The sequence below is a fragment of the Methylobacter sp. BlB1 genome, from assembly GCF_015476545.1.
GTDB lineage: Bacteria > Pseudomonadota > Gammaproteobacteria > Methylococcales > Methylomonadaceae > Methylobacter.
The window spans coordinates 173,015-230,685 of sequence record NZ_JADMKV010000001.1 but is presented as its reverse complement, the minus strand read 5'-3'; the positions used below and the strand labels follow the sequence as shown (position 1 = coordinate 230,685).

Sequence of the window (57,671 nt, the reverse complement as noted above, 5' to 3'; positions counted from 1 at the left end):
TTCACCATGAGCAGATGCAGTTGGCGTGTAGAACATCGCTGCTGTGACAGTCATCAGCAGTGCGACAAAGGATAGTTTCGCAACTTTGTCTTTAATCAATTTCATATATCCTCCTCTGTAATAGAGAGTCTATTGTTTTTCCGAGTATCCTAGGGCAACTGAAATAATACGGTTGCCTCTAGTCCTTTTAATGTGTAGTTTTCTGTTAAACGATTCTTATGCAGACTGAACGAAGTCAGGTTTTGAGAACCATTTACCGAAGAAATGCCACAGGAAGTAAATTAAGATACTCACGAAAGCAGAGAAGAATGCTGATACTGGAGCAACGTCTTTACCGAAAGTTCTTAGTGTACCTTTTTCAACCATTCTGATGTACTCAGGAGTACCTGTTCTTACGTAGTGGTAACCTTGTAAGTCAGCCAGAGTAAACATCATGCCATTGTATTCAACAGGAATGTGCAATGGAGCAATGATTGGCCAGTTGCCAGGATAGAACAACAGACCCCATGCCATACCGCCAACAACCGCTGTCAATGTCATGCTGTTTGACAACATCAGGATAACATCAAGAACGATAGCGCCTGGCACCAGGTTTGAAGGGAAGCAGAAGTTTACTGGGAAGTATGTCCAACCCCAGAAGTTCAAGTATCTGTTAACCCATTCGCCTAACAGCAGACCCAGTACGCAAACAACTGCGCCGAAAGGCAGTCTGTAACGGAACCACAAGCATGCTTGAACAGCAGCTGGGAAAGTGATTGAAACGATAGGTGCAACAGTCACCCACAGACGTCTGTCTTTCCAGTCAGTCCAGAAATCCCAGTCACCACCGGTCAACATGTAGTGAATGTGATAACCACCCAGAATAACGAAAAACGCTGTGAAGAGAATCAAATAGTCTAACGTACGTGAAGCTTTTACCGCTTCTGCACGCGAACGAACAGCTGATTGAGATGCGCTCATTAGCTTACCTCCTAAAGGATTTAAATTATTTTTATTAACACCATCTTCACTACGCTGTTTTGCCTTGAAAAGAGGCAAAACAGCCAGGAGATAGTTATTACAACCGAGACTCTAAATTAAGCTAAGTCTTTTTTCAGCAGTTTAGAGAAAGCCGCAACTTCGATGTTGATAACACCTAATACACCCAAAGCAGCCCATCCGAAGAATACGAAGCCATAGTGTAAAGGAGCAACGAAGAGCTCTTCCATAAACCAGAAAGTGTGACCCCACTCATTCAGACCAACGTTTGGCAGAATCATGAAAGGACCAATTACTGATACCATGTACTGTAATGCCAGACCTTGTTGGTATGTAGGCAGTCTTGTTTTTGCATACAGGAATGAAGCAAAACCAGTAATGATGTAGATAGGATAGCTCAAATAGAATTCGATGATGTGGCTTGGAGTAAAGTCAGTATCACGAACGATTGTTTGGTGCCATGTACCATCTTGCTCAGTGAAGTAGCTAGCACCATAGTAAATAGCGATAGCGTACATTACCAACCATGTCCAGTGAGTGAAGTGTCTTCTTAACTCTTCTCTTGGAGTGATTGACATCACTTTGCGGTCACGAGTTTTCCAGATGTAACCCCACAGAACTGATGCGGTGACTACTTCAAGAATCATCTCGGTGTACAGAAAGTTCATCCAATATGTTTCGAATTCAGGTGCGAATGAATCCAGACCAGCTGACCAGCCATAAATTCCTTCATACCAACGAACCCAACCGTAGAACACTATATAGAGTGCTGCTCCGAGAAACATATTTCTTTTATTTAACAGCGGTGCTTCCGCAGCATCAGCTTTCACTGATTCAGTTGTAGCTGCCATTTCTACCTCCTAAAAATTATCAAATCCCCGGTTTATTAGCCGGGAGTCTATTGTTACAACTCCATTTTCTCACCCCTACTTCTAATTCTAGAATCAGGATGTCACCAAGTCTATTTAGTGAGCGCTCAGTCTACCAGTTCGATTACCCTTGTCAAGTCAAAAACAATTCTGAATTTTGTTTGTCTCATATTCACTTCATTCACGATAAATTTCCTTGCTGTTAAAACTTTGATTTCTGTTAAAATTCTTGTCCATCCTTTCTATTTTTGTGATGTAACTTCTAAATCTTATGAAAAAAAATCTTATCTTATTTCTGAGAAAACACCCTATTTTAGTCCTCGCCGTCGGCTTGGTTGGGCTGATATTAATTCAGCGGGAATTCATCATGCCCTTGATCTACAAAGTTATTCAGTCAGATTTATTTCTTGTTGACACCAAAGATCAAGGTAGCGCTTCCCCTATTTCCAATTCTCTTACAGATCTCGCGTTCACACACTGCAACAGTTACATTAAATCAGAGCTCGGTTCAGATGTGACAATTAACTTTCCTGAAAAACCTATTAATGCCTGGAGCCTTGGTGATTATCAGTATGTGATTAACGCTGAAGTCGATGTAACCAGCGACTCATCTACCGCCACCAAAAGATATGTATGCCGAATTAATTACAATAATAAAGACAATGAGGAAGGTGCCGTTGATTCTGCTAACTGGTCTGTCTACGGACTGTCTGGTTTAGATGATATCTAGAACTTATTCACCTAATTTATTCTTAAATTGTCCGGATTTACACAATTTTTGCCTTTCCTTCACCGGGAAGCCTACAAGGAAGTAGGCTGTGTAGGGCGACAAGGCAAAAAAGCTCCTCAACGATCGCTCCTGCTTTGCCTAAAGCAACCATTGTCAATGTTTTATTACACGCCATTTATGGCTTTATGCATTTTCTATATTCGTTCATCCCTGTAATTTAGCTGTTGCAGATGATTGCAGGACAGAAAGAGCCAAAGCAACGCAGAAAACGATTGTCGGCCAAGTGAAAAAGAGAAAAATCTAAAAAAGATGGCATCTGCTTAAAAACCACTGGAGCAACTCCTGTCGCTTTTTATGCTTGAATAAGCTACTGGCGGCTGAAGTCGTCCTATATGCTTGCAAAAAAGCTTTATTTCGAAGCCTAATGATGCAAGTGCTTGGCAATACAATGAAATTGTAGGCACCATCGTAATCAACGCGGACCGCATTCGTCGGCTTCTTCACTATAAACACACCGAGTCTGCCGATAGGCCGTCCGTTAATCCCCAGATCCAGGTTAGGTCCAAGAGTTTGCTGGAAAGGATCAAATCAGGACGCATCATCCTTAAGCAGAATTCCCAAACATTCGTCCGATATACTCATTTAGGCCTGTATGAACCGAACAATTGCGCCCATGAATCCGTGAGGAATGGTATTTGCTATCAACTCTTCCGGCCCCAGAAAGAGCACCAATATTTATCTGGAATTTTTTTATACTCAGAATTCACTGATAACTTAAAGGCGCTATTTTGAAATCCATCAACCAGGCGATGATCTCTACCGCGATGGCCGTCTGCGACCAGCTTCCGTTTTTTATTGCAGGCATCGAGAATAACTTTAACAGGCGCTAAACTGGCGAAATACCGGTTGGATGGCGATGAACGTTTGGGATCACTGATCTTGACGACTTTTAGTGCAGATCAGTGAATTGCTGGTTTAACCCATCTGAATAATGTGAGCGGCCCAAGGCGGCACATTTGTGAGGAAAACATGCAAACCTTGCGAGAAGCTACCAAAATCGAATTCGCTATTTTGCGCAAGAATTGCGAGACTATTTCTTGAAAACAGGCTGATGTGCCCATTGCGGGGGGATGCGTACCACCAGCTTATCCGTTGGTTGGGATAAATGTTTCCGTCTGACAACAATGTCGAAAATAATATAAGCCCATTCGAAGAAAGCAGTGAGCGCAAATTCGACATCAACTCTTGAACATCGGGAACATGCTCAAAAACTTCAAATGCAGTAATTAGTTCAAATTTTCCGAGCTGCTCAATGCTAATGTTCCTGTCTACGAAAGGATCGTAGGAAATGGACTCCCAATTTGATTCGCGCAGGAGCTTCACGAGAAGCCCATTTCCCCCGCCATAGTCAAGATGCCTAATAGGATGAGGAAGATTGCTAAACATGGAAAGCAACGTAGCGGCATTTGCTCGAGGCCTGGTTTCGATATAATCAGGATCCACCAAGATGTATTCACCGTTGTATATCCTTTCCTCAAACTCGTCTAACGTCCATACGTATAGCTCTGGACTAAAACAAAAACCACACTTGCTACAGAGAGCATAGTAAACGGGAATTCCTGCAAGACTGAGAAACTTACCTCTTGCTTCCTCACAGGATTTATTGAAGTCCACGACATCGAGTAACAAACAAGCTCCGCCGCAAACAGAACAGACTAAATTTTGTTTATCCATAGTTCGGAAGCATAAGATTCATTTAATATTTCAGATAACACCCCATCGAGGTATTTGGATGCTCGAATACCCGATAAGAACCATCATGGTTGCCCTTTCAGCATTTAGCGGAGCCCACCATTATTTGCAAATGGTAAGGACCACTTTTTAAGTTGATATAGTCTATCGTTCTAATATTTGCTTAGCTAGACAGTAATAGCACGAATAGAAATCCACTTAAAAACATGAATAATAGCCATAAAAGCATAGGAATTTAACTTGGCACGACATCAATAACTAACCATCACATCAATTAGGACTGCAACCTGTGTGTCGCCCGCAGTCAGTCGGCTACGCGGTACGTTAAGTAAAGGAGAATTTGACCCCGCGCCTGTTAGATGGAGGTTTCCTTATGAAAACAATAAAGATTGTGATCATATCGGCCATGACCATTGGCTTCATATCTTGGCTGTGGCCAGATCTGCCAAATCCGGTAACAGAACAAACGACGAGAGACTCTGGTGCCGCCAACTCCTCCCGGGTGGCCGCCCCACCTCATTCTGACTCTGCATCGGGCTCAGTAGTTCAAGATAAGATCCCAAACAATACCGCTCAACTGACCAATTCATCGCCTTTTTATGTTCTATTCAGATCTAACCACTTAAGCCTTGAGGCCTCTGGACATCCGCTTCAAGACATTGCGTATAAAATCGCCCAACAATCAGGGATTACTATTGTAATGAGCGAGGCCATAGCAAATCCAACAACCACAATCCAGTTTCACGATCTTTCTATAGAGCAGGGCTTGCACCGGCTTTTTGAGAATTATGATATTTTTTTCTTTTACACCCGAGACGACGCCAAATCAGCTCGCCTGGCAACTGTTTGGGTCTATCCTCAAGGCCAAGGAAAAAAATTGGCGCCAGTTTCTCCGTCAATTGCAACGCGCGCCGATGAGAATATACAAGACATAACGGATGCAGACTCAATCAACAAGCGAGCCTCAGCTATTACCAATATGGTTGAGCAGCAAGGCAGCGCTGCAACCGAAATTGCAAAAAACGCACTGACGGACCCTGATGAACTCATCCGTATTCAAGCATTGGATGCCGCTCTGCGGGCTCAGATAGACTTGCCGCCGGATACGCTCAAAGATCTGGCTCAAAACGATGCCTCTGCAAAAATCCGCTCTATTGCCCTTGCTGGCTTGTTCGACCGCTCCGTAAACGGTTCAATCGGAACATCTGATATCCTGGATACTCTAGCAACTGCTCAAAAAGATGACGATCCGGAAGTATCAGAACTTGCCGCACAACTCATGAAATCCCTGGAAGAGCCCTCCGCTCAGCCAAGCGAACAGGAATCCCAGGAATCTCAAGAACAAACGATGCCTCCTTAACCTGAAGGGATACCGCAAGATGCTAAATAAGACTTACAGGAACAAGGCTCGATAAGTAGCTGATCAGGAAGAGATGGATACTCAATCCGAAGATGGATAATCAATTCGAATGGATACCGCAAAACGCCGAGTAAGACTTACAGGGACAAGGCTAGATAAGTAACCGATCAGGAAGGAGAAAACTTTGATCACGCTGTTTTACTTTTTATACAACGATGAGGGTAAAAACATGAATATACGATCAATAAATAAGAAAATGCGTTACTTAGGTAGCTTAACGGCGATCCTGGGTTTCGGGCTTATAGCCAACACGGCTAATGCCGACCTTTTATTCGCAACACAGAACAACAGCCCACAAAATGCCGCAGCAGCAAGAGATCTCGACCTCAATGGCCCGCAGGCTGGCGGTCAAACAATCACCTTTAATACATCACGCCCAAACACGTTGATACGCGTCATTTTTAATGCTGTTGGTGCAAGGCTAGGCAATTTTTCGGCCACACTGGGTTCCACGATTTTTATAGATCCCGCCGGTCCAACTGGCCCAACTGTTTGCCCGCCGTCTGGTTCAAACAATGTATTCGTATCCGGCAATGGCACCCCTAATGTACTTGATGGATGGGTGAGCGCTGTCACGCAATGTACCTATACAGTTCCTACAGCCGGAGTTCATCAGCTTCGAGTCCGAATGATCCCTACTCCAGCAGGCCAATGGCAGATTGATGACATTTCTCTGGTGATTGATAGATGACAATTAAATCTTGCTGTATTTAAAGGTTCAGAATCTGACAGACGCTGACTTTACTAGCAGTGTCTGTCGGGTTAGATTCAGCCTGAAAATTTTATAAAAGCTTCTCACTTGTGGATCGGATACAGCCTTACAGTTCGATTAGAAAATACAATAGATCTGCACGTAAAAGACAAGGCCGATTGGGCCGAATCTCCTCCGCCGGACAATTCGCTTCAGGCACCATGCAAGGGCTGTGTCATACCATTTTCGAGAAGCTTCCGACGTTCGCGAAATTAATGAATTTTATGAAGAAAATAATCTGGAACAGAAATCCATGACACGGAAGGCTTATGCCCTTTTCACGACCTCTTTGTCAGTTCGCCTCGCCCAACAGCACCCGTTCGAAGCCGGGCACGTCCGCGAGAAGATTATTGCAAGAGTAACAGGTAAAGAGCGCACTCTTGCCTTGTGGTGTCTCTGTATATTTCTTCCTCCTCATCGGGTATTCATATATACTCATCAACAATGCTCCACTATCGTTGTTTTTCCCTACTTATTCTTGCCACAAGCCTGCTTTTGTCGACTGCCAACAGCAATGTCTTCTGGAAACACCCATCATTTGATACGCTTGCAACCGATGCGATAGGCCTGTCGGAAAACGACCTGGCCGGTCCTGGCCTGCAGCGGATTGGCTCCTCGCGGGTCGAAGTTCTGCATCAAGGCGAGAGTTTGAAGGTCGTGCTGTACAAACCCGCCCATCCACAACAACCGGCGCCCGCTATTGTTTTCCTGCCAGGCCGCATGGCTTCTGACGACCAGTATGAAAGTTACTCCCGTGCACTCGCCTCCCGTGGCTTTGTCGTGGCCGTGCGCAGTTGGTATTCGCTGTTCAGAAGCGACCTCGAACTGCCCCACGATGCGAAAGTAATCGCTGACTGGCTAGTCCAGTCTCAAGGAGTCAATCCGGAAAAAATCGGCATCGCCGGCCATTCAATGGGCGGCAAAGATGCGGTGCTTGCCGCCGCACAATACGGCGGATTTGCTGGCGTGGTGGCCATCGATCCCGACGACAACGGCAACGTCTCGGTAGTGCACGGCACGCTTGCCAGCCTGAAGGCCCCTTTACTGCTGATCGGCGCGGAAGTCGCTTGGCGCGCATCCCGTATCTGTGCGCCGCTAGCGACTAATTACCTGCGATTCTTCGAGCGGGCGCCGACTGGAACCATCGAACTGACGCTGCGGGATACTGACCATGTGCAGATGCTGGACGAACCGGACCGATTCGGCTACGGCATATGCCGCAGCGGCACGGCGGATTCGCGCCAAGTGCGCATCACGGCAAGGCGCGCGACTGTTGGTTTTTTCCTCCAGCATCTCCAGGGTGGACCGGCTTTGCCAATGCCGACGCCCAACCAGGCCACCATCCGCGTGGCGCAAGCTTATCCAGTCAAGGAAAAATGAACAGCCCGCGATAAAGCGTAAAGTTCCCTTAGCCCGATGCGAGGCGATTGGAAAAGCAGATATAAAGGCTCTCTTTGCGCCACGCGAAATTTTTCCCAGAATACCGTCTTGCCATACTGGTGAATTAGCTTAGTCGCAAACAAGTAGTAAAGCTTGCGAGACAGCCACTCAGCCATGGCACTGCAACCCTCAATCCGCCCCAGTTTTTCCAGCGGCCCAACTCCCAGGCAGACCGAGCCAATACCCTCTTCGCGTAGTGCCTGCAGGGCAGTAACTATCATAAGTTCGTTGGTATAGAGTGGGGCGGCAGGCGTGGAAAACACGAGGTTGATCAGGCGCTGGCATCCAGTGCAGCCCACTTGCAGCATGGAGAGAAAGCCGACCACCTCGCCCGCCTGTTCGGCAATAAACCAGCGCCTGCCTACTTTATCATCGAAAAGTCGTGGCTGGCCCAGATACATCTGAGGCCCATGGCGAGCCCTCCGCCAAGCCTTGCAAGCTGCCTCTGCCTGTGCTTCCATCTGCGCATCAGACTCCCCTATGTACTCGCGCACGGTCACGCTCGTCCGCCGCACATGATTGAGGTGCTGGCGCAGATGGCGGGCCTGCGGGCCTGCCTCAGGATCATTCTGAGGATCGGCTATCAGCAGACTGGCAAACTCCATCGAGGCATATCCGCGCTCATGGGCATAGGCCTGCATGCTGACCGTTGCCGTGATATACAAAATCGACCAGCCTTTGCCTGCGCAATAGTCTGCAAAAGCATCAGCCAAGCAGGCTTTATTTTCCGGCGCGCAGATCGGATCGCCCTGCACAACAGCACACCTGCACACGAGTAAAAAGTTAATCAGCCCGTCAACAGCAGGAGTGCGAAAGGTGCTGCGCGAGGGATCCAGAGCAATGTGCGACACGGGGCCGCCATACTGCCGGACCAGGTCCACAGCGGCTGAAAGCGGTTTAGTCATAGAGGTGATTAAATATCGATAACGACATTAGAGGAAACAAGAATGACATAAGTTTAAGACGCAACGAAACAGAAAATGCACTTAATAAACATCCGAAGTTGTCTAGCTCCCATGATTAAATTGCCAAGAGTAGCAAAAATAGCGGGCAATTTTTTATGCCAGACAAATAGAAATGAGACATGGCTGATGGCACGTACCTTAGGATTGAAGCTGTAATTCATCAAGTAGGCGCCTGGATGCTGTTTGTGTACTTCGACTCCACCATAATGAAAGCATTTGACAGTATTTCGTCTTGAATTTCTTATTCATCGCTTCGACCCTGCCGTTGAAAGTATGCCATCTTGCTTACTTGGCATAGCAGTGCATCAAGTATCTAAAGGATAGCAAAAATCATTCTGTTCTGGCTTGCTCAGGTTAATGACATTATATGAGTCATGGTGGTGTTTTCCTCATGCTGGTGGATCTGCGGAGATCTTTTTACCAACAAGTTATACCGCATCCTTCTCTAAGTCATACACCAGAAATGACTATACCTTGGTGTTGCCCTGTTAAGTGCAGATCATCAAGGGACATTTTGCGTAGTCATGTCCCTTGGACCATGACTTGAGATCTAAACTTGAGATTTTTACTTGAGGTGGGGCTAATGCGTCCCTGTTGAGTGTGTACTTAAAGACCGCATGAAGTATGGAGCCAATGGCGGGATTCGAACCCGCGACCTACTGATTACGAATGATTCAATTTGTTGTATTTTGGTGTGCAACGAAGTTCGCCGAAAAATTCAGCATCATTAATTATCAATAACTTGCAATTTTTATTGTTTCCTGATTGTTCGCTGATGTTCATTAAAATTCGTTGACAGTCGCGCCCGAAACCAAGACCATTACCCAGACCAAATACTAATTTTCTGGTCACCAAATAATCAGTAGGTCGCAATTTGAGGGTAATTTATGGCAATCACGACGATAGAACTTGACGCACTTAAACCGAAAAATAAACCCTACATCGTTCGGGAAAAGCAGCTACATAAGAAGGATGGAACACTAGCGTTCAAGATGTTGCCATCGGCCGTGATTGATGCCTATTTTATTTACTACATTGATGGTAAGGAAAAGCTAAAAAAAATCGGGCGATATGGAAAAGGCGCAATGAGCCTGAAGGAAATCAGGAATTGCTACCGGGATCTATCAAAGGAATACCAAGCCGGCATCGACATCAAAGAACAGCAGCGCCAACAAGCCTTAGCCGAAGAACGCGAGCGCCAAAGACAAGAGACTGAGGAGCGTAAAAGGAAACTGCAAGGCAGTTTGCAACAATTGATAGACATATTCCTAGATCATTTACAGGCCAATAAAAGCGAGCACTATTATAGGAATGTTAAACAAGCGTTTGATCTGAATCTACGCAATCTGGACACAACCAGAAAGGCCAATGAAATCACCAAGACTGACATTATTGAAACCTTGCACCCAATAACTGAGCGCGGATCTTTATTTATGGCAAACCGGGTACGCGCCTTTTTATCATCTATGTTCAAATTTGGTATTGAGTTTGATGACACCCCAGAAACCATTACTCATGGCGTTCAATTTTTCATTGAAAGCAATCCAGTTTACTCAGTACGCAAACCGCTAAAAAAAGAACCGCCAGCAGACCGCTTTTTATCAGAAGATGAAGTACGTAATTTCTGGCAGGCGTTGGAGTCAAGCTCAATGTCAATACACCGCGCCAACATATTCAGGCTAATGCTGGCATTGGGTACACGCCTTGAAGCTATATCAGGGCTACAATGGAATGAAATAGATTGGCAAGAGCGCCTTATTACCATTCCGCCAGCCAGAAGCAAGAATGGCAATTTCTGGGTAATCCCGCTCAATGACATTGCTTTCGAAGTTATCAGCAACAATCCGAAACTGCATATGACTTATCTCTTCCCAGCGCAGAGTGGAAATGAGCCTTTACGCACAGACGGGTTTAGCCAAGCCATAACGCGCCTATGTAAATCATCAGGTATCTCCAAATTTACACCACGGGATCTAAGAACCACATTTAAAACACTGACAGGAAAGGCAGGGATCAGCAAGGATATAAGGGATCGAATTCAGAACCATGCGCTTAATGACGTATCTTCTAAGCATTACGACCGCTACGACTATCTGAAAGAAAAGCGGCAAGCACTGGAAATATGGAACCGGCGCTTGACGCAAATAATCCGCAATGAGCCAGATAACGCCGAAGTTATACCAATCAGAAAACAAGGTTAACGCACCATTTAAGAACCGCCAGCATAACAGTATGGCTTAAACCGGGCATAGAGCTTGACGGTATCAGTAAATCAACGCCATACGCCATATAAGCATGATCCAACCTGGGCATTGTTAATTAAGATATTAATTATGGTTTTAGAAATCTTTTATATAAATCCGCCGTAACCGCCTTAAACGCCAGAGTCATTACCACATAAAGAATAAAGGCAAGGCGGTTAAAAACTCATCCGCCGTAACCGCCTAACTTTAAGCGCTTAACTACCTCTATTTGGCGTTTTTATCTTGATGGCAATACGGCTGTTAAATGTTCTTTCAATAGAATAGATAAATTTTTTGGTAGCAAAGCAGCGAACGCTCAGCCTGGCATTGGTGGCCGATCGCCGGCTCGGGCGGACATCGAGCCGGAAGGCCGACATCAAGGCCGAACCGGGATCCAGGCAAGGAAGCCGGCACCAGGCTGGGCAGTTTGAAGCATAGGCCGGTATCAGGTCGCGGCCAATGGGCGAGCAGGAGCGCCGGCAATGACGGATCAGCGGCGGTTATGCCGGATCAGCATCAAGCCCGGCATCATCTGTCATGAACGCTCAGCCTGGCATTGCTGATCGATGCTAAGCCGGATCAGGCAATAAATCGCGCCGGAGAGATGCTTTTTCTTCCTTGGTCAGAGTATTGACTAAATTAAACGCCATTTCTGCCGTAGTACGGACAGGATGATTGAGAACGTGTTTATAAGCGAGTGTATAAACAAAAGTTGCCGCGCAGTCCTTGGTATTGGTGCAACTGCAATATAAATCGGATATGGTTTTATCATCGTTGAGAATATTGCGCGAGGTAATCAACGCTTTGTGAAAACAGAACGGGCAGACGACTTTCATATCAAAAACTCCTCATATTTTTAATTATTTATCAGATAAGCCTTTAGGAATGGCCCAGCTAAAACTCATCTATTATAATCAGTCTTGACCGGATAGCCCGACGGGGCAACAAGCGGGTTTCGTCGACCTGCTTCCGGTTTTCCTTTCTTGACGGCTTTCACTTTGACGGAGTGTTTATGATCCCGGTGTTTTTTAATGGGCATGGTGAGTGGTTTATTAAAAATAACCAAGGCCAAGACTATCCCCATAGCGATCTTGTCTGTTATATAGAATATGACAGTTATAACCGTAGATGGTGGCGCATATACCCATACAATGAAGTCGTTGGCACTTTTATGTTAAGTGAGGACGATGAAAAGCGGTATACAGAAAAAAAGCAGAGACATAAGGAGCTGAATCAAAAATTTGATGAATTTAACCTCGGCTTTGTTGATACGCTATGGCCTTTGCCAGCTGACATTAAGATTTATGGTGCAGTAAGACCACCAGATCCGGAAATAGAGGGAAACGGAAGGTATTATTTTAAAATTAAAAAATATAAAAATTCCGAGCCTGATATTAAAGATAAACTTCATTATATACTGCATCCCGAGCTAGACCATGTGGACCGATTGGAATTAGGCGATTCAACCAATACAGAAACCACAGCCAATACTGATAGATTAGTTAAAACAAAATATATAGACGCTGCTTTATCTGATAGTCATCCAGCATATCTTGACCCTAAACACCCGATGTTTAGTGAAGAATTGAATATTGCAATTCGAGCTTGGACTGAAGTTCTTGAATGTACTCCAGAAAAACCAAAACGAGGAAGCCGGAAACATTTAATAGAAAAATGGTTGGAAACCTATCATAAGAGCTTGTCATCAGAAGCTAAAAAACGCATTGCTACTCTAGTGAACCCAGATAAAAACGGCGGCGCTCCTTCTTCTGATTAAAAAACCTACCCACCCCTTAAAGCCTGATTCCATGCGGCTTACATAGAACGTACCCATTCTTAAATCCGTAAACACCTAGAACTGTTCCACCTGCACATAACTATTTTTCCTGCATAAAGTACGCCAACAGTTTTTTTTAACTACTTGGATGTACAGAAATGCAAGAACAACAAGAACAAATAGAGCAAACCGCAAAACAACCGCAACTATCCGAATCAACGCTACGGCGCCAAGAACGCCTACCTGTCTATCTTTTCATCTGGCATATCTGTAATTGTCCAACAACGAAGAAAAAAGGGATAACACCTATTTTTCCGATGTGCAGAACATCTTGGTTAAAAGGTGTTAAGGCAGGGATTTATCCTAAGCCTTTCAAAACTGGATTAGGCAAAAGGCAAAATGCCTGGCGTACTGAAGATATATTGTCTTTAGCCGAGAAAATTAGCAGGGCTAAATGATTCAGCTATTGACACATATTATGCATGCCGCTATGCTGCACCTGCTTTCGCAAAAAACGAAAGTCGGGATTGAGACCCCGCACAAAGGCCACAACAGGCCACTTTCTACAGTGGTTTTTTTATGCCCATCAAAAAGACAGACGGTATTGCGCCGTTTGCATTCTGTTATGGAGGGCTGCATTGGGCAAACCCTTAAACAAGGTTTGGCCGGATCCTTTGCCGGTAGTCTCAACCCAATGCAGTCCGCCGCCCAGCGATTGAGACCAAAGGGCAGCGGTTTATCCATCTTCAAAGGAGCCACCGCTATGCGTAACGCCCAAAATCCGGCTAATAAATCAAGCCAATACAAATATTCCCTTTTTAATCTGGTTAAACGCACAACCGAAGGCCGGCAATTAATCTGTCAGGACTTAACATTTGCTCAGGCAGCCGCTCTGGTTACCGAAGTCCCCGCTACAGTCATTAAATTTTCACGTTTTGTATGGTAGGGGTGCGGCATGAACTCATACAGCAATAACAGCCAAGTCACTAAGCAGCACATCCAATTACTTGAAAGGCGATATCGAGCGGTAAAAGGTTCGCTCAAAATGCTGACTGTCTTTGAACAGCCCAACCTGAAAAGCGCCCTAGCAATGGTTGAGGATGCCCAAGCCCTCTTCGATGCGGCCAAGCAGCTGCACGCGGCCATAGCGGCGATGGAGGGCGAGCAATGAGCTTTCAAATCAACCAATCACGCAAAATTTCACTTGATGAACTTATCAGGCAGCAAGAGCAGAGGCGAGGCATACAGCCTTTAGCGTTAGAAGCTGAGCTATTACTTAAGCGCATCACTCAAGGCGGCCATTCAGGCCAATACCTTGCTGATGCTTTCATCAGCGCCTATAGAAACCAACCTTTTGAACATAGCCTGTACGATTTAATAAAGCTGGATGCTGAAGCTTTCAGGCTCTTTCATCAAATCCTTCATTGCCGTCATGTTCAAGGCTGGAATGATGAAGCCCTGTTTAAGATTGAACAACAAATCAAAGCCATTATTCAAGAAGCCTCTAGCGATAGCCTGAATAATCAAGGGCCAAAAGCCAAACAATTAGAAGAAATATCAACAAAATAACTGGGGCTACACTATGCCAATTTTAGAAATCAATCAAAACGAACCAAACCATAGCCCCGACTCATTAAGCCAAGCCGCTTTAACCCCGGATTTTAGCCATCGTTGGGCGCCGTTATTAGGCGGCATCAATCTCTGGTGTGTAACCGAGACCATCGATTACACGGCGCTAAAAGTTTGTAGCATATTGAGCCTGTTGAAATGCCAGTTCGCCGCTAGTTCATGCAGCCGCTTGGATGATGAATCGCTCTATTACTCTTTCGCCACCGTTTCAATGGATATCAAAGATATCGCAGCTTTCATTGATGCGTTTAAGCCCGTGTGGGAAATAGATCAGCATAAGAATGCACCGGACGGCCATAGGGCATTTGCCAATATCGAGCGATCCATAACAAAAGCCATGGGTGTCATTTATCTGCTGTGCAATCAGTTTGCTGATGATAGCCTTTCTGACAGTGAGAGTATTTGCGGGGCTATCGATTCAGTTGTACGGGACATTGCCGATATACGGCTTACTGTTAAGAATTTTCATAAAGCCGTAAGAAACCAACAGGCATAAAAAAACCGGCACTCAACTTAATTGATATGTCGGTTTTTCAATACTCGTCCTCAGCGCGGTAATTATAACCGAAATTACGAGTATTGCATTACCGACAAGGAAGTATGCAATGAAAAACGTAGAAGAAGCGTTTAAAACCGCTATGCTTGATGCTGGCATTAATACGCAGTATATCGTTCCTGCTGACGGCAAAAAGCACAGATTTCATATTGACGGCGACAAGCCCGGCACTAAAAACGGCTGGGCCATTCTTTATCCTGATGGCCATCCCGCTGGTTCCTTCGGAATCTGGACGCAGCCAGGCATAAAACATTTATGGAAGCTGGAAGGCCAGCCAGTTCAATTATCCGCACAAGACCGGGCTGAGATCGACGCCAAACGCCAAAAGCGCGAGATCGAGCAGCAAAACCGCCAAAGACGGGCGGCAGCGACAGCGCGGCGGATCTGGGCGAGATCAAAGCCCATTACCAACCCAAGCGAACATCAATACCTGGTTAAAAAGGCTATTCAGCCACACAAGGCCCGGCTTTACAGCAAGGCGCTGGTTATCCCTATTTACGGCGAAGCGCGGCAATTGGTGAATTTGCAATTCATCGACCCAGATGGAACCAAGCGGTTTTTACCAGGCGGCAGAAAGAAAGGCTGTTTTTCCGTAATAGGCTCAACGGTTGGCAACCAGAAGGCGCTGATCTGCGAAGGCTGGGCCACTGGGGCCAGTCTGCACGAAGACACCGGGCTTTTTGTCGTGGTGGCGCTTGATGCTGGCAATCTTGAGCCAGTGGCTAAGACGATCAAGGCATTATTGCCACATCATCAGCTTATTATAGCTGGCGACAATGACGAATCCGGCACAGGCCAGCTTAAGGCGCGAGCTGCGGCGCTGGCCGTGGGCGGTTCCTACCTGATCCCCGATCAAGCAGGCAAGGATTGGAATGACGTATTGACTGAGGCAGGAACCGAACAATGAACGGATCATCAAGCCAGCAAGCGGAAACCAAACCCCAGGTGGCTAAAAAAGCGCCCAAATTCAATCTCGATAATGCCATTTATCCATCGGCAGAAGAGCATAAAAAGCCTGAGATAGCCAAAGTCTCAAGTGATGCGGCACGGGCAGCGAATACGGACATTGTTTTATATGACTCAGATGGCAAAAAGAAATCACAGGCAACCTTATTAATTGAGATTGGACAGCAAGCAGCCTTGTTTCATGATGAAAACCAAGATGCATATGCCGAAGTCAAAATTGATGGCATAAGCATACTTTATAAAATCCGCTCACGGGATTACCGGGAATATCTTGGGCATCGGCTTTATAAGTTGATTGAAAAAGGGGCAAATGCCACAGCAATCACAGATGCCGTTAATACATTGGAAGCAGCCGCCAAGCATGATGGAGAACTGAAAACTGTAGCTATCCGGGTTTTTCATGATAATGACAGCCACACTGTTTATATCGATCAGGGATGCAGTAAAAGGAAAATTGTAAAAATAGACCGCAATGGCTTGGAAACTGTGACAGAAGCACATGTAAAGTTTATCCGCAAAAACGGTATGACGGAATTGTCACAGGCTAGTGATAGCGGGGATATTGGTTTGATCCGCAAATATATTAATGTTTGCGAGGAAGAATTGCCGCTTGTTTATGGTTGGCTTTTCTGTGCGCTCGCTGGTGTAAAACCATACCCAATTTTAATCCTGCAAGGTGAGCAAGGGACAGGTAAAAGCACAACCAGCAGAGTAATACGTTTATTAGTTGACCCTTCTAGCGTTTTACTCAGAAACCCGCCGCGGGATAGCCGAGATCTAATGGTATCAGCCGCTAATACGCATTGTGTTGTTTTGGATAATCTAAGTGGTTTAAGTCCTGAGTTGGCTGATTGTATGTGCCGATTGTCAACAGGTGGCGGCATAGATGTTAGAGCCTTATATACAGATAGTGAACAGTTCCTTATCGATTTGCAAAGGCCTATTTTGTGCAATGGTATTGATGACATTGCCACAAGGCCGGATCTGGCAGACCGTTCATTCATTATCAATTTGCCTGTTATAAGCAATAAGGAGCGTAAATCAGAATTGGAATTCTGGCAATCATTCGAGAAGGACCGCCCAAAAATTCAGGCGGCTTTATATCGCGCTATAAGTTCGGGACTTAAATTTCGTGACCAAATCAAGCTAACGGAAAAACCAAGAATGGCTGATGTCGTTCAATGGGTAACAGCCTGTGAACGTGGTTTAAATATGGAAGGCGCTTTTATCAATGCACACACTAAGAACCAAATGCTGGCTGTTGAGCTGGGTATTGATTCTTCTCCAATAGGTAGCGCAGTCATGGCTTTAATGTCTGACCGTAAAAAATGGATAGGAAAACCTACTGAATTCATGGCTGCATTGGAAGATATTGCCGGAGAAAGACAGGTGCGTTCAAAGGCATGGCCCCAATCTCCAAAGGGCTTAAATAATGCCATTAAGCGACTGATGCCCAATTTCAGAAAGATGGGTATTGAAATTATTAAATATGATTTTGGAAACCGCGAATACCGGATAGAAAACTTGAATAAATAAGCGCCATAAACGCCTTAAGGCGATTTAAGCGCCCTAATACGGCGGTTATAAATTGTATCCGCCCGCGCTCAACCCCTTGTGTAATAAGGCTTTCGGCTTTTTAGGCGGTTACGGCGGTTAAAACGGGCAATTCTTTAGAAACAATAAATCAACATCAAGGAGGAAACAACGCACTAGGTACTAAAAGCAATCAATTTAAAAAGATGAATAAAGTCAATTAATTACTTTTATTGTTAGGAAAACAATTATGAACAAAGACGAAAAAACAAATGAGCTTTTAACCAGGCTGCAAAAAACGACCAAACAACTAACTGGCTGCTTTAGCAAGAAACTTAGTATGGATGACTATTCGTCTGCAACCTATGAATTTAGGCTCATCAAAAATGAGTATCAAAAAATGGCGGCTAAATCCGATCCTAGCGATCAAAACGTTTTTCAGCTTGGGCAAGCTTTGCGCGAGCTGGAATCGGTAATAAACAGCCCAGCCAATCCATACAACTGCATTTAATAAAACCTTGATTCTGTGCTGCCTAGGGTGGTCAGGCAGCACGATATTTAAAATAAGCGAGAAAACTCAATGAATACACAAACTGATTATCAAACTAAATATTTTAACCATAAGGCCGGCATTAACGAGCTGAAGCAGACAATCACTGATAAACAAGCTGATATTGAAGGCCTTAAACAGCGCATTACCGAAACCCAAACAAGGATCGAACAAATCACAAAACAATTAGAAATTGATGAGGTTAGGTTTTCAAGGCCCAGCAAGGTTATCAGGCCATCCATGACGTTAGAAGAGTTTAAGGCTCAAAAAAGCATGGTTGCTGAAATGCGGAGTGAATTGCCAGTCTTGAGGGAGGAGTTGGATTACAAAAACAAGGCCATGAATGTTTTGAAATCCGATTTATCGCGTAAAACAGACGAATTGCATTTCGTCAAAGGCAAAATTGTTGAAGATTTGATTGAGCAATCCGCCAATGCGCTGATTCTGGCAGCCGGCGATCAGTTGGAAAAACTGGTCATAGCTATAGTGGCGAAGAACCGTTCAGATAACGGATTCGCTATCGATATCTCTCAAAAATTGAACTTAGAAAAAGTGACGAGCATGGACATTGGTAAAACGCTTTTCTGTAGAATATTTGGTGATAAAGGCTTGCCCGACTTATCCGAAGCACAGCAGCGCATTACCGCTATGATTGAAGGCGCATAAAGGGAGGGATGAACAGTGGCCGTTAATCAAGATCAGAATGGCAAATGGTTTGTTCAAGTTGATCGGAAAAGAATGCCCAGGATTAGGCGCGGCGGTTTTGAATCACACGAAGCCGCCAAGATATTTGAGGATGAGTATATAGCCAATCATCGAGCCCGGTACGAACAGAACGCGGATAAGCGAACACTGAAAGAGCTGATCGAGATTTGGCACAGTTACCACGGAATCAACCTGGCCGACGGCCGCAGCCGTCGGCGAGCTTTGATGCAGATGGCCGACGAACTTAAAAATCCGGTGGCCAGTCAGTTAGGTCCTGAGCAGTTTATAGCCTATCGGTATCGAAAAACGCACGGCACTAAGGCTATCGATTACAAAACCTTCAACAATCTGCACGACCACCTATCGTCTGTATTCGACCGCTTGAAAAAGTTGAATGTCATCGATTACACATCACCAATTTGCGACGTTGACTTTCTGAAGGCGCAATAACAGATTCAATCTACCGCTGACAGCAATGACCGACAAATAAAAAAAACCGGGAGTTATCCCGGTTTTTTTTGCGAAAAGAATCATTTTTTAAATGATACGGACGATTAATTTTACCAGTCTGAGCGGAGCGCTAAGCCCAGTCCTGACAAAACCAAGGCATTTTGGCAGATTTTGTCAGTGTTTTGTCATAGTTTTGTCAGCCAATAAAGCCAGTAAAAACAATGGCTACAGAGAATTCCTGACAAAATGACAAATCATTTACAACCTTTTTTGGAAAATTATATGGGGTAGGGAGCAAACTGTAACCCTCTTTCCTGGCAAGGCGAACACCATGAAACAGGCTTAATCTGATAGAGGGAAACAGCCGATGAACTGATTCCCTTTAGACTGGTTAAAAGGGTGGATAGGGCTAGACGCGGATCCAGAATCGCAACAAGTATTAAATCTGCAACTGCTCTTTAGTGCCAAATTGTGCAAAGCGTTTTCTAATTAAATCAATAAGCCAATGTGAATATTGCCGGCTGTTTTTTTAATAAAAACAAATAATTGAAAAATTTTATGAAAGTGATCTTAAGCCGTTAGATGTAAAAAACAGCAAGGCAAAAAATTTCATCAATTCATTTAGTGAATTTTTTAAAGCCCTATAAAACAAACGCTTATCCCATTATTCATGATAAAACTGATCGCAAAATAGGTAATAATGTTGGCAATTAGTTTCAAATTATTGCAATTTTTGAATAACTCGGTTTTGGCAGAACAGCCGCTTTTTTAACACGTAGCAAGCCTTAAGCCCAGAATTGATGCAGCTTAAGCCGTACTGTTTCATAGATTCATTAGCACTTATGAATTCAAAGCTCATTTCAATTTGAAAAAAAATTGCAAAAACAGCGCGGGCGAGGAGGAGTGGTTTGAGCGGGAAGAATCATCACAAAGCAAAAAATAACGCAATTGATGCGCAGGTTTCTTTGTATTTGTTAGCCAAGAATTCTTCTTAGGCTTATGTTTTTTAAGAAACGAATAGTCAGTTTTATTTTGTTATTTTTTAAAGAATTATCGGCAAGTATCAAATATTTCCATCGAAAATTGTTGAGTTCTGTAGCAGCAAGGTAATTCTTGATTGCTGACTTTCAGCCATATTACTGCATTGCTTATCCATCAAAACTTCATCGGTATGATGGAAAAATTTATGTTAAGTGTTTAGTTACGTGTATACTTATTTCAGCACTAGTAGTCAAAAACTTAACTATTCATAGATAGGCGGTCATCGTTATGACAGATCGAAGTGGTATTCTTCCAAACTCTCCACTTGTATACACATTGGCGTCAATCCGCTTTGCTGCATGGCCACTTCTGGCTAAAAAGATCGATGAAATTCATGATGAGCTACGTGATTGTACTCCATTAATTCAGACCATACAGGTTCAGAGTGTATCTCATGGTGGTATTTCTGGAATGCAAAGTGAAAGTGTGACGACCTTATGGATGCTTCTATCGAGTGATCGATCATTAGGCATACACTTAGCGCCAGATCAACTACTTATTTTTTCCAAGAAATACACTTCTTATATCGACTTTGAAGCTGTATTGGATAGATGTTTAAGCATTCTCTTGAAACACATGCGTTTTATTGATGTGATAAGCACTGGTGTTCGCTATGTGGATCACATAAAAATAAAAGACGGAGAAGAGCATGCGAATTACATTACTGATCGACTATTAACTCCTACTTTTCCGGGATTTACTGATGTCGGATGTATCTATGTTGGATCGTATAAGTCTGGAGACTATGATTTGCGAGTGCGTTGTACTAGCCAGCCAGATGCTCTCGCTGTTCCAGAAGACATAATCAGTACTCTTTCCATGAGCTTAGAGCCAGGTAGTCCGCTTAAACTTGATACTCTGAAAAATGGAATTCTATTAGATATAGATGCTTATAAGGTTTACACGACACCTACGCGAATGGATAAGGATGTAGTTTTGAAACAACTTGATGTTTTACATCAAACCGCAAATAAATTTTTCCGGCATGATTCCGTATGCACGGATTATGCATTTAAAACATGGAAAGGGGAATTTTAACTATGGTCGCCGCGGATATCCATAATGCTGCGCTGTCATCATTGACAGTATTACAGCCTAGCGCCGATGTGCTGGCTGGATGGGGAAGAACAACATCATCTTCATTGCATATTAACAAAACAACTCAAATATCAAAAATAGAATGCGGTTATGTTTTGTTTGTCGATGGGCGACTAGTTATCGTCAAGCTGAGCGATAATCAATATACTGAAACATCACAAGAAACATCTAATTCACAGCCTGTTGCTATTGCTGAGCGTTTGGATTTGATAAAAGATCGCCTTGCTCTATCAATTACTCAATTAGCCGAATTGTTTGGTGTTACTCGTAAAACGGTCTATGACTGGTATGAAGGAACTGAGCCACGTCGTACTGCGATAAACCGTATGGAGATACTTATCAATGTATTGAACGAAGTTTCTCCAGAAGTTGATTTAACAAGATTAAAAGCCGTGTGGAATATTCCCGTCTCTGGAAAATCATTCCGCATGGTATTTGGCAATGACAATATAGATGCTGAGGCTCTGCAAAGGGCTCTTACTGAGAAACTGGATGAGCTGTCTAGTAGAATCATTGCCTCAACTGGTCCGATGCGAAAAATAAACCCTCAGTTCGGAGAAGCTCACCTTGCAGAATTTGATAAAAGAACCGATCTTGGCTGAGCCATTAGACTCAGCTCTTTTACTAGATAAAATTATAAAATGTAAATGGTGGCAAGGCTCTCTAATATCTGCTGGTGATATTCAAAATTATTTAAAAGATTGCAAAGATGTTGATTGGTGGATAATTACTACACAAGCTTGCAACATCTATAATTCTAATTTTGAAAAAGTGCCTGTTTTTGAAGTCGTGGCTGCTTGTGAGATTGAAGAGTGCCATCCTAGAATGAGCAAGGGTGATGATCCTCGGATTCTTCATGTTGAGGTGCAATTTGAAGAGAAAATCAAAGCGCTGGAACTTGATATACAGAGACGTAAGTGGTTGCCTCGGGCTCTATTAGCAAAATTGCCTGCTCCAAAATTTCATGTGCGCGACGTCGACCAGAATATTGAAATCGGTTGGTCAAAGAAAAAATGGCTCGATAATTTTGTAGGCTGGATGGGGAGAAGTTATACACGTTTAGCTCTTCCAGATGATTTTAATTTTGCTTTGCGTAAATCAAAGATAGAGGATGTGCTTAAAGAAAAGCTCACCAAATATCATGAACAGTTATATGGCATTTATATATCCATTAGCTCATATACTGATGAGGAATGGAAAGGGCTTCTTGGAGAAATGCCAGCCCCTTATTTACTCGAAGTAATGTTGGTCACTTATGAGGACGCAGATCCTGAAGACTTTAAAAATAAATTAACAAAACATCTTTTTGAAGATGAAGTTAGTGATCCTAATGCCAAAGAGACAAAGATAACCCGCGCAAAATTAGCTGAAAGATATCAGGTTCATATTAACAAGTTGGCCATTTCTGCAAAGACTATGGCAGGCGTTAGTCTTCTCGAGCTAAAAACGTACGTTCGTTATACATTTGTTGATCATCTATCGGATTCGTCAGCGTCCGTTAATGATTAATACGATACGACATGGAGGAAAGTCTTTTGGAAAAAACAAGAATTAATAAAAATGCTAATCAATAAAAAACGAATTAAAAATCTGGATAAATATACCAAAGGCCTTGAAGAAGGCCAGGACGTTGTTTTGGTTGCTCCACTTAATCAAGTCGACGTCAATAGGGCAATAGAAATTGGATTCAGTGAAAATTTTGCCCCAGGTGAAACTGTCTTACCAGCTATTGTAGGTCCGATCACTGAATTTAACTCAGATGGGCAATATATCATCCACAAAGACCAACCTATGGAAACAGCTTATCGACAGCAGGAATGGAAGTGGACTGAGTTTCGAGGTAGATATGACACCGTAGAAAAATCAAAGATTGTCGATATACCTTATCAAAGATATCCTCGAACTTTTATTGAGCCCCCTGCCTTAGAACTTAGTATCGCAACACATAATGACGGCACCAAATTGATTGTATCGGCCTTTTTGGCATATACAAGAGAAAATGAAAGGAAACTACTTCATGCAATTAATATGTTCTTAGAAGCATTTAGCTTTTGTGAAATAAGGAATAAAAATCTCGAATCAATCATTAGAGCGCCTATTAGAAAGCTACATTGGGATGTTCTACCCCAAGGCAAAAGACCTTGGAGCGAATTGAAGCAATTTATTGAAAAACTCAGAGAATCTACAACCGACGGAAATAAGGCTGTCATTGATAAGCGGTTTGAATCAATAAACTTACATGACCCAGAATTTGTGGCACTAGGAAAAGCAGGATTCTATGGCTATCTTATATTTGGATTTCCAGAAAAAAATCTGTACATCTTAGAAAGTAATCAAACAAATAATGCTACATATATTTTTGAAGAAAATTGGGAGCATTTATCTACACTAACCAAAGCCGAAATCTTAAACGGTAATTTGCATAAAAAGAGAGTTATGCATCGAGAAAGCTGGTTCAATGAAGTAAATAAACTACTAAGCCATAGGTAATCCTATCAAGCTTTAGATGATCCCGTCTTACTGCCAATCGTCAAGCTAGCTTGAGTATTAGGTTATGACATCATTTTTTCAGAATTGAAGCAAACCCAGATCACAACCCAGACCAAAACGTATTTTTAAGTAACAATGTCAATAAAAAAGGCCTATACATCAATATAAGCCTTTGTTTTAATTGGAGCCAATGGCGGGATTCGAACCCGCGACCTACTAATTACGAATCAGTTGCTCTACCGACTGAGCTACATCGGCTTTAGGAAGAAAATTATAAAGAAGCTTAAAAGCTAATTTAATGGCTGATACTGGTCCATCATTCCCAGCCCTTCTGCCACTGCTTTGCATGTGATTTTACCATTAAATACATTAATTGCTTTGGCGAGTTTTCTGTCAATCTTTAAAGATGACAACTCAGCGTCTGCTATCTTTGCAATATACGGTAGCGTAGCATCAACTAACGCGATAGTTGATGTTCTTGGATAAGCGCCAGGCATATTGGTTACGCAGTAATGTATCACACCATGTTTTATAAAGACCGGATCCGAATGCGTTGTAGGCCTTGATGTCTCTATGCATCCGCCCTGGTCGATGCTGACATCGACAACAACCGTCCCTTCGGCCATTGATTTGATCATATTTTCGCTGATTATTTTAGGCGCTTTGGCTCCACGGCAAAGCACAGCCCCTACCACTAAATCGGCGTCTATAATGTGCTTCTCGATATTTTCTTTATTGGACAGAAAAAAATTCACTTCCGGCAACACGGTTTCTTTCAGTTTCTGCATCATCGCTAATTCTATGCCCGCAACAAATACATCAGCTCCCATCGCACAGGCAACTTGCGCGGCATGTTGGCCAACCACACCATCGCCAACGATGACAACCTTGCCATGCCGTCTACCCAATACCTTGCCTAACTGTATTCCCTTTCCCTGATTGAATTTGGCAAGATAATAACTGCCCATCAATGTCGCCATGTTACCGGCCACAGCGCTCATCGGCGCAAGGATTGGCAATCGCCCTTGTTCATCTTCCAGCGTTTCATAAGCAATTGCGGTTGTGCCTTTTTTTAATAGCTCCAAAGTCAATGCAGGCGACACGCCGGCCAGATGAAAAAAGGTAAACACAATTTGTCTATCCAGATACTGATATTCTGGCTCCAGAGGCTCCTTGACTTTTACAACCATATCGGCAGCCCAGGCAGTAGCGGCAGAAACCAGCTGCGCACCTGCCTGCTCATATTGAGCATTGCTAAAACCGGACCCCAGCCCGGCATCGACCTCAACCAGAACAGAATGTCCTTTTTGTATCAGATACTTGGCAGCTTCAGGCGTAATAGCAACCCTGCTTTCTTTTTCTTTAATTTCTTTAGGAATGCCGATTTTCATTGTTTATCAATTATTTTCGTTCAGCTGTTTTATGGCATAGCTTGCCGCGCCTAAAAGAGCCGCTTCAGGGTTGGTGCAAACTTTAACAGGTATTTTTTCCAGCACTGGACAATATCGCCCTTTAGCCAGAAAACCCTGCATAAATGCTCCCTTTTGTAGAAAAGGTAAAATTTTCGATGCTATTCCGCCGGCCAGATAAACGCCGGCATAGGGCAGGCACTTAAGCGCAAGATTACCCGCCTCTGCACCGTATATCCTGCAAAAAATGTTTAATGCTTCCACGCATAACGCATCGCTTCCAGCAACTCCGGCTTCACCGATAACTGCAGCCGGATCGCGCTCGGTCATTTGTTGCTCAATATTGGGTTGAGCCGATGCCCAATCATTTTTTTTAAGAAATTGATAAATATTTATCAGTCCTTCGCCGGACAACAATCTTTCATAACTGACGTGCTCGGGATATTTTTCCCTTAAGTAATGGAGTAACGCTATTTCCTGCTCCGTGCCAGGTGCAAAATCCGTATGGCCGCCTTCTGTTGCCATGACATAATGCTTTGCACCATCCCATGTAATTATTGATTCACCCAAGCCCGTGCCCGCCGCCACAATGGCTAGATGGCCTTCTCGCGGCTCTGCGTGCGGATTAAGCCCGACGAAATTATGTTCGGGCATTTCCAGCACACCCCATGCGGTGGATTCCAAGTCATTTAACAATTTGACATTCTGGGTACGCAATTGGGTGCCGATTTCGGTTTTAATTAATACCCACGGAAGATTGGTTGTTGTGCAGTTACCGTCCACTATGGGGCCGGCCACGCCGATACAAGCTGCCGATACTTGAATAGGCTCAGCATCGCTTAAAAATAAATCCAGTATTTTGTTGAAGCTCTGATAGGCGGAACTGGGGAACTGTTCTTTTTTGACACAGTGCCAGTTGCCGCCTTCAACTTCATATAATGCCAGGATTGTTTTGGTGCCACCTATATCGCCGGCGAGGATCATCACTTGTTCTCGTAACTGTTGAATACCTGGTAATGCTTTTCGCTATCGAAGCTTACCACTTGATAAGGATCTTTTCTGCCGCCCATTTCCATGCCGGGCGTACCGGCCGGCATGCCTGGAACCGCTATGCCGACCACCTTCGGCTTCGTTTTCAAAAGTGCATTGATATCATTGGCTGGCACATGCCCTTCAATAACATAGCCATTAACCAGAGCCGTATGGCAGGAAGCCATTTCATTTGGCACGCCATACTTGCCTTTTATGGCCTGAACTTCATCGGTAACAATATCTTTGACATTAAAGTTATTTTGTTTCAGATGTTCCAGCCATTTTCCACAGCAACTGCATGTAGGACTTCTGTAAACCACAATGTCAACAGGCTTGGCCGATTCAACATTCTCAGCCTTCACACCGGCATTTACAAAAAGCAATCCTATTGCCAGAAATATATTTAACAACTTCATAATATAACCCCTTAATCTTCCAACTTCATTACCGATGAGCTTGACCACAGTTCTTTGTTGACCAGCCAAATGTTTTTTCGGTTTTTCAAGAAATAAGTCGTCCATAACTGTTCTGCATTTTTATTACACCAACAGAACTCTAGATAGCGGATAAATTCAAAAACCCTGCTTTTAAGTCTTCTATTTAAAGAATCTCATGCGCTAAGAAAATCTTAACCTTAAGACCAAACGAATTTTTTTTGTATCCATTTTATTTCCGGTTGCTTGAAGAAATTGTTGTTTTTCAGTCAAGCAAACCGGTCAATCCAGCAAAAAAGCGCTGTCTGAAAAATTATGCTTGATGATATGCAGGGCTGTACTTGCGTACAGCATCCACCATTGCCTTAACATGATCCGGATTAATATCGGGCAGAATTCCATGCCCCAAATTGAACACATGCCCTGAACCCGAACCATATTTTTGCAAAACGGTTTTTACTTTTTCAGTAATAATTTCAGGAGTCGCATAGAGTGAAACCGGGTCCATATTGCCTTGCAGAGCCACTCGATCACCAACTCGGGCGCGAGCCTGTTGTATATCTGTCTGCCAATCCAGGCCCAGCGCATCATAACCGGACTCAGCCATGGCTTCCAGCCAGAGGCCTCCGCCTTTGGTAAATAAAATTGTCGGAATCTGCTGCCCGTTTATATTGGTTTTCAGCAATGATCTGACCTGCTTGGCATAATATAAGGAGAATTCGGCATAGTCTTCAGAAGTCAGCATTCCTCCCCATGTGTCAAACAGCATGGCAGCCTGGGCACCCGCTTCAATCTGGGCATTTAAATAGGTCGCTACCGACTGAGCCAATTTATCGAGCATGACATGCATTAACTTGGGCTGCTCATACATCAGGCCTTTGACCTTTTGAAAACTTTTGCTGCTGCCGCCTTCAACCATATAAGTGGCCAATGTCCAAGGGCTGCCCGAAAATCCGATGAGCGGCGCATTGCCCTGCAGCGATTTTCTTATCAGTCGAACGGCATCCACCACATAGCGCAGTTCCACCTCCGGATCTGGAATCGGCAATTTGTTGATATCTGCAGCCGTTCTTACCGGATTTTTAAATTTAGGGCCTTCGCCTTCCGTGAAATAAAGCCCCAGCCCCATTGCATCAGGAACAGTCAATATATCGGAGAACAGAATGGCCGCATCGAAATCGAACCGCCGCAACGGTTGCAAAGTGACTTCACACGCCAGCTCAGGATTGGTGCACAGATTTAAAAAACTGCCGGCCAGCTCCCTGACTTTCCTATATTCAGGCAGATATCGTCCCGCTTGACGCATCATCCAGACCGGCGTTCGATCAACAGGTTGCTTTAAAAGAGCTCTGATCAAGGTGTCGTTTTTTAATTCTGTCATTGCTTTATATCGATTTTTCCGGTTTAGATTTATCTTCAGTCCCAAGATACTAACACTCAAAGAATGCTGTTTATCCTAAACACACTGAAGCATAGAAATTCGAAAGATCTGCCGCTCAACTATTCAATTTTTGTCCGCCGAGGTTCACAGGTCTTTATTTAATTGCACCCACTTTTACAGGTATGGCTTTGCGAAACTCTGGCGGCAGTGAATTCCGGGCCTGAATCGCCTGCGCCGCACTGGAAAAAGAACCGTACATTAGGACATAGAGTTCCCTGCCATTGGTTATTTTCCGGCTTTGTTTAATCCCCAACGACGGGTATTTTTTCAGCACATCCGCTACCGATTGTTGTTTGGATAAAACCATGAGCTGCAGCGTGTAACCATTAGCCGTCTGGGTGACTGGCGGTTGCTTTTCGCTTTCTTGAGTGACAGGCTTTGCTGCCTGTTTCTCTTTAGGGGCAACAATAGCATCCTCTACATTTTTTTTCTTATCACTGATTTCCGGTTTTTTAGATTCAATCTGTTCGGCACTGTTAGTAATTTTATCTGTTTCCGGCTTTTCAGGCTTGTCGTTTATTGGCTGAATCTCATTGGCAACGCCTCTGTTTTCCATGTCATGGTCGGACGGAACCGCATCCATTTCCTCAGAGACATCTTCTGCCACCTCTGGCGTATCTAATGCGTCTGGATCGTCTAGCGCGTCTTCCGTTTCAGGCTGCGTCAAAATCTTTTCATTGATCGGTTTCTGCTGTTGCGGCTGTGTTTGCACTGGTTGCACAGATCGTCCGTTTTTGGTGCTGTCAGTCGAAGTTACAGCTGATGGCGGCGCTATTTCAATAGCGATCTTCTGGCCAGCAGAAGAACCGGTAGAGGCGTTATCTTCTTTACGCGGTAGCGAACTCATCCACTGCACACTGAGGGCTACGGCAATCAATGCGACTACGGCAGCCGGCAGTATCCATTTGGCATTGCCGCCAGGTTTGGGATGGCTTGCCAAAGCGGGCAATTCAGCGATGATTTTCCCAGGAATGCCGTGCGTTTCCTTATAGATGGCCTCCACCATGTTCTCATTGATGGCATTAAATGAAATTTGCGCCCGGGGCTGTGTTGATAAATGCTGCAAAAACTCGCCGCATTGTTTTTCCGATAAAGGCGGTATTTCTATAAAATAGCAATTATCAATAGCCCGGTCCGATCTGCTTTTTATATGCAGTTCATCATGCGTCAAAACAAAAACCACCCTTAACGCAGGGTTTAAGGCAGCATATTGAATAATTGTCGTTACCAGACCTGGTACTAGCTGACCTGCATTATCAATGGTCAGGATTACCTTTCTCTTCTGGCTTTCATGCTGGTCAAAGGCGGCAGCCAAAGCCAGACCATGCTTGTCAGACTTATCCTGCGTGATGGCCTTTGCCATGTGCTCCTGAATTTTTTCAAAACTTAAATCAGCATTGCCCTGTATTGGACAATACAACCAGGAGTCCACCTTGCGCTCTTGCAAGACTCTCAGCAAAGTGGTTTTACCAATGCCTTCCGGCCCGCAGATGATAAGAGGCTGTGTTAAGTTGGCAAGCAGATGAGTCAGCAACTCAAGCTTCTGAGTTCGTTCCTGCGTTATTAAAGAGCGAGCGGTCGTATCGACTGGTCTGTCCGCCGACTTTTTCAGATGATACGTAAAGGTATCATTATCTACCATAGGTTTTAAGCGTTACTTCTAATAGTTCTTGATTTACGTCTGTCGGCAAGGTTGCTTCACCAATTTTCTTCAGCAGAATCAACCTTATTTGACCGTCTACATTTTTCTTGTCAACCGCCATTAATTCAAGGAATCTTTGCGAGTCAATTTCTTCCGGTGGATTGACAGGTAATTTGGCTCTTTTAAAAAGCGCCATTATTCTTGCCACATCCTCGTCATTCAGCCAGCCTTTTCTTCTGGAAAGGTCGGCCGCCTGGCAGGTACCAATGGCTACGGCTTCGCCATGCAAATATTGACCATAGCCTACGCCTGTTTCAATTGCATGACCAAAAGTATGACCCAAATTTAATGTGGCCCTGACCCCTGATTCTGTTTCATCTTCAGCGACAACTTCAGCTTTGTTGATACAGGACCGTTCAATGGCAAAGGCAAGCGCCTGCTTATCTCTTGCCAGCAGCGCATCCATGTTATTTTCCAGCCACACAAAAAATTCCGCATCCCTGATCAAGCCATATTTTATCACTTCCGCCAAACCCGCTGACAGTTGACGGTCATCCAGTGTATCCAATACATCGGCATCGGCAATAACGCACTGCGGCTGATAAAAAGCACCGATCATGTTTTTTCCCAGCGCATGATTGACACCGGTTTTTCCGCCCACTGAAGAATCAACCTGCGCCAGCAAGGTTGTCGGTATTTGAAGGAAAGGAATGCCTCTTTGGTAACAGGCTGCGGCAAAGCCGCCCATATCCCCTATGACGCCGCCTCCCAGAGCGATCAAGGTCGCGTTTCGGCTAAATTTGCCGGCCAGTAACTTATCAAAGATCCTGGCGACAAAATCTAAAGTTTTATACTGCTCGCCATCCGGCAAAACCACCGTTTCAACAATATAGCTCTGCAAATTCTTTAAAATCGCATCCAGATATAATGGTGCTATGGTTTCATTAGTAACAACCAGAACCTGCCTGGATTTTATATGCTGAGTTAAGAGTTCCGGACGGTTCAATAAACCGGAGCCTATATATATCGGATAACTACGGTCGTCTAACTGTACAAGTAATTTTTTCATTTACGTAAACGATTAACAGATCTGTATTTTTCCAGTATATGGTTAACAACTGTTTTGCTTTGCATCACACTGGTGTCAATTTTATAGTCGGCACATGACAAATAGAGAGGCTCACGCTGTGCAAACAAGTTTTCTAGCCGTCCTTTAGGGTTATCAGTCTGTAATAACGGCCGTTGGGAATCTCTGCGTGTCCTTTCCAGAATTCTTTCCACCGAGCATTGCAAGTAAACAACAAAACCATTTTCCTTCAATAGCTTGCGGTTCTGTTCCCGCAAAATTGCACCGCCGCCGGTAGCCAGCACAATGCCTTCCTTTTGCGTTAGCTGTTGAATCATCTTCTGTTCGCGATCCCTGAATCCTTCCTCGCCTTCAAATTCGAAAATAGTAGAGATGTCTACGCCCGTGCTTTCTTCAATCGCTTTATCGCTGTCATAAAAAGGCAATTTGAGCGCCTTCGCCAACTGCCGGCCTATAGTGGTTTTTCCGGCACCCATGAGACCAATTAAATAGATATTTTCTGATTGCGTCATGAGTTACTTGACTCTTTAAGATTTAAGCATAAAAAAAGGGGGCATTATGCCCCCTTTTTGCTCCAAGTAGAAGCTATCAATAAGATGATAATGCGTCTTTGACAATTTTTGGTGTTACGAAAATCAGCAATTCCCTTTTATCATCCTGATTGAATGTACGCTTAAACAGGAAGCCTATGCCAGGCAGGTCTGCAAAAAACGGCACTTTGTTAGTATCGTTATTTATCTCTTCTTCAAAGACGCCGCCGAGCACAACCGTCTCGCCATCGTTCACTTGCACACTGGTTCTAAGTTCCCGCTTGTCAATCATACGGTCGCCAAGTTCTGTCGCTTCTTCGCCCAGCGTGTTTTTAGTGATATATAAGCCCATGATCACGCTACCGTTAGGCGTTATCTGAGGCAATACGCCCAGTTGCAACACAGCATCAACGAATACGGTATTTGTTCCGGTATTAGCGCTTGAAGACAAGTAAGGAATTTTGGCGCCCTGTTGAATCACTGCCAGGCAGCGGTCAGAGGTCATGACTCTCGGATTGGAGATGAGTTCGCCGCGCCCTTGATCCTGCAACGCCGACAATTCAAGATTTAACACATAATCCGCACCTCTTGCCAAGGTCATGCCTAAAGCGCCATAAGGATTAGACGTTGTAGCCAGATCCACCAGCGCATCATTTAGCGTACCAATGTTGCCATCCTCATCGACTTGAGCATTGCCGTTGCCTCGGGTTCCCCGGCCGCCAACAGCGAATACCTTGCCGGAACCGGCTTCGGCTTGTTTTGCCACACCAAACCTCACGCCCAGTTCTTTCGCAAATGTATTGGATGCAATGACGATTCTTGACTCAATCATAACCTGACGCACCGGAATATCCAGTTTGCGTATCAATTTTTTTACTTCTTCCAGACGTTTTGCTGTTTCGCGCACAATCAGCGTGTTAGTTCTTGAATCTACAACGGCAGATCCTCGAGCGGAGAGCAACACCAAGCGATCATTATTAGAGCCTGAATTATTTCCCAGGTCTCCGAAGCCCTGATTTTGACCTTGGTCTTGACCTTGGTTCTGGAATGGGTTTTGGAATTGATTTTGGTATTGATTTTGACCTTGATTTTGGCTTTGATTGCCGCCGGATGATTCAAGCTCTGACTTGGTAATACGGGAACAGCTACCTACGGCACTGGCATCTTGCCCATACAATAAGTTTCTAAAGTCCTCTGCTTTAGCATAATTAATTTTGAGGTATTCGGTTACTAAAGGCTCTAACTGTTCAACGACAGTCTCTGTTTTTTGCTGTTCTTCCTTATATTTCTTAATCTTGCCTTGTGGCGCAATCAATGTGACATTGCCTGTCTCATACTTTTCCAGATCCTTGGTCATCATGATGAAGTCCAGAGCTTCATCCCAGGGCACATCATCCAGTTTCAAGGTAACGGTTCCAGTAACGTCGTCGCCGGCAACCACATTCTGCCCGGTAAATTCAGCCAAGACCGCAATAACGCTACGAACATCGATCTCCTGAAAATTCAAAGACAACCTGTCACCGGTGTATTTCGCTCTCTTTTTATCAACCGCTTCTTTTTCTTCAGCAGTTATTGGTCTGAACTCAACAGTCAATAATCCTTCTGACTGAAAGAGTGAATAATCATAAAGACTATTCTGTAGCGACACTGTAATGGCGGAGTCATTGTTTGACGAAACAGCATCGATAGACCTAACCGGTGTTGCAAAATCGGATACATCGAGTTTTTTCTCCAGATTACCCGGCAATTGCGTATTCAGGAAACTGATAACAACTTTCCCGCCTTCTTCCTTGCTGTTTACGATGGTATTGGGATTTGCCAAAGAAACCAGTATGCGCCCTTCGCCTCTCTCTCCGCGCTTGAAATCCAGTCCTCTGATAACCTGTTCAGGCATTAAACTGGATACTAAAGTTGTTGCAGGCTTTTGAACAACCGGAGCAGACCGTTCAGGCATAACTGCTTTTGCGCTGGTTAAAGTAAGCTGCACTTTATTGCCGATCACTTTGGTATCAAAAGGCACGGATTCAACCAGATTGAGTACGATACGCACTCTATCGGCGCCTTCCGCCACGTAAATGTTACGTGCGGCCCCTTGGTTTATCGGATATTCCTTTTTATCCAACGCATTTTTCACTCCAGGAAAATCCAGGGCAATCCTGGCAGGATTATCCGTATGAAAGACTTTAGGTTCAACGGCTGCACCGTTCATTTCCAGTTGTATCTGCAGTTTATCGCCGGGCAAGGTCGCGATATCTATACCCTGAACGGACACGCCACCGGCTTGCGCGGTTGCAATTTGGAATATAAATAAAAATAAGCTTAAGCCGATGCGCGCCCATAGGGAACGTCCCATTCTATTCAACATAATGTCACTATGTTTATTATTCATTTTGTTATCCTCGAAATCACTCTGACAAAGCTAATGAAGCGGATTGTTCGCGCCATGATCCCGGCTTGTCAGGAACGATTTCCGTCAGTTCAATTTTATCGTTGGATATCCGTATAATTTTTCCATAATTTTTTCCCATATAATTCCCAACCCGAACGCGATGAATCGTACCGTCACTTGCTTTTATCAGCCCCCACAAACCTGACTTCATAACCACAGTGCCCACCATTCTTAAACTGTCCAGAGAGAACGCCTCCAGCTCTTCTTTACGACGGGAAGTATCGGGTTTTATACCGCTACCTGTTCCAACATCCGCCCCATCCGCCTGCTCAGTCTGTTCCAGCGGCCTGAATGGGTCACGCAACCCCTCCGGCTTAAAGATGAATGGCTCAACAACTTTAATTTCGGGCAATGGCTCAATCGGACCTTTAGGCCTGGCTTTCACTTCGGAGATATAACGATTTAGATCTGAAAAATCGTCATTTCCGCACCCTGCCAATAGAATGAGAAAAACGGTGCAGCTTATCTGTATACCCGTCCGCCTGCTAATCAATAATGGCAAACCTTTGCGTCCCATTATTTTTTCCCCCTTCTCTTCTTGACGCTGGAGACCGCTTTATCAACGTTTTCGTTATAGGTCTTTATCGTCGCATTCATCAACATGTCTCCCGCTTCATACTTGTCTTTATCTTTGCCTTTGCTTTTATCGATAGGAACAATATTGACATCATGCACGGTCACAATTCTGGGCAGAGCAGCCACCCCACTTACAAACAAGCCCAATTCCTCGTATTTCCCTATTACCTCAATATTAATCGGCAACTCTGAGTAAAAATCTTTGTTCACGGCAGCGGCCGGCTTAAACAATCTGAATTCCAGGCCGCTCGCCAATCCTGTCTGTGAAATATCAATGAGCAGGCTTGCAACTTCTTCCTTAGTGGGCATCTGCCTGAGCATTTCATGTAATGAAACTTCAATTTGCGCTAACTGATCCCGGTAATCCTGGAGATTGACCGCCTTTTTTTGTTTCGTTTCAAACGTGAGCCTTAAGTCCTTCTCCTGCTGCTCAATATTTTCAAGCTCCTCTAACTGGTCAACGGTGTCATAGTAAATGCCTCCGCCGGCCACTACAGAACATATCAGTAAAACGATTGCCGCCTTGATGGGTGATGGCCATGTGCCGGCCGCGTTAAAATCCCAATTAATGTCTGACAGATTCATTGGTCACCTCCCCATTCACGTCTTCGGCCTTTTGCTTGCCCTGCTTCGCATGCATTGTGAAATCACTTAACTGTTCAGAATTGGTTTTGTCCTTCGACTGAATCACATCAAGCTTTGGCATTTGCAGCCAAGGCGATATATCTATCGCGCGCATGAAAGCAGAAACTCTCGCGTTCGATTGCGACTTGCCATCAAAAGTCAGGTCGGATGCGGTTTGGGTGAATTTGGTAAGAAAGACGCCTTCAGGTGTCGTTCGAGCGATTTCATCGAATAAATGTACGATCTCCGGGCGACTTTCCTGCAGTCGCTGAATCACATCAATTTTGGCCAGCAACTTGCTTTTTTTCTCTTCAATATCCTTGATTTCCTGAATTTTTTTGTCCAGCAACGCTATTTCATCCTGCAGCATTTTATTTCTTCGCTCCTGGTATTCTTTCAGCCCTTCAATATAGAAGTGAACCAGCCCAAGAACAGCAATCGTGAGCAGAACTGATAAGACAATCACATTTATAAAATCCTGCTTTTTTTGCTTACGCAGCTCTTCGCGCCAAGGAAGTAAATTGATCTTTGTCATTAGTCAAAGCTCCTTAATGCCAATCCGCAGGCAATCATCATTGCCGGAGCATCATTACTCAATACCTGTGGTTTCACTCGATTGGATAAGGCCATGTTGATGAAAGGATTGGCAATGTAGGTAGGCACGCCTAAGCTTTGTTCAACCAGCTTTTCCACACCGGGAATTGAAGCGCAACCGCCAGCCAGAATAATGCTGTCGATGCCTCTATTCGCACTTGACGAGACAAAGAACTGTAATGACCGAGCAATTTGCTGCACCATAGCCCTTTTAAACGGCTCAAGTACATCAGTGGCATAATTGTCCGGCAATCCGCCGTGTTTTTTTGCCAAACCGGCTTCTTCATAAGACAAACCATATCTGCGCTGAATCTCTTCAGTCAGCTGCCTCCCTCCAAATCCTTGCTCCCTCGTATATACGGTCCGGCAATCATGAAGAACGTTTAAGGTGGCCATTGTTGCCCCTATGTCGGCGATGGCGATGGTTCGTCCTTCTAATGAATCCGGCAATTGATCGGCGAGCAATGTAAATGCGTTTTCCATTGCGAATGCCTCTACATCGACCACTCTGGCCTTCAAACCGGCTTTCGCTAATGCCTCAACCCGGTCGTCCACATTTTCCTTTCTTGAGGCGGCAAGCAGCACATCGACCATGTCCGGATTATTTTCATTTTCGCCTTGCACTTCAAAGTCGAGATTAACTTCATCAAGGGAATAAGGTATGTATTGATCAGCCTCAACCATGATCTGCTCTTCCATTTCATCGCTGGATAGTGAAGCAGGCATGGTTATAATTTTTGTCATGACAGCCGAACCGGCAACTGCTACAGCCGCCTGCTTGAGCTTTGACCCGGACTGCTTTAATGCAACTTTTATGGCGTCAGCTATAACATCGATATTGGCGATATTTTTATCAATGATGGCGTCTTGCGGCAAAGACGCTACCGCATAATTCTCGACCCGGTAACGAGCCCCGACCTTGCTCAATTCCAGTAACTTTACTGCAGCTGTACTTACATCAACACCAAGAACAGCATTCTGTTTTTGATTAAACCAGCTCATGAATTAACTCTCGGAAAACTTGATTATGAATGTATTGCATAAATTGAAAGCCTGTCTCTCGTATGTTCAGCAGTCAAAAAACTAATCACTGTCAGAAGTATAGTAGTGTTTTTTATTTTTTTATTTTGATGCGCAAAATATCCAATTTATTTGTGTGACCGGTTCCACTATACTCGAGCGAAGATTGCTGCAATCGGCATTTGACTGGAAGATCTTGTTATTCTTGATAAGCTGTAGTTCCTCTATAACGTAGATTTTATTCAGGCTTACTTGTGACTATAAAAATGCTGTGCGGAAAAATTTTGATGGGATTGATTGCTTTTTTTATAGCGATCAGCGCCTGCTTAGCGCTCGCCGGCTATTTGCTGTATCAAAAATTATCAATGGAACTGCCGGACATAAAGGCCCTGCACAATGTCCAGTACCAGATCCCTTTCAGCATTTACAGCAAAGATAATCTTCTTATTGCTCAATTTGGAGAGAAAAAGCGCACTCCAATCAAAATTGATGAGGTTCCCAAGCAGCTTATTGATGCTTTTCTGGCAGCCGAAGATGAACGCTTCTTTAAGCATCCCGGCGTTGACTATAAGGGCTTATTGCGAGCCGCCATACAATTGGCCTTGACCGGAAAAAAAAGACAAGGCGGCAGTACGATCACCATGCAGGTCACGCGTAACTTTCTGCTTGGCAGAGAAAAAACGTATATCCGGAAAATAAAAGAAATTATTCTGGCGCTAAAAATAGAAAACGAATATTCAAAGAAGCAAATCCTTGAACTTTATTTGAATCAGATCTACATGGGCCATAGAGCCTATGGCATCGCTGCGGCTGCCCAGACGTATTACGGCAGAGCCCTTAATCAGCTGACGCTTGCCGAACATGCCATGATCGCCGGCTTGCCTAAAGCCCCCTCGGCGTATAATCCGATTACCAATGAGACTCGGGCGCTGCAAAGGCGCAATTATGTTTTACGAAGGATGCTTGAGCTTAACTATATAACTCAGCAGGAATTTGAAAGCGCCGCCAACCAGCCTTCAACCGCAAAACTGCAATACGTATTGCCTGAGCTTTCAGCGCCCTACTTAGCTGAAATGGTCAGACAAAAGCTTTTCGATAAATACGGTGAAGAAGCGTATACATCGGGTTTTAAAGTCTACACAACGATCGACTCATCATTGCAGACAACGGCTGATCAGGCGCTTAGAAATACATTACACGCTTATGATGAGCGTCACGGATATCATTCAGTACCTCATGCAAGCATCAATACAGTCAACAATTTCAGAGACATTCCCATTATCGGCGATACCCTGCCGGCCTATATTGTAAGCATCGATAAAAGCACGGCTACTGCCAGACTTCAAAATAACGTCACCATTGAAATTCCCTGGGAAAATATCAAATGGGCTCAGAATACTGTAAAAAGCTTTCTAAAGCCCGGAGACATCATTCGGGTTCGGCAATTGAAAAACGATACCTGGGCTTTAACTCAAGTTCCCGGAGCGGAAGGGGCTTTTGTTTCAATAAATCCCATCAATGGCGCAATCCTGGCATTATCCGGTGGTTTCGACTTCTCTCACAACAAATACAATCGCGCCACCCAAGCCAAAAGACAGCCGGGATCGGGCTTTAAACCCATCATTTACACCGCGGCGCTAGAGGAAGGCTATACCACGGCCAGCTTTATTAACGACGCCCCCATTATCGTTGAGGATCAAAGCCAGGAAAACGAGGAATGGCGGCCTGAAAATTACAACCGAAAGTTTTTTGGCCCCACCAGCATTAGATCAGCTCTAACTCACTCGAGAAACATTATTTCCATTCGCCTTTTGAAAGCAATAGGCATTGAAAAAGCCGTCTCCACGGCTTTGCGTTTTGGCTTTACACATGAGCAATTGCCCAAAAGCCTTTCTCTGGCATTAGGCAGCGGCTATGCATCACCGCTGCAAATGGCAAGAGCTTACGCCGCATTCGCTAATGGCGGTTTTCTTATTAAGCCCTATTTCATTGAACGCATTGAATCCAATGAGGGCGAAGTCATCTATCAGGCAAAACCCAGAGTTGCCTGCCCGTCGTGCGATAGCAACCAGGAATTGAATAAAACCTATGCCCCGCGGATTATTTCACCAAGAATTAATTTTCTTATGAATTCCTTGTTAAGAGACGTTGTTCAACATGGCACGGCAACTCGCGCAAAAGTTCTGGAACGGCAGGATCTGGCCGGCAAGACAGGTACAACCAACGAACAGCGCGACGCCTGGTTCAATGGATATACCCCTTCGATCGCAGCTACAGCATGGGTTGGATTTGACAACTATGCGTCATTAGGAAATCTTGAAACAGGCGGCGCCACTGCCTTGCCGATGTGGATAGAATTTATGCAGACAGCGCTGAAAAACACACCTGAAATTCCCTTTGATGTGCCTGAAGGCATAGTAAAAGCATTTATCGATCCTCAGACAGGTCTGCTGACGCCCGAAGGAAGCCGAAATGGAATATGGGAATTTTTTCAGGCCGAGCACGCCCCGAATCAATCCGCGCCAGTGTTTGAAAATTTACCCAGTGACTATAGTCAGCCTCATGAGAAACCGATTGAAGCCCTGTTTTAGAATACGCTGACGTACAGCATACAAATATTGAGAACTAAAACTGGGGCCATAAGAACAACCCCAGCTTTTTTGATGTGTAACTATCTCTGCCGCTGCTATATATTTAATTGAACAGCTTTTTTAAAGCTTAGATACAGCCAGCGTTTTCTGAAATTGCTGAGCTATATCTATAGACTGCAGGAACAAAAAACCCAAAAAGTTATTTGCCGTATTTTTTACGGAATTTATCAACGCGACCCGCTGTATCAACAACGCGCTGTTTGCCTGTATAGAAAGGGTGACATGAGGAGCAAACCTCTATAAGCAAGTCACCTTTTAGTACAGAACCCGTTTCAAATGTATTACCACAACCACATGTTACGGTAATTTGTTTATATTCAGGATGAATTTCTGGTTTCATATCACTTTCACATTACCCATGGACGGGCTACATACTTATTGAAGAACCCCGTATAATACGTTTTTCATACTAAAACCGCAACTCAATTTATACGCATGCGCATTATTACACTAAATGCCAACGGCATTCGCTCGGCAGAGAGCAAGGGCTTTTTCAAATGGATGCACTTACAAAATGCCGACATCATCTGCATACAAGAAACAAAAGCCCAACTATACCAGCTAAACCCCGAGCTCTTCTGCCCGGCCGGTTATCACTGCTTCTATCATGACGCGGAGAAAAAAGGCTATAGCGGCGTGGCGATCTACAGCAAAAAACAACCCGATAAAATTATAAGAGGCATAGGCTGGTCCGACATCGATGCAGAAGGCCGCTTCATTGAAGCGCAATTTGGCAAACTCAGCGTCATATCGCTTTACCTGCCATCCGGCACATCCGGAGAGGAGCGGCAGCAGATAAAATTTAAATTCATGGATCGCTTTCTGCCCTATCTGCAAGAGTGCGCGCAAAGCGGGAGAGATTACATTATCTGCGGCGACTGGAACATCGCCCATAAAGAGATCGACTTGAAAAACTGGCGTGGCAATCAGAAAAACTCGGGGTTTTTACCGGAGGAGAGAGCCTGGCTGACTCAGTTATTCGCCAGCAATCACTGGCTGGACGCTTTCAGACTGATTAATCAAGAAGCCGAGCAATATACCTGGTGGTCGCACAGAGGCCAAGCCTGGAAGAAAAACGTAGGCTGGCGTATTGATTATCAGATCATTAACGCCAGCCTCAAAGACAAAGTGAAAGCCGTATCAATCTATAAAGAAGAACGCTTCTCCGACCATGCGCCGCTTATTATGGACTATGATTACGAGCTTGAGTCAAATATTGATAACGCATCAGTACCAGCACCAGAATAATAGCTGGCAAACCTACGGCTGACGCGTAAATAAAAAATACATAATAGCCGTAAGTATCAACAATAATGCCGGATAAACCACCCAAAAGCTGCGCCGGCAATGTCATCAGGGAACTGAATAAAGCATACTGTGTGGCGGTATAGGCTGTGTTTGTCAGACTGGAAAGATACGCAATAAAAACGGAGGTCGCTATACCGCCACTTAAATTATCGGCACTTATTACGCCTGCCAACAACCATAGGCTAGGCTCACTGATCGCCAAAACGGCAAATAGCAGATTAGTACTCGCCACTATAATGGCGCCTAACAGCAAGGGGCGCATAACACCATATCTGACCACTAATAAGCCGCCCAAGGTTGCGCCAGCAATGGTCATAAAAAAACCAAAAACCTTGCTGATTTCAGCAATCTCTTTTTTACTAAAACCCAAATCAAGGTAAAACGGATTCGCCATTACCCCCATTGTGATATCGCTCATTTTGTAAACTGCAATAAGCGTCAGAATCAACAGACCAACGGCGCCGTTGCGGCTGAAAAACTCCACAAACGGACTCAAAACAGCATCGGAAATACTTGCCAGCACACGCTGCCAGACATTCTGACGCTTTTTCACGCCCAATGCCATCTCAAGCTTACTCTCAAGGGTTTCCACGGCTTTAGCTTGCTTGTGCTCAGGCTCGCTTAAACAGAGCGTCGTGACTATGCCGACAAGCATTGCTGCCGCCATGGCAAAGTAAGCCAATTTCCAGTTCGAATAATCCGCAATATAAAAAGCGCCCGCACCAGATACCAGCAACGCAATTCGATACCCTAACACATAAGTTGCCGCCATTGCCCCCTGGTATTCCGGTTTGACAGCCTCAATGCGGTAGGCATCAATAACGACATCTTGCGTAGCCGAGCAAAATGCCACCCATACGGCAAATAAAGCAATCTGTTGTAATTGCGTGTGCGAATCCGAACTCGCCATACCTGCCAGACCAACCATGATTCCCAATTGAGCAAGAAACATCCAGCCTCGCCTTTTACCCAATAACCTAGTGAACAAAGGCAGTCGCAGCCTGTCGATCACAGGAGCCCAGAATATTTTTATTGAATAAGTCAACCCCACCCAGCTAAAAAAACCGATGACGGAACGAGTCACGCCCTCATCCCTTAACCAGGCGGATAACGTGGAAAAGACTAATAGAAAAGGCAACCCGGCTGAAAAACCGAGAAGCATCATGCTCAGCACGCGCGGCTGAGCATAAACAGAAAAGGCCGACCGCCAACTTTTTTCAGCTGCCATTGACCTTGCCAGCGAGAAAGCACCGCATTTTCATGCGGTGCATGTTAGAAATTTCAGCCATTAATCAGGTAATGAACAACGATACTTCCGACATAACCGGCAGCAATCGCTGGCGTCCATTTCAAGTGACTGAAGAAGGTGTATTTATGATTGGATTGCCCCATCAAGGCTACGCCCGCAGCTGAACCCACTGACAGCAAGGAACCGCCTACGCCTGCAGTCAGGGTAACCAGCAACCACTGATAAAGATTCATATCCAAATTCATATTCAGCACTGCAAACATGACAGGGATGTTATCGACAACCGCTGAAATCAGACCGACCAGGATATTGGCAGTTGTCTGTCCCAAACCATCGTATAAAGCACCTGACAGCAGTTCAAGATAACCGATGTATCCTAATCCGCCTACAGCGAACACAACGCCGAAGAAGAAGAATAAGGTATCCCATTCAGCATCACGGACTTTATTAAAAATATCAAACCGCTGGCCCTGTGATGAATACATGATATTGATGCTGTATCCATAAATCATCAATGCGGAAAGGCCAACCATCATGCCCATAAAAGGCGGCAAATGCAGAACCTGATGAAAGCTTACCGCTGTAACAATCGTCAACAAGAATAATACGCAAACCTGGATCGCTCCGGGCTTTAACTGCACCGCTTGTTCACTGGTAGCCTGAGGTTGCTCATCGGGCACGGCAAAATACATAAATGCCGCTGGAACGCCGTAGTTCACCATTGAAGGTATGAAAAGCTTGAAGAAGTCGAAGAACTGGACATATTCTGCCTGCCAGACCATCAGCGTAGTAATGTCGCCGAAAGGACAGAAAGCGCCGCCCGCATTAGCCGCAACAACAATATTAATGAAGCCAAGGCTGACAAACTTCGCATTATCAGCACCTACCGCCATAACTACCGCTCCGACCAATAATGCGGCCGTCAGGTTATCCGCTATAGCGGACAAAAAGAAAGTAATCACGCCAGTAATCAAAAACAGTTGACGGTATCCAAACTGTTTTCTTACCAGCCAGGATCTCAAGGCTTCAAACACATTCCGTTCCGTCATTGCGTTGATATAAGTCATCGCAACTAAAAGGAATAACATCAATGCACCGTATTCTTTCAAATTGTGTTCGAAAGCTTCGTGCATATCTTGTGCTGAAACGCCTGCTTGAGACGCTAAAACAGCAGCATGTGCCCAAATAATGCCAGCTGCCAGAATGACCGGCTTGGACTTACGCATATGCGTAAATTCCTCAGCCATAACAAACCCATAGGCGATAATAAAGATCAGAACCGTGTAAATGCCACGCTCCGTCCCCGTCAGCCCAAGTGTTTCAATTTTTTCGGCTGCCATCGCCATTTCGGGCAATACCAGTATCGATAATAGAAGAAAGAAAAACCGCAACAAAATAACCCCCTAATTTTTTAGTAGTTAATAAACACTGACCGAATCTTAACCGGTAATACTACCACCATATAATAAACTTTGTCATTTTATGGCTCGCAGTATATGATAATCATTCTTGAATACGGGCCCGACAGGCATAACAAATACACTATCCATGTATCAGTATAACGAAGACGACCAAACTCTTATTGAAGAACGCGTAGCCCAGTTCAGAAGGCAAACAGAGCGTTTTTTAAAAGGCGAAATATCTGACGATCAATTTCGCGCATTGAGATTAATGAATGGCGTTTATATTCAAACTCACTCTCCAATGCTGCGAATAGCCGGACCCTATGGCCTGCTTTCCTCCAAACAGTTTCGCAAACTGGCGCATATTGCGCGCGAATACGACAAAGGCTATTGTCATTTTACGACCCGTCAAAATATCCAATTTAACTGGCCGCAGCTAGAAAGAATTCCCGACATTCTCGAAGAACTGGCCGGTGTTCAGATGCACGCCATCCAAACGAGCGGCAACTGCCTGAGAAACACGACTTCAGACCACTTGGCTGGCGTTTGCACTGACGAGCTTGAAGATCCTCGTCCTTATTGTGAAATCATTCGGCAGTGGACTACCTTGCATCCTGAATTCGCCTATCTGCCGCGCAAATTCAAGATTGCAGTCAGCGGCGCCAAACTTGACCGGGCCGCCACTCAATTTCATGACATAGGCTTGCATCTAGTCAAAAACGATGCAGGTGAAGTAGGCTTTCAAGTGCTCGTTGGCGGCGGCTTAGGCCGTACCCCTATTATCGGCCAAGTGATAAGGCCTTACCTGGAAAAGAAGCATTTGCTGTCTTATCTGGAAGCCATATTGCGCATATATAATTTATATGGGCGCCGCGATAATAAATATAAAGCGCGCATCAAGATTCTGGTTAAAGAAACCGGACTGGAAGAGTTTACCAAGTTAGTTGAGGAAGAATGGCTGCAGATTAGGGACAATCTGGAACTTAGCGCCGAGCGGATTGAAGCGATAAAAGCCCAGTTTACCCCGCCTGCCTACGATTCCAACGCCGCGGAAGACGCCAGCTTTGCGCAGCATCAACAGGAAAACAAAGCCTTCGCCACCTGGGTTAAACATAACACCCTTAACCACAGGGTACCAGGGTATCGCATTACCTTCCTGTCGCTTAAAGCCCCGGACTCACCTCCCGGCGATATGACAGATACGCAGCTTGATGCGGTTGCAGACCTGGCGGATCAATACAGTTTCGGACTGATCCGGAGCACCCACAGACAGAACTTGGTATTCGCCGATGTCAAGCAAGTGGATTTGTTCTCACTATGGCAGAAACTGGACGCGCTGAAACTGGCCACGCCTAACATTGGCACTGTAACCGACATGATCTGCTGTCCCGGCCTTGACTTTTGCTCACTGGCCAATGCCGGCTCCATCGGCATTGCCAAAGAAATCAATGAGGCCTTGGATGATATGGACTACATCCATGACATAGGTGATGTAAAAATCAACATGTCCGGCTGTATGAACGGCTGTGCGCACCAAAGCGTCGGACACATCGGCATCCTGGGCGTTGATAAAAAAGGCGTTGAATGGTATCAATTAACGCTAGGCGGATCTTCGGAAAATGAAGCCGCAATTGGCGAACGATTAGGTCCCGCTGTTGCCAAAGACCAGGTAGCCAAAGTGGTGACGACTATTCTTGACGTCTATGTCAAACAGCGCCTGGACGATGAATCATTCCTGGACATGGTAAAACGGGTCGGAATCGCCCCATTCAAAGAAGAAGTCTATGCAGATAATTAAAGACAAGCAGATCATTGATGACAGCTGGAATTATATTTCTGATGACGCCGAACTAAAGACCGGCAACATCAGCGTTTCACTGGCTCGCTGGAATAAAGACAAGCAGCAGCAACTGTTGCATCATGATGGAAAGGTAGGCGTTAGGCTAGAACCCTCTGACTCGGTTGACAACATTGCCGAAGACCTGAAAAAAATTGAATTGATTGAACTGAACTTTCCTGCTTTTGCTGACGGGCGCGCATTTTCTCATGCATGGCTACTTAGAAATCGCTATCAATATACAGGCGAAATCAGAGCGACAGGACACTATATGCCGGACCAGGTATTTTATTTATCACGTGTCGGTATCAATGCATTCAGTCTTGAAAAAACTGAAGACCTGCCTGCAGCTTTGTCTACGCTAAATGACTTTACAGTCAGTTATCAAAAATCCACCAATTAAAATATAGCCAGGTGGGCATCATCATGCCCACCTGGCCTTTTCACATCCTCGGCCCCATCCAGCCCTCCGCCAACCGACTCGATCATCCGGGTGTTATGCTGCGAATACGCTTCGTTCAAACATAAAATCGCCAGCGTATCTTTGAGCGCCGCCAATCTGTACTGGCAAAATTTTTCAGAATTTTTATGGCTTTAAATTTTGGCATAAAAAAACCGCCCTTTAGGCAACGCCTAAAGGGCGGTTTTTTATCAGAATATCAAACCAGACTAATGATTATCTATGCATGATGCTGATGCCTTTCAATAAGGTCAGTGCTTCATGTACTGCATAATCTTTGAGCTCCAGGATTTCTTCTTTAACCTTTTCCGTCTGCTCTACATTCGTTTTCTCATCTTTACGTTTGTTGCCATTCGTTAAATGATGCGACAAATCTGATTCTTTCACAGGCGTGAATTCCGACTTATCCACTGACTCCAGTTTTACACGAGCCAAAGCAATATCCGGCTCAATACCCTCAGCCTGAATAGATCTTCCTGAAGGGGTGTAGTACCGCGCAGTAGTCAACTTAACTGCCGCGCCATTGCTTGTAGGCAATATAGTCTGAACTGATCCCTTACCGAACGATTTCTCACCGATGATTACCGCTCGTTTTTGATCCTGCAAGGCTCCGGCTACGATCTCAGAAGCCGACGCAGAACCCGCGTTAATCAGCACGACAATTGGCGCGCCTTCGATAATATCATCAGGAGAAGCATTGAATCGCATCTCAGAATTCTCAATACGCCCTTCTGTATAAACGATAAGCCCGCTTTTAATGAACGCATCGCTCACTTCCACAGCCGCATTCAATACGCCTCCGGGGTTATTTCTTAGATCCAGCACCAATCCTTTTAAATTGCTCGCATTTTCCTTTTTCAGGTCGGCGATAGCTTCTTTAAGGCTTTCTCCGGTTCTGGATTGAAAACTGCTGATACGCACATAGCCATAGTCTTTTTCCAGCATCCGGCTTTTTACACTTTTAACTTTTATTATGTCTCTGGTTATGATTATTTTCAGAGGCGCTTCCTCCCCTTCTCGCACAACCGTGAGTAAAATCTTGCTGCCCGGCTCACCTCGCATGATTTTGACTGCATCATTCAAAGACATGCCTTTAACCGGCTGATCATCAAGCCGGACAATAAGATCGCCGGTTTTTATACCCGCTCTTTGAGCAGGCGTATCGTCAATTGGCGAAACCACTTTAACGAAGCCGTTTTCCATCGTTACCTCTATACCCAGGCCGCCAAATTGCCCTGTAGTACCTTCCTTTAACTCCTGATACTCTTCTGCAATGAGATAGGCCGAATGAGGATCAAGCCCAGATAACATGCCGCGAATCGCATCTTCCAGTAATTTTTTATCAGAAACAGGTTCTACATAATCCCGCTTGATCCGACCAAAAATTTCCGTGAATGTCCGCAAATCTTCGAATGGCAGTGCTTCAGTATCAGTGGCAACCTCTGCATTATCCCGATCAGCAAAGACGCTGCCACAGGTGCCTACCAAAACACCCAGCATAATGCCCAGGAACAATATAAAAACGCTCTTCTTTTTTAGCATGTATCTTAAAACTCCGAATACGATTTCCTAAAATATTATCCAATGATTAACTAACTTGATCCTGGCTTACTTTCCGACACCATTCAAGAGGATCGACCGGCTTGCCTTGCTTGCGTATCCCAAAATATAACCCCGGCTGGCTACGCCCGCCACTCTGCCCTACGGAAGCGATAATCTCACCCGCTTCCACCCATTCACCGACACGCTTGTAAAGACTCTGATTGAAAGCGTAAAGGGACATATACCCCTTGCCATGATCAATGATAGTCAACAAACCGTAACCCCGGAGCCATTCCGCATAGACGACTTCTCCTTTGGTGACGGCATGTATTTCGGTACCTTCTCGAGCCTCGATCAATACGCCATCCCAAAGCCCCTCCGAGCGCGGGCTGCCGAACTTCTGCGCCAACCTCCCCTCGACTGGCCAAGGCAATCGGCCTTTGAGTAAGGAAAAGTCACCTTTAAGTTTGGAAAAATCCGCCTTAATTTCAGCAGCTCCATCCTGGTCATCAACCGAATCGCTCTTAAGAGCCAGAAGATCTTCTTCATTTCTGGCAGACCCTGCCTGGTCGGCATCAAGAGCGAACTCATCGGTTCTTTCTCCCTGCAATGAGGCAATCAAAGCCATCAACTCATTTTCGCTTTCTTTCAAGCTATTTAATTGCTGTTCATTTGAGGAAAAATCCCGACTTAATTGCGTCAGTACATCATTTCTCCGTTTTCTGACATCAGCCAAAGCTGTTTGCTCTGCCTTCTTTTGTTCCAGTTTTTGTTCTAAAAGTTCAGTTTCTTCTATTTTTTGTTTATCCAGCTGACTCAGATGCCTCAAGGCCTCGTCAATGTCCGCCAGTTTCTTTAAGCGAGCCTTATTAAGATAATTGTAATATATCATCATCCGGCTTGATAAGGCCGGGTCTTGCTGATTCAGCATTAGCTTCAGCTTTTCTTTTTGCCCCATCGCGTAGGCTGCTTTTATCTGACCTGCCAGTTCTTTATTATGTTTTTTTACTTCGTCCTGATAGTTCTGTATGTTCAGCTGGGTCTGACTCAGATTTTGCCGCTTCTGATCAATTTGTTCTTGCAGCTCTTTCAATAAAGCGACTGCCTCTCCATATTTTCTTTCAATGTCTGCCAATTGAGCGTTTAACGTATCTTTTTCCTGCTGGATACGTTCCATATTTTGCTCGACGGCCCTGATATCAGATTGAACATCATCCAGTTCCTTGCTTTTTTGCGAAACATCGGCTACAGCCTGACTTATAAATGCGCTCAGCAAAAAACAAAAAACTATCTTTTTTCTCATTCACAGGTTAAACAGATTTAAGAAGCGATCTACCAGTCATTTCAACGGGTTGCTCAATGCCTAAAATAGCCAGCATAGTCGGCGCCAAATCAGACAAACTGCCGCCAGAGGCTAATGGCTTGTCGCCGCCTACATAGACCAGAGGCACTGGATTGGTAGTATGAGCGGTATGAGGCTGCCCTGTCTCTTTATCAACCATCTGTTCGATATTACCATGATCAGCAGTCAACAACAGGAGTCCGCCCACTGTCAGCAATGCGTCCACTATGCGCTGCAATGAAGCGTCCACGGCTTCAACCGCCTTAATGGCTGCGTCGATCACGCCGGTATGCCCCACCATGTCGCAATTGGCATAGTTGCAGATTATCACATCGTATTTTCCGCCCGTAATGGCTTCCACCAAATGATCGGTCACTGCCGGCGCACTCATTTCAGGCTGCAGGTCATACGTTTTGACCTTGGGAGACGGCACTAATATTCTGTCTTCTCCAGAAAAAGGCGTATCTATGCCACCATTCAGGAAAAAAGTGACATGTGCATATTTTTCAGTTTCAGCCAACCTTAACTGTCTCATGCCTAAATTGGACAGCACTTCTCCCAAGCTATTCTTTATATCAATGGAAGGAAAAGCCACGTCGAAATCAAAATTCTGATGGTACTCGGTTAAAGTTGCGAAATAGCCCTTATGAGGTTCATGGCTTCTGTCAAAAGCATCAAAATTTATTTCCGTTAAAGCCCGGCTGATTTCACGCGCACGATCCGCGCGGAAATTCATAAAAACAATGGAATCATCAGGGTCCAGAACTATGGGCTGATGATTGCCCCCCAAAACAGCAGTCGGGGAAACAAACTCGTCAGTTTCTCCTCTGCTATAAGCCGACTCCAAACCCTCCATGGCCGAATCGACATAAAAACTCGCCTCGCCTTTTGCGATTAAATCATAGGCGCCTTTTACGCGCTCCCAACGATTATCTCTATCCATGGCATAAAACCGTCCGGTAATCGAGGCTATGCGTCCCACGCCCAATTCAGCGAATTTTGCTTCCAGCAATTGCAACGATGACGCGGCACTCTTAGGCGGTACATCTCGCCCATCCAAAAATGCGTGCATATAAATTTTACTCAAGCCGCGCCTGGCGGCGAGTTCAACCATCGCCAGAATCTGGTCCTCGTGACTGTGTACGCCGCCTGGAGACAATAAACCCAGGATGTGTAACGCCTTGTTTGACTCTTTAGCGATATCTACGGCTCGACAAAGCACCGGATTTGAAAAAAAACTGCCGTCTTTTATGGCATTATTGACCAATGATAAATCCTGAGGCACATAACGACCGCTTCCGATATGAAGATGCCCCACTTCCGAATTTCCCATTTGCTCGTCAGGCAGTCCCACGACATTTCCGGAACAATTCAGCAAAGTCATGGGATAATCGCGCTGCAGTCTATCCCAGCAGGGCGTATTAGCCATTGCAATCGCATTATATTCTTTGTCCTGCGAATAACCGAACCCGTCAAGGATCAGTAATACCAAAGGCTTTGGCCGATTTAACATTCTTTATTTATCTCCGTACGCTTAAGCAGAAACTCACTGCAACCGACTGCTTTTAGACTCGCAATCAGTGGAAATGTTGTTTTGTTTCTTCATTACCCAAAATGATTGAAAATGGGGTATCATTTTGTTAGATTTACTAATTTTTTGATTTGGCAACTTGATAAAAATTCGCAAGCAAGTCGTCATTATAGTAATACACGTTAATAGATGTGTATAAATAATTCTTCGTGGGTTCTTTTTTTAGAATTAGACTCAGACAACCCAGCAACATTAAGCAGTCCTATGGAAACTAAAGACGAGTACATTTTATATAATGACCCCGACATCACCAAAGCGGCGCGCTGCTTAAAGGCAATGTCGCATCCATTGCGTTTGAAAATTTTGTGCGTGCTTGGCACTAATTCAGTCAGCGTGCAAGATATTGTAGAACAGGTTGGAACCAGCCAGAGCAATATTTCCCAACATCTGGCCATTCTTCGGGAAAAAAACATTCTCGGCCATAAAAAGGAAGCCAACCGTGTTTATTACTACATCGACGACGAACGCATGCTGCAGCTTATCAAAATGATGCAAGACGTCTTCTGTTCCATCAACTGATTTATTTTCCTTTCATTTATTCAACACCGATTTATTATGGACCGCTATTTAGAATTCATTTTAAATCACTACATCTTATCTCTTGCGCTGGCTGTAGTGACCTATTTATTAATACAGGAATTTTTTGACACGGCATTCAAAAAATTCAAGTACATTTCGCCTTTATTGGCTGTCGCCAAAATGAATGACGGCGAGGCTGTTGTTATCGATGTGCGCGAACCGAACGAGATTACTCAAGGTCATATTGAGAACGCCATCAACACGCCTTTAAGCAAACTGCCGGAACATCTCTCAAAACTGGCGCCGCACAAGGGAAAGCCTGTTCTTATAGCCTGCCAAACTGGCGCACGCGCAGCTTCTGCCGGCAAAATACTGAGCAAGGCAGGATTTGAACAGGTATTCGTCATTACCGGCGGCATGCAGTCCTGGGAAGGCGATTATAAATTACCCATAAAGATACCCGGCAAAAATAAGGCTGCCGCCTGATTTTTTAAGCAAACGGCTTGTGCAAACTCGTAAATTTCACGATTACTCTATAAAACTAACCAATAATTCCTCATGGCCGAAGAAAATAAAACCGTAGAAAAACAATTTTCCATTCAAAAGATCTATACCAAGGATATTTCTTTCGAGACCCCAAATTCACCTAAAGTATTTATCGAGAAATGGGAGCCTTCCGTCGACTTCAATCTCAGCACGCATGTTGAAACGTTGGAGAATTCGCTTTATGAAGTAGCGCTTACCATTACCATCACCGTTAAAAGCGGCGATACAACAGCTTATCTTGTTGAAGTCAATCAGGCCGGCATTTTCGCCTTGAATGGCTTTAACGACCAGGAAATGGGCCCGATGGTTGGCAGCTTCTGCCCCAACATCCTTTTCCCTTATGCGCGGGAAGTCGTTTCCGATCTCGTGGCAAAAGGCGGTTTTCCGCAATTGCTGCTGGCGCCGGTAAACTTTGACGCATTGTACGCACAACACCTGCAACACGTACAAAATCAAGCCCCCAGCTCTGAGTCCGTCAACTAAGCCGAATATGAATAAAAAAATATCTGTTCTGGGCGCCGGCTCCTGGGGAACGGCGCTTGCGATTCTGGCTGCCAGAAACGGTTGTCAAACACTGTTATGGGGCCACAATCCGGATCATATCGCAAATCTGGTAAGAGATCGGCAAAATGCCCGCTATCTGCCTGGCTTGCCTTTTCCGGAAACGCTTTCCGTGACAACGGACTTGGCTGAAGCTGCTGCATTCAGCAACCTGATACTCGTTTCAGTGCCCAGCCATGCCTTTAAAGATACGTTGATCAAGCTCAAGTCTTATGTATCCGATGATGTAAAAATTGCCTGGGCTACCAAAGGCTTTAACCCGCAAACAGGCGCATTACTGCATGAAATAGTGGCTGAAGTCTTTTCTGCACAAACGCCTGCAGCCGTCCTTTCAGGCCCTTCCTTTGCACGCGAGGTTGCCGCCGATCTGCCCACCGCCGTCACGATCGCATCATTTCAGCCGAACTTCGCCAACCAATTAGCCGATATTCTGCACAGCGGCCGTTTCCGTGCCTATACCAGTTCCGATCTGATTGGCGTGGAAGTAGGAGGCGCTGTAAAAAACGTTCTAGCTATTGCCACTGGCATTGCCGATGGCCTTGGTTTTGGCGCCAACACACGGGCAGCCTTGATTACACGAGGACTCACCGAAGTCATCCGCCTAGGCGTCAAACTTGGCGGCAAACAGGAAACCTTCATGGGTTTGGCTGGCTTGGGTGACCTTATTCTGACCAGCACAGACAACCAGTCCAGAAACCGGCGCTTTGGCCTGGCTTTGGGTCAAGGCAAAGACAGAGCGACGGCAACCCGGGAAATCGGCCAGGAAATTGAAGGCGTTTCAGCCGCAAAGGAAACGTTCCTGCTGGCTCAAAAATATGGCATAGAGATGCCTATCACTGAACAGACCTATAAGGTTTTATACGAAGGCTTGCCGCCACTGACGGCAGTGGAGAATCTGCTGGCGCGCGAGCAAAAATCCGAGTCTTAATGCCGCCCTCACAGGAACAGCATTAAAAATCAATTGACAGTTCATCCACTGACTTTTATCGCACCGCCCTGCTCATCGGCTGAGCAGGGACCTCTACTTTATCAGCGCGCCTGAAAAAGACATCTGCCGCCAAGCCTCGTACAAGACAATTGATACGGTATTGGACAAATTCAGGCTCCGGCTTTCCGCCCTCATAGGCAAATACAGGCGCCTGTCGGTAGCAAGTCCCGCCAGAACAGCCTCAGGCAAACCTCTTGTCTCAGGCCCGAACAAAAAAACATCCCCGGACTGAAAAGCCGTCTCACTGTAGACTTGCCGCCCCTTGGTAGTCAGCGCAAACAAGCGCTCAGGCCTGACGCTATCCATGAAGGCGGCCAGGGAATCATGTTCCCTGACATCAACCCACTCATGATAATCGAGACCCGCACGGCGCAGTTTTTTATCATCCAATTCAAAACCCAGCGGTTTAATCAAATGCAGTTGAACGCCCGTATTCGCGCATAAACGAATAATATTGCCGGTATTCGCAGGAATTTCCGGCTCATACAAGACGATATGAAACATCTTAATCTTTATTGCCTACGCTGACCGGCGTCAGTTTCCAGATATTGTCATTGTAATCGGCAATCGTCCTGTCCGTGGAAAATTTACCGCTGGCCGCGCAATTCAGGATGCTCATGCGAATCCAATGATCCTTATCCCGATAAGCATCTTCCACACGGTTCTGGGCATCGACATAGCTGCGGAAATCGGCAACAGTCTTCCACGGGTCGTGCGGACTTTTAACCGATGCAATGATATCGTCAAAGATGCCCGGTTCGAACTGGTTGAAGTGCCCGCACTCCAGCAGATTCATAACACGCTGCAGATCCTCATCCTGGCTGATGATTGAAGCAGGGTCATAATGATGGCTCAATTCTTCAATCTGCGCTTCTGTCAAACCGAACAGGAAGAAATTCTCATGCCCGACTTCTTCCCGAATTTCGATATTGGCCCCATCCAAAGTACCAATCGTCAAAGCTCCGTTCATCATGAACTTCATATTGCCGGTGCCCGAGGCTTCCTTGCCGGCCGTTGAAATCTGCTCTGACAAATCAGTGCCCGGACAGATTTTTTCCATGGCCGACACCCGGTAATTAGGCATGAAGACCAGCTTCAGCTTATTGCCAATATCGGGATCGCTGTTGATGACATGGGAAACATTATTGATCAGCTTTATGATCTTTTTCGCCATGTAATAGCCCGGTGCGGCCTTGCCGCCGATCAACACGCAGCGATTGGTCCAGGTTGCCGTGTCACCGCGTTTAATGCGGTCATACAGATGAATGACATGGAGTACATTCAGCAATTGACGCTTATACTCATGAATTCGCTTTACCTGCACATCAAATAAAGCATCCGCATCCAGATCGATATCATGTTCCTGCTTTTTATAATTGATGAGCCTTTCCTTGGCATTTTGCCGGACCTGATACCAGCGTTCGCGGAACGTCTTGTCGTCGGCAAACGGCTTCAGATTTTTCAATAAAGACAAATCGGTCAACCAGCCATCGCCTATGGCTCCCGTAATCAACTGCGCCAGTTCCGGATTACAGCCCGCCAGCCAGCGGCGCGGCGTTACGCCATTGGTTTTATTGTTGAATTTCTCCGGCCAGAGCTCATAAAAGTCCCGAAACAAGCCTTGTTGCAGCAACTTTGAATGCAACTCGGCAACACCATTGACTGAATAGCTGCCGACTATCGCCAGATAGGCCATTCTGACCTGTTGTTGAGGGCCTTCCTCAATCAGCGACATGCGCGCCAACCGATCTATATCGCCGGGCCAACGTGCCGATACTTCTGCCAGAAAATGGGCATTGATATCAAAAATGACTTCCATCAGGCGGGGCAATAATTGCTTGAACAAATCAACCGACCACCGCTCCAGCGCTTCCGGCAAGAGCGTGTGGTTAGTGTATGCCATCGTGTTGCGGGTAATATGCCAGGCCTCATCCCAGTCCAGGCCGTACATGTCGATCAGCAGACGCATTAATTCCGCAACCGCTATGCTCGGATGGGTATCGTTCAATTGAAAACAATTTTTCGCCGCAAATTCCGAGAAATCGTTGCCGTGCCGTCCGACCCAGTTGGCAATCACATCCTGCAAGCTTGCCGAGGCAAGCAAGTATTGCTGGCGCAAACGCAGAACCTTGCCGTTTTCATTGGCATCGTTCGGATACAGCACCATGGTGATATTTTCGGCCGTATTCTTGGCCGCAACCGATTCCGCATAATCGCCGGCATTGAATTCCTGCAAATCAAACTCTTCCGTTGCCGTGGCCTTCCATAAACGCAGCGTGTTGACTGTGCCGTTCTGGTAGCCAGGAATCGGCGTATCAAACGGAACAGCCAATATGTCATGGGTATCGACCCAATAAACCTTTTTATTGCCGAGCTCATCGGTATGGGTCTCAGTGCGTCCGCCGAATTTGATGCGATGTGTATACTCAGGACGCTCAATCTCCCAGACATTGCCGTTACGCAGCCAATGGTCCGGTTTTTCCACCTGTTCTCCATTGACGATATCCTGGGAGAACATGCCATATTCATAACGCAAGCCATATCCGGTCACAGGCAGCTGCAATGTCGCGCAGCTGTCGATAAAACACGCCGCCAGACGCCCCAGGCCGCCATTGCCGAGACCTGCATCCGGTTCGCTGTCAATCAGTTCTTCAAGCTCCAGCCCCAATTCATACATGGCGTTATCGACTGCATTATTAATGCCTAGATTAAGCATGGCATTGCTTAATGTACGTCCCATCAAAAACTCCATGGACAAATAGAACGCTCTTTTGCAATCCTCATCCCTGTATGCATTATAGGTTTCCTTCCAGCGCACTATAAGCCGATCGCTGACAACCATAGCCAGCGCTTCATAGGCATAATGCGGCGATTTGCAATGCTCGTCTCTGCCAAGCCTGTGCCCGTAATAATGCTTAAAATCGGCCACCAAGTGTTCTTTATCCATTCCTAAGTCCGGAAGCGTAGTAATGGCTGGAGCGGGTTTACTTTTCTTGAAACTTCTATTCGGCATAATTCTTAATACTTGAGGAATTTATATGAAATCGATGTTAACCATTAAACACACCCTGATCAAGCCTCGGCCTCATGGGCATGGTTATTTTTAAGGGATTTTTCAGATCAGCAGGAGCTTAGCTATTTATAACAAAATGGCCGGAGAACCCGGTAATATGTTATTCGAACACATTATCCCGGGTTCTCCGGCCAGTTTGCCTAACTGCCGGAAGCGGTTTATCTAAAGAATCAACTTAACTTGCCATGACATTGCTTATATTTCAGGCCTGACCCGCAAGGACAAGGATCATTACGACCAACCTTATCGCTGGCACGAACGAAAGGCTGTGCGGGCTTCTCCTCTGGCGAAACTTCCAGTGGCGGCTCCTCCAGAGCCGAAGCCTCCGCATGCTCGAAATGCATCTCTTTCGGCGCCTGCATCTGTTCGTCAAGAGCCTGCACATCTTCTTCCTGACGGACCTGAACTTTTGCCAAAATAGTGATGACTTCATGCTTTATATGATCGAGCAGCGCAGTGAACATCTGAAAGGCTTCACGCTTGTATTCCTGCTTGGGATCTTTTTGCGCATAGCCTCTCAAGTGAATGCCCTGACGCAGGTAGTCCATCGCGGCCAGATGTTCTTTCCAGCTGTTATCCAGTACTTGCAGCATGACTGATTTTTCAACATGCTGTAAGACTTCCTTGGAAATCTGCTGTTCTTTTTCTTTATGGTTTTGTTCCAGAATATCGATAATGCGATTGCGCAAGACTGCTTCTTGCAGAGCCTTATCTTCATCAAGCATTTTTTGCACCGGAATTTGAACGTTGAACTCCTGATGCAAATGTTCCTCCAGACCTTTTATATCCCACTGCTCTTCCATAGTCTTAGGCGGAATATACTGTGTAATGACGTCATTGACGACATCTTCGCGTATCGCTGAAACAATATCGGAAACGTCTGCCGCCGCCATCAGCTCATTACGCTGTTCATAGATTACTTTACGCTGGTCATTGGCGACATCGTCATAGGCAAGAATTTCCTTGCGAATATCGAAGTTACGCGCTTCGACCTTGCGCTGGGCATTTTCGATGGAACGCGTTACCCAGGGATGCTCGATTGCCTCACCGTCGCCCATGCCTAATTTCTGCATCAGACCCGCTACACGCTCCGAGGCGAAAATACGCATCAGATCATCTTCCAGCGACAGGTAAAAACGTGTAGACCCCGGGTCGCCCTGACGTCCGGAGCGCCCCCTTAACTGATTGTCGATACGGCGCGATTCATGACGCTCCGAACCGATCACGTGCAGACCGCCGCTTTCAATAACCCGCTCATGCCTGTCCAGCCAGGCGCCGCGTATGCTTTCCTTTTCGTCCTCAGCCGCATCCTCACCCAAAGCGGCCAGCTCCGCCTCCAGATTGCCGCCAAGCACGATATCGGTACCGCGTCCGGCCATGTTGGTCGCTATCGTGACGGCGCCGGGCATACCTGCCTGCGCAACGATATGCGCCTCGCGCTCGTGCTGTTTGGCATTGAGCACTTCGTGCTTGATGCCCTGCTTTTTCAGCAACCCCGACAACCGTTCCGAGTTCTCGATCGACGTCGTGCCGACCAGAACCGGCTGTCCGCGCTCGACGCAAGCCTGGATATCTTTGGCTACGGCTTCATATTTTTCGCGTGCAGTCAGATAGACAACATCGCCCAGATCCTTACGGACCATAGGTCTGTGTGTGGGCACCACGACCACTTCCAGGCCGTAAATCTTGTTCAGCTCGAACGCTTCCGTATCAGCCGTACCGGTCATGCCCGAAAGCTTATGGTACAAACGGAAATAATTCTGGAACGTAATCGAAGCCAACGTCTGGTTTTCATTCTGGATTGTGACCCGCTCTTTCGC

At 45.3% G+C, this 57,671-nt stretch carries 55 protein-coding genes and 1 tRNA gene (2 of these 56 running past the window's edge); 28 read left to right on the top strand and 28 right to left on the bottom strand.

Annotated features, from left to right (window positions below):
• The 3 genes from amoB to amoC all read right to left on the bottom strand — a co-directional run.
• Positions 1-105, bottom strand: the beginning of a protein-coding gene (gene amoB / locus IT781_RS01085; RefSeq protein WP_194968272.1) for a bacterial ammonia monooxygenase, subunit AmoB. The gene continues 1,140 nt to the left of window position 1, outside the view; the window shows 105 of its 1,245 coding nt (coding positions 1-105); its start codon is at positions 103-105; its stop codon lies beyond the left edge, outside the window.
• 111 nt (positions 106-216) lie between these two features.
• Positions 217-960, bottom strand: coding sequence for a bacterial ammonia monooxygenase, subunit AmoA (gene amoA / locus IT781_RS01080; protein ID WP_194968271.1), 744 nt, complete (start codon positions 958-960; stop codon positions 217-219).
• A gap of 116 nt (positions 961-1,076) precedes the next feature.
• Positions 1,077-1,829: a bacterial ammonia monooxygenase, subunit AmoC gene (gene amoC / locus IT781_RS01075; protein WP_194968270.1), complete on the bottom strand. Its 753-nt coding sequence runs from the start codon at positions 1,827-1,829 to the stop codon at positions 1,077-1,079.
• 289 nt (positions 1,830-2,118) lie between these two features.
• Here amoC and IT781_RS01070 point away from each other — a divergent pair, with 289 nt between their 5' ends.
• Positions 2,119-2,577 carry a hypothetical protein gene (locus tag IT781_RS01070; protein WP_194968269.1) on the top strand — a complete coding sequence of 153 codons (459 nt, stop codon included), beginning with the start codon at positions 2,119-2,121 and terminating at the stop codon, positions 2,575-2,577.
• A gap of 975 nt (positions 2,578-3,552) precedes the next feature.
• Here IT781_RS01070 and IT781_RS01065 read toward each other — a convergent pair.
• On the bottom strand, positions 3,553-4,311 hold the full coding sequence (locus IT781_RS01065) for a class I SAM-dependent methyltransferase (RefSeq protein WP_194968268.1): 759 nt from the start codon (positions 4,309-4,311) through the stop codon (positions 3,553-3,555).
• A 391-nt stretch (positions 4,312-4,702) separates the two neighbouring features.
• On the opposite strand from IT781_RS01065, the gene IT781_RS01060 reads away from it, so the two are divergent.
• The 3 genes from IT781_RS01060 (at position 4,703) to IT781_RS01050 (ending at position 7,880) form a co-directional block, all read left to right on the top strand.
• Positions 4,703-5,689: a HEAT repeat domain-containing protein gene (locus tag IT781_RS01060; protein WP_194968267.1), complete on the top strand. Its 987-nt coding sequence runs from the start codon at positions 4,703-4,705 to the stop codon at positions 5,687-5,689.
• 184 nt (positions 5,690-5,873) lie between these two features.
• Positions 5,874-6,440: a hypothetical protein gene (locus IT781_RS01055; protein WP_194968266.1), complete on the top strand. Its 567-nt coding sequence runs from the start codon at positions 5,874-5,876 to the stop codon at positions 6,438-6,440.
• 555 nt (positions 6,441-6,995) lie between these two features.
• Positions 6,996-7,880, top strand: a complete 885-nt coding sequence (locus tag IT781_RS01050; protein WP_194968265.1) for a dienelactone hydrolase family protein — start codon at positions 6,996-6,998, stop codon at positions 7,878-7,880.
• On the opposite strand, the gene IT781_RS01045 is transcribed toward IT781_RS01050, so the two are convergent.
• A complete protein-coding gene (locus tag IT781_RS01045; protein ID WP_194968264.1) occupies positions 7,859-8,845 on the bottom strand; it encodes a phosphatidylglycerol lysyltransferase domain-containing protein in 987 nt (328 codons plus the stop codon). The two genes, IT781_RS01050 and IT781_RS01045, sit on opposite strands and share 22 nt — an antisense overlap.
• A gap of 947 nt (positions 8,846-9,792) precedes the next feature.
• On the opposite strand from IT781_RS01045, the gene IT781_RS01040 reads away from it, so the two are divergent.
• A complete protein-coding gene (locus IT781_RS01040) occupies positions 9,793-11,106 on the top strand; it encodes a site-specific integrase (protein ID WP_194968263.1) in 1,314 nt (437 codons plus the stop codon).
• A 611-nt stretch (positions 11,107-11,717) separates the two neighbouring features.
• Here IT781_RS01040 and IT781_RS01035 read toward each other — a convergent pair.
• Positions 11,718-11,984: an ogr/Delta-like zinc finger family protein gene (locus tag IT781_RS01035; protein ID WP_194968262.1), complete on the bottom strand. Its 267-nt coding sequence runs from the start codon at positions 11,982-11,984 to the stop codon at positions 11,718-11,720.
• Positions 11,985-12,160: 176 nt separating this feature from the next.
• Between IT781_RS01035 and IT781_RS01030 the strand changes: the two genes are divergently transcribed.
• From IT781_RS01030 to IT781_RS00960, 15 genes are all read left to right on the top strand, one after another.
• The gene (locus IT781_RS01030; RefSeq protein WP_194968261.1) at positions 12,161-12,925 is read left to right on the top strand and encodes a hypothetical protein; all 765 of its coding nucleotides are present in this window, start codon (positions 12,161-12,163) and stop codon (positions 12,923-12,925) included.
• A 158-nt stretch (positions 12,926-13,083) separates the two neighbouring features.
• A complete protein-coding gene (locus IT781_RS01025; protein ID WP_194968260.1) occupies positions 13,084-13,383 on the top strand; it encodes a hypothetical protein in 300 nt (99 codons plus the stop codon).
• Positions 13,380-13,871 carry a hypothetical protein gene (locus tag IT781_RS01020; protein ID WP_194968259.1) on the top strand — a complete coding sequence of 164 codons (492 nt, stop codon included), beginning with the start codon at positions 13,380-13,382 and terminating at the stop codon, positions 13,869-13,871. The genes IT781_RS01025 and IT781_RS01020 overlap by 4 nt, the downstream gene beginning before the upstream one ends.
• Before the next feature lie 9 nt (positions 13,872-13,880).
• Entirely contained in the window at positions 13,881-14,096 is a 216-nt protein-coding gene (locus IT781_RS01015; RefSeq protein WP_194968258.1) for a hypothetical protein, read from the top strand.
• A complete protein-coding gene (locus IT781_RS01010) occupies positions 14,093-14,494 on the top strand; it encodes a hypothetical protein (protein WP_194968257.1) in 402 nt (133 codons plus the stop codon). Before IT781_RS01015 ends, IT781_RS01010 begins: the two co-directional genes overlap by 4 nt.
• 13 nt (positions 14,495-14,507) lie before the next feature.
• Complete coding sequence (locus IT781_RS01005; protein ID WP_194968256.1) at positions 14,508-15,050, top strand: hypothetical protein; 543 nt, start codon at positions 14,508-14,510, stop codon at positions 15,048-15,050.
• Positions 15,051-15,159: 109 nt separating this feature from the next.
• Positions 15,160-16,017, top strand: a complete 858-nt coding sequence (locus tag IT781_RS01000; protein WP_194968255.1) for a toprim domain-containing protein — start codon at positions 15,160-15,162, stop codon at positions 16,015-16,017.
• Entirely contained in the window at positions 16,014-17,612 is a 1,599-nt protein-coding gene (locus IT781_RS00995; protein WP_194968254.1) for a hypothetical protein, read from the top strand. The genes IT781_RS01000 and IT781_RS00995 overlap by 4 nt, the downstream gene beginning before the upstream one ends.
• A 247-nt stretch (positions 17,613-17,859) precedes the next feature.
• Entirely contained in the window at positions 17,860-18,120 is a 261-nt protein-coding gene (locus IT781_RS00990) for a hypothetical protein (protein WP_194968253.1), read from the top strand.
• Positions 18,121-18,189: 69 nt separating this feature from the next.
• Positions 18,190-18,825 carry a hypothetical protein gene (locus IT781_RS00985; protein ID WP_194968252.1) on the top strand — a complete coding sequence of 212 codons (636 nt, stop codon included), beginning with the start codon at positions 18,190-18,192 and terminating at the stop codon, positions 18,823-18,825.
• 72 nt (positions 18,826-18,897) lie between these two features.
• A complete protein-coding gene (locus IT781_RS00980; RefSeq protein ID WP_194968251.1) occupies positions 18,898-19,314 on the top strand; it encodes a hypothetical protein in 417 nt (138 codons plus the stop codon).
• Positions 19,315-20,583: 1,269 nt separating this feature from the next.
• The gene (locus IT781_RS00975; protein ID WP_194968250.1) at positions 20,584-21,393 is read left to right on the top strand and encodes a TIGR04255 family protein; all 810 of its coding nucleotides are present in this window, start codon (positions 20,584-20,586) and stop codon (positions 21,391-21,393) included.
• On the top strand, positions 21,375-22,055 hold the full coding sequence (locus tag IT781_RS00970) for a hypothetical protein (protein WP_194968249.1): 681 nt from the start codon (positions 21,375-21,377) through the stop codon (positions 22,053-22,055). The genes IT781_RS00975 and IT781_RS00970 overlap by 19 nt, the downstream gene beginning before the upstream one ends.
• On the top strand, positions 22,021-22,962 hold the full coding sequence (locus IT781_RS00965; RefSeq protein WP_194968248.1) for a hypothetical protein: 942 nt from the start codon (positions 22,021-22,023) through the stop codon (positions 22,960-22,962). Before IT781_RS00970 ends, IT781_RS00965 begins: the two co-directional genes overlap by 35 nt.
• Before the next feature lie 51 nt (positions 22,963-23,013).
• Positions 23,014-23,943: a hypothetical protein gene (locus IT781_RS00960; RefSeq protein WP_194968247.1), complete on the top strand. Its 930-nt coding sequence runs from the start codon at positions 23,014-23,016 to the stop codon at positions 23,941-23,943.
• Positions 23,944-24,125: 182 nt separating this feature from the next.
• Here the strand turns inward: IT781_RS00960 and IT781_RS00955 are convergent.
• The 13 genes from IT781_RS00955 to IT781_RS00895 form a co-directional block, all read right to left on the bottom strand.
• Positions 24,126-24,201 (bottom strand) — tRNA-Thr (locus IT781_RS00955).
• Between the two features lie 32 nt (positions 24,202-24,233).
• Entirely contained in the window at positions 24,234-25,334 is a 1,101-nt protein-coding gene (gene ald / locus IT781_RS00950; RefSeq protein WP_194968246.1) for an alanine dehydrogenase, read from the bottom strand.
• A 6-nt stretch (positions 25,335-25,340) separates the two neighbouring features.
• Positions 25,341-26,336: a glucokinase gene (gene glk, locus IT781_RS00945; RefSeq protein WP_194968245.1), complete on the bottom strand. Its 996-nt coding sequence runs from the start codon at positions 26,334-26,336 to the stop codon at positions 25,341-25,343.
• Positions 26,336-26,905 carry a DUF411 domain-containing protein gene (locus IT781_RS00940; RefSeq protein ID WP_370526863.1) on the bottom strand — a complete coding sequence of 190 codons (570 nt, stop codon included), beginning with the start codon at positions 26,903-26,905 and terminating at the stop codon, positions 26,336-26,338. The genes glk and IT781_RS00940 overlap by 1 nt, the downstream gene beginning before the upstream one ends.
• A 226-nt stretch (positions 26,906-27,131) precedes the next feature.
• Positions 27,132-28,199: a uroporphyrinogen decarboxylase gene (gene hemE / locus IT781_RS00935; protein WP_194968244.1), complete on the bottom strand. Its 1,068-nt coding sequence runs from the start codon at positions 28,197-28,199 to the stop codon at positions 27,132-27,134.
• Positions 28,200-28,353: 154 nt separating this feature from the next.
• Entirely contained in the window at positions 28,354-29,901 is a 1,548-nt protein-coding gene (locus IT781_RS00930) for an ATP-binding protein (RefSeq protein ID WP_194968243.1), read from the bottom strand.
• On the bottom strand, positions 29,891-30,970 hold the full coding sequence (aroB, locus tag IT781_RS00925) for a 3-dehydroquinate synthase (protein WP_194968242.1): 1,080 nt from the start codon (positions 30,968-30,970) through the stop codon (positions 29,891-29,893). The genes IT781_RS00930 and aroB overlap by 11 nt, the downstream gene beginning before the upstream one ends.
• Positions 30,967-31,500: a shikimate kinase AroK gene (gene aroK, locus IT781_RS00920; RefSeq protein ID WP_194968241.1), complete on the bottom strand. Its 534-nt coding sequence runs from the start codon at positions 31,498-31,500 to the stop codon at positions 30,967-30,969. The genes aroB and aroK overlap by 4 nt, the downstream gene beginning before the upstream one ends.
• Before the next feature lie 76 nt (positions 31,501-31,576).
• Entirely contained in the window at positions 31,577-33,907 is a 2,331-nt protein-coding gene (gene pilQ, locus IT781_RS00915; RefSeq protein WP_194968240.1) for a type IV pilus secretin family protein, read from the bottom strand.
• Positions 33,908-33,923: 16 nt separating this feature from the next.
• Positions 33,924-34,484 (bottom strand): pilus assembly protein PilP, encoded by a 561-nt coding sequence (locus IT781_RS00910; RefSeq protein ID WP_194968239.1) that lies wholly within the window; start codon positions 34,482-34,484, stop codon positions 33,924-33,926.
• Entirely contained in the window at positions 34,484-35,128 is a 645-nt protein-coding gene (locus IT781_RS00905) for a type 4a pilus biogenesis protein PilO (RefSeq protein WP_194968238.1), read from the bottom strand. Before IT781_RS00905 ends, IT781_RS00910 begins: the two co-directional genes overlap by 1 nt.
• Positions 35,109-35,702 carry a PilN domain-containing protein gene (locus IT781_RS00900; protein WP_194968237.1) on the bottom strand — a complete coding sequence of 198 codons (594 nt, stop codon included), beginning with the start codon at positions 35,700-35,702 and terminating at the stop codon, positions 35,109-35,111. The genes IT781_RS00905 and IT781_RS00900 overlap by 20 nt, the downstream gene beginning before the upstream one ends.
• On the bottom strand, positions 35,702-36,763 hold the full coding sequence (locus IT781_RS00895) for a pilus assembly protein PilM (protein ID WP_194968236.1): 1,062 nt from the start codon (positions 36,761-36,763) through the stop codon (positions 35,702-35,704). The genes IT781_RS00900 and IT781_RS00895 overlap by 1 nt, the downstream gene beginning before the upstream one ends.
• A gap of 305 nt (positions 36,764-37,068) precedes the next feature.
• Between IT781_RS00895 and IT781_RS00890 the strand changes: the two genes are divergently transcribed.
• Positions 37,069-39,372 (top strand): penicillin-binding protein 1A, encoded by a 2,304-nt coding sequence (locus IT781_RS00890; protein WP_228778831.1) that lies wholly within the window; start codon positions 37,069-37,071, stop codon positions 39,370-39,372.
• 199 nt (positions 39,373-39,571) lie between these two features.
• On the opposite strand, the gene rpmE is transcribed toward IT781_RS00890, so the two are convergent.
• Complete coding sequence (gene rpmE / locus IT781_RS00885; protein ID WP_194968235.1) at positions 39,572-39,772, bottom strand: 50S ribosomal protein L31; 201 nt, start codon at positions 39,770-39,772, stop codon at positions 39,572-39,574.
• Positions 39,773-39,867: 95 nt separating this feature from the next.
• On the opposite strand from rpmE, the gene IT781_RS00880 reads away from it, so the two are divergent.
• The gene (locus IT781_RS00880; RefSeq protein WP_194968234.1) at positions 39,868-40,680 is read left to right on the top strand and encodes an exodeoxyribonuclease III; all 813 of its coding nucleotides are present in this window, start codon (positions 39,868-39,870) and stop codon (positions 40,678-40,680) included.
• On the opposite strand, the gene IT781_RS00875 is transcribed toward IT781_RS00880, so the two are convergent.
• Entirely contained in the window at positions 40,616-41,968 is a 1,353-nt protein-coding gene (locus IT781_RS00875; protein WP_194968233.1) for an AmpG family muropeptide MFS transporter, read from the bottom strand. The genes IT781_RS00880 and IT781_RS00875 overlap by 65 nt on opposite strands.
• 53 nt (positions 41,969-42,021) lie before the next feature.
• A complete protein-coding gene (nhaD, locus tag IT781_RS00870) occupies positions 42,022-43,329 on the bottom strand; it encodes a sodium:proton antiporter NhaD (RefSeq protein ID WP_194968232.1) in 1,308 nt (435 codons plus the stop codon).
• Positions 43,330-43,537: 208 nt separating this feature from the next.
• On the opposite strand from nhaD, the gene IT781_RS00865 reads away from it, so the two are divergent.
• Both IT781_RS00865 and IT781_RS00860 read left to right on the top strand, forming a co-directional pair.
• A complete protein-coding gene (locus tag IT781_RS00865) occupies positions 43,538-45,190 on the top strand; it encodes a nitrite/sulfite reductase (protein WP_194968231.1) in 1,653 nt (550 codons plus the stop codon).
• A complete protein-coding gene (locus IT781_RS00860; RefSeq protein ID WP_194968230.1) occupies positions 45,177-45,632 on the top strand; it encodes a DUF934 domain-containing protein in 456 nt (151 codons plus the stop codon). Before IT781_RS00865 ends, IT781_RS00860 begins: the two co-directional genes overlap by 14 nt.
• 273 nt (positions 45,633-45,905) lie before the next feature.
• On the opposite strand, the gene IT781_RS00855 is transcribed toward IT781_RS00860, so the two are convergent.
• Genes IT781_RS00855 through gpmI form a run of 3 tightly spaced genes read right to left on the bottom strand, consistent with a single transcriptional unit; the run spans position 45,906 to position 50,086 of the window.
• Positions 45,906-47,231 carry a S41 family peptidase gene (locus IT781_RS00855; protein WP_194968229.1) on the bottom strand — a complete coding sequence of 442 codons (1,326 nt, stop codon included), beginning with the start codon at positions 47,229-47,231 and terminating at the stop codon, positions 45,906-45,908.
• Between the two features lie 46 nt (positions 47,232-47,277).
• Positions 47,278-48,534, bottom strand: a complete 1,257-nt coding sequence (locus tag IT781_RS00850; protein WP_194968228.1) for a murein hydrolase activator EnvC — start codon at positions 48,532-48,534, stop codon at positions 47,278-47,280.
• Between the two features lie 7 nt (positions 48,535-48,541).
• Complete coding sequence (gene gpmI / locus IT781_RS00845) at positions 48,542-50,086, bottom strand: 2,3-bisphosphoglycerate-independent phosphoglycerate mutase (protein WP_194968227.1); 1,545 nt, start codon at positions 50,084-50,086, stop codon at positions 48,542-48,544.
• A gap of 282 nt (positions 50,087-50,368) precedes the next feature.
• Between gpmI and IT781_RS00840 the strand changes: the two genes are divergently transcribed.
• The 4 genes from IT781_RS00840 (at position 50,369) to IT781_RS00825 (ending at position 52,718) form a co-directional block, all read left to right on the top strand.
• Entirely contained in the window at positions 50,369-50,683 is a 315-nt protein-coding gene (locus IT781_RS00840; protein ID WP_027159106.1) for a helix-turn-helix transcriptional regulator, read from the top strand.
• Positions 50,684-50,719: 36 nt separating this feature from the next.
• Positions 50,720-51,169, top strand: a complete 450-nt coding sequence (locus tag IT781_RS00835) for a rhodanese-like domain-containing protein (protein WP_194968226.1) — start codon at positions 50,720-50,722, stop codon at positions 51,167-51,169.
• Positions 51,170-51,241: 72 nt separating this feature from the next.
• Positions 51,242-51,712, top strand: a complete 471-nt coding sequence (gene secB, locus IT781_RS00830; protein ID WP_194968225.1) for a protein-export chaperone SecB — start codon at positions 51,242-51,244, stop codon at positions 51,710-51,712.
• A 7-nt stretch (positions 51,713-51,719) separates the two neighbouring features.
• Positions 51,720-52,718 carry an NAD(P)H-dependent glycerol-3-phosphate dehydrogenase gene (locus IT781_RS00825; RefSeq protein WP_194968224.1) on the top strand — a complete coding sequence of 333 codons (999 nt, stop codon included), beginning with the start codon at positions 51,720-51,722 and terminating at the stop codon, positions 52,716-52,718.
• A gap of 93 nt (positions 52,719-52,811) precedes the next feature.
• On the opposite strand, the gene trmL is transcribed toward IT781_RS00825, so the two are convergent.
• The 3 genes from trmL to secA all read right to left on the bottom strand — a co-directional run.
• Positions 52,812-53,282, bottom strand: coding sequence for a tRNA (uridine(34)/cytosine(34)/5-carboxymethylaminomethyluridine(34)-2'-O)-methyltransferase TrmL (gene trmL, locus IT781_RS00820; RefSeq protein ID WP_194968223.1), 471 nt, complete (start codon positions 53,280-53,282; stop codon positions 52,812-52,814).
• A 1-nt stretch (position 53,283) separates the two neighbouring features.
• Positions 53,284-55,791, bottom strand: coding sequence for a glycogen/starch/alpha-glucan phosphorylase (locus tag IT781_RS00815; protein WP_194968222.1), 2,508 nt, complete (start codon positions 55,789-55,791; stop codon positions 53,284-53,286).
• A 230-nt stretch (positions 55,792-56,021) separates the two neighbouring features.
• Positions 56,022-57,671: the 3' portion of a preprotein translocase subunit SecA gene (secA, locus tag IT781_RS00810; protein WP_194968221.1), read on the bottom strand. 1,059 nt of this gene lie beyond the right edge of the window; 1,650 of the gene's 2,709 nt are visible here — the last part of the coding sequence; its start codon lies off the right edge, out of view; its stop codon occupies positions 56,022-56,024.

Coding starts and splice junctions, on each gene's coding strand:
- IT781_RS00825 (WP_194968224.1), top strand. CDS start 51,720: ATGAATAAAAAAATATCTGTTCTGGGCGCCGGCTCCTGGGGAACGGCG.
- amoC (WP_194968270.1), bottom strand. CDS start 1,829: ATGGCAGCTACAACTGAATCAGTGAAAGCTGATGCTGCGGAAGCACCG.
- gpmI (WP_194968227.1), bottom strand. CDS start 50,086: ATGTTAAATCGGCCAAAGCCTTTGGTATTACTGATCCTTGACGGGTTC.
- hemE (WP_194968244.1), bottom strand. CDS start 28,199: ATGACAGAATTAAAAAACGACACCTTGATCAGAGCTCTTTTAAAGCAA.
- IT781_RS00930 (WP_194968243.1), bottom strand. CDS start 29,901: ATGGTAGATAATGATACCTTTACGTATCATCTGAAAAAGTCGGCGGAC.
- IT781_RS00900 (WP_194968237.1), bottom strand. CDS start 35,702: ATGACAAAGATCAATTTACTTCCTTGGCGCGAAGAGCTGCGTAAGCAA.
- IT781_RS01065 (WP_194968268.1), bottom strand. CDS start 4,311: ATGGATAAACAAAATTTAGTCTGTTCTGTTTGCGGCGGAGCTTGTTTG.
- aroK (WP_194968241.1), bottom strand. CDS start 31,500: ATGACGCAATCAGAAAATATCTATTTAATTGGTCTCATGGGTGCCGGA.
- IT781_RS00895 (WP_194968236.1), bottom strand. CDS start 36,763: ATGAGCTGGTTTAATCAAAAACAGAATGCTGTTCTTGGTGTTGATGTA.
- IT781_RS00890 (WP_228778831.1), top strand. CDS start 37,069: ATGGGATTGATTGCTTTTTTTATAGCGATCAGCGCCTGCTTAGCGCTC.
- IT781_RS00880 (WP_194968234.1), top strand. CDS start 39,868: ATGCGCATTATTACACTAAATGCCAACGGCATTCGCTCGGCAGAGAGC.
- secB (WP_194968225.1), top strand. CDS start 51,242: ATGGCCGAAGAAAATAAAACCGTAGAAAAACAATTTTCCATTCAAAAG.
- IT781_RS00995 (WP_194968254.1), top strand. CDS start 16,014: ATGAACGGATCATCAAGCCAGCAAGCGGAAACCAAACCCCAGGTGGCT.
- IT781_RS00875 (WP_194968233.1), bottom strand. CDS start 41,968: ATGGCAGCTGAAAAAAGTTGGCGGTCGGCCTTTTCTGTTTATGCTCAG.
- IT781_RS01025 (WP_194968260.1), top strand. CDS start 13,084: ATGCAAGAACAACAAGAACAAATAGAGCAAACCGCAAAACAACCGCAA.
- IT781_RS01070 (WP_194968269.1), top strand. CDS start 2,119: ATGAAAAAAAATCTTATCTTATTTCTGAGAAAACACCCTATTTTAGTC.
- IT781_RS00865 (WP_194968231.1), top strand. CDS start 43,538: ATGTATCAGTATAACGAAGACGACCAAACTCTTATTGAAGAACGCGTA.
- IT781_RS01015 (WP_194968258.1), top strand. CDS start 13,881: ATGAACTCATACAGCAATAACAGCCAAGTCACTAAGCAGCACATCCAA.
- IT781_RS01010 (WP_194968257.1), top strand. CDS start 14,093: ATGAGCTTTCAAATCAACCAATCACGCAAAATTTCACTTGATGAACTT.
- IT781_RS00840 (WP_027159106.1), top strand. CDS start 50,369: ATGGAAACTAAAGACGAGTACATTTTATATAATGACCCCGACATCACC.
- IT781_RS00970 (WP_194968249.1), top strand. CDS start 21,375: ATGGAAAGGGGAATTTTAACTATGGTCGCCGCGGATATCCATAATGCT.
- IT781_RS00905 (WP_194968238.1), bottom strand. CDS start 35,128: ATGAATCTGTCAGACATTAATTGGGATTTTAACGCGGCCGGCACATGG.
- IT781_RS01035 (WP_194968262.1), bottom strand. CDS start 11,984: ATGAAAGTCGTCTGCCCGTTCTGTTTTCACAAAGCGTTGATTACCTCG.
- IT781_RS00940 (WP_370526863.1), bottom strand. CDS start 26,905: ATGGACGACTTATTTCTTGAAAAACCGAAAAAACATTTGGCTGGTCAA.
- IT781_RS00860 (WP_194968230.1), top strand. CDS start 45,177: ATGCAGATAATTAAAGACAAGCAGATCATTGATGACAGCTGGAATTAT.
- IT781_RS00985 (WP_194968252.1), top strand. CDS start 18,190: ATGAATACACAAACTGATTATCAAACTAAATATTTTAACCATAAGGCC.
- IT781_RS00980 (WP_194968251.1), top strand. CDS start 18,898: ATGCCCAGGATTAGGCGCGGCGGTTTTGAATCACACGAAGCCGCCAAG.
- IT781_RS00835 (WP_194968226.1), top strand. CDS start 50,720: ATGGACCGCTATTTAGAATTCATTTTAAATCACTACATCTTATCTCTT.
- pilQ (WP_194968240.1), bottom strand. CDS start 33,907: ATGAATAATAAACATAGTGACATTATGTTGAATAGAATGGGACGTTCC.
- rpmE (WP_194968235.1), bottom strand. CDS start 39,772: ATGAAACCAGAAATTCATCCTGAATATAAACAAATTACCGTAACATGT.
- IT781_RS00960 (WP_194968247.1), top strand. CDS start 23,014: ATGCTAATCAATAAAAAACGAATTAAAAATCTGGATAAATATACCAAA.
- IT781_RS01005 (WP_194968256.1), top strand. CDS start 14,508: ATGCCAATTTTAGAAATCAATCAAAACGAACCAAACCATAGCCCCGAC.
- nhaD (WP_194968232.1), bottom strand. CDS start 43,329: ATGGCAGCCGAAAAAATTGAAACACTTGGGCTGACGGGGACGGAGCGT.
- IT781_RS01060 (WP_194968267.1), top strand. CDS start 4,703: ATGAAAACAATAAAGATTGTGATCATATCGGCCATGACCATTGGCTTC.
- IT781_RS01030 (WP_194968261.1), top strand. CDS start 12,161: ATGATCCCGGTGTTTTTTAATGGGCATGGTGAGTGGTTTATTAAAAAT.
- IT781_RS01000 (WP_194968255.1), top strand. CDS start 15,160: ATGAAAAACGTAGAAGAAGCGTTTAAAACCGCTATGCTTGATGCTGGC.
- aroB (WP_194968242.1), bottom strand. CDS start 30,970: ATGAAAAAATTACTTGTACAGTTAGACGACCGTAGTTATCCGATATAT.
- IT781_RS01020 (WP_194968259.1), top strand. CDS start 13,380: ATGATTCAGCTATTGACACATATTATGCATGCCGCTATGCTGCACCTG.
- IT781_RS00815 (WP_194968222.1), bottom strand. CDS start 55,791: ATGCCGAATAGAAGTTTCAAGAAAAGTAAACCCGCTCCAGCCATTACT.
- ald (WP_194968246.1), bottom strand. CDS start 25,334: ATGAAAATCGGCATTCCTAAAGAAATTAAAGAAAAAGAAAGCAGGGTT.
- IT781_RS00910 (WP_194968239.1), bottom strand. CDS start 34,484: ATGGGACGCAAAGGTTTGCCATTATTGATTAGCAGGCGGACGGGTATA.
- IT781_RS00855 (WP_194968229.1), bottom strand. CDS start 47,231: ATGCTAAAAAAGAAGAGCGTTTTTATATTGTTCCTGGGCATTATGCTG.
- IT781_RS01040 (WP_194968263.1), top strand. CDS start 9,793: ATGGCAATCACGACGATAGAACTTGACGCACTTAAACCGAAAAATAAA.
- IT781_RS00975 (WP_194968250.1), top strand. CDS start 20,584: ATGACAGATCGAAGTGGTATTCTTCCAAACTCTCCACTTGTATACACA.
- IT781_RS01045 (WP_194968264.1), bottom strand. CDS start 8,845: ATGACTAAACCGCTTTCAGCCGCTGTGGACCTGGTCCGGCAGTATGGC.
- trmL (WP_194968223.1), bottom strand. CDS start 53,282: ATGTTTCATATCGTCTTGTATGAGCCGGAAATTCCTGCGAATACCGGC.
- IT781_RS00850 (WP_194968228.1), bottom strand. CDS start 48,534: ATGAGAAAAAAGATAGTTTTTTGTTTTTTGCTGAGCGCATTTATAAGT.
- amoA (WP_194968271.1), bottom strand. CDS start 960: ATGAGCGCATCTCAATCAGCTGTTCGTTCGCGTGCAGAAGCGGTAAAA.
- IT781_RS00990 (WP_194968253.1), top strand. CDS start 17,860: ATGAACAAAGACGAAAAAACAAATGAGCTTTTAACCAGGCTGCAAAAA.
- glk (WP_194968245.1), bottom strand. CDS start 26,336: ATGATCCTCGCCGGCGATATAGGTGGCACCAAAACAATCCTGGCATTA.